Raw genomic sequence first — 57,671 nt, 5'->3', positions numbered from 1 at the left:
GCACCTTCGTCGTCACCCAGGTCGTGCTGCCCGACATGAAGGCCGCGCAATGGGGGCGGATCGTCAACATCTCCTCGTCGAGCGCGCAAACCGGCAGCCTGCATCATGTCCATTACGCCGCATCGAAGGGCGCGGTGATCGCGATGACGCGCTCGCTCGCGCTGGCGCTCGGACCCGACGGTATCACGGTCAACAATATCCCGCCCGGATCGGTACTCGGTACGGTCATGTCGGAGGCGAATATCACCCAGGAGACGCGCGAGCGGCTCACCGACACCTTGCCGGTGCGCCGCGTCGGCAGGCCGGAGGATATCGCGACCGCGTGCGCCTGGCTGTGCAGCGAGGAGAGCGGCTATGTCACCGGACAGACGATCGGCGTGAATGGCGGCCGGGTCGTCTCCTGACCCGAACCTCCGCGCCTCGCGGTCTCGACCTTCGATCATCCCGGTGATCCCGTCGACCGGTTCGTTCGTCACGAACGGCCTGGCGATGATCTCCATCACCGGTTCGATACCCGTCGCCGACCGCCGCGCGAAACGCGATCCGCCGCAAAACCCCGTTGCGATACCATCTTCTCATGATAGGATAGCCCTCACCACCGCCAGAGTGGGCTATGAGAGGATGCGGCCATGGAACGCCTGGAATCCGTCTTTTGCAGCTGCGAGTTCGGCTGGGCCTGCCTCGCGAGCGGCTGTACAGGCACCCTCGCGCTCGCGGCGTTCCTGCTTCTGCGCTGATCGCGCCTAGACCGGTTTCCCGCTCGACGGCTCGCCATCGCCATAAGGGTTCGGCGCGCCCAGTTCGACCAGCCGGGCATTGAGCATCTGAAGCAGCCGGATCAGTTCGGCCTCCTCAGCCTTCGTCAGCACCCCGAACACGTTCGACGCGAACGCCTGCCGGCTCGGATCGGCATCGCGGATGATATCGCTGCCCTTGTCGGTGATGCTGATCCGCTTCGCGCGCCGATCGTTCGGATCGGGATCGCGGCGCGCCAGCCCGTCGCGCTCGAGCGCATCGACCGCCTCGGTGACCGTCCGCGGCGCAAAACCGAACGCATCGCTGATATCGATCGCCCGCACCGACCGGCCGCGCTCGATGAAATGCAACAGCTTGAGCTGCGCGAGCGAGACCCCTTGCCCCTTCAGCGTCTGGTTGAGCAGGCGGTGCATGCGCAGATGCAGGTCGCGCATCGTTTCGGACAGTTCGAGGTGGACCGTCATAGCGTGAAATATTGTGGGACCATATGATATGGCATTGTCATATCACCTCGGGCGGTGCAAGGGCCGCCTTGCGCGATCCGGCGCGGTGTGGCCCCAGGGTGAGACGAGTTTGATGGACAGCACAGAACAGCCCCCGGCGACGGCGTCCGACGAGCGCGAATCCGGCGCCAGGCGCCCCGGCATTCGCCGCGTGCTGCTGATCGTCGCGGTGCTGGCCGTCATCGGGCTGATCGCCTGGCTGGTCCGATATCAGACCCATGGCAAATATATCGAAGAGACCAACGACGCCTATATCCAGGCGGACAGCGTCACGGTGGGGCCGAAAATCTCGGGATATGTCGAGCAGGTCTTCATCCGCGACAATCAGGATGTGCGCCGCGGCCAGCCGCTGGTGCGGATCGATCCGCGCGACTATCGCGCCCAGGCGTCGCAATATCAGGCGCAGATCGACGTCGCCGCCGCCAATGCCGACAATGTCCGCGCAATGATCGGCGAACAGGAGGCCGCGGTCGCCCAGGCGCAGGCGCAGCTGGCGACCGCCACCGCCGATGCCCGCTTCGCCGCCGACGAGGCCGCGCGCTATGCGCCGCTCGCCGCCAGCGGCGCCGAAACCCGCGAGAAACTGTCGAACCTGCGCAACCAGTCGGCCAAAGCCGCGAACATGGTCCTCGCCCAGCGCGCGGCGCTGCTGACCGCGCAGCGCCGGATCGGATCGCTCCGCGCGCAGGTTCGCCAGGCGCAGGCGCAGGGCGAGGCGGCGAAGGCCCAGCTCGACGCCGCCAGCGTCAATGTCGGATCGACGATCCTGCGCGCCAGCGTCGACGGGCGGATCGGCGACCGGACGGTGCGCGCCGGCCAGTTCATCCAGGCCGGGACGCGGCTGATGTCGGTGGTGCCGCTGGCATCGATCTATGTCAGCGCCAATTTCAAGGAGACCCAGATCGGCCTGATGCGCCCCGGCCAGCCGGTGACGATCAGCGTCGACGCGCTCGACAGCATCGACCTGACCGGCCATGTCGAGAGCATCTCGCCGGGCACCGGCGCGCAATTCTCGCTGCTGCCGCCGCAGAACGCGACCGGCAACTTCACCAAGATCGTCCAGCGCGTGCCGGTGCGGATCGCGATCGACGCCGGTCCCGACGCCCGTCGCATCCTGGTGCCCGGCCTGTCGGTGACGGTCAGCGTCGACACCATCTCGGCCAAGGGCGAGCAGCGGCGCATCATCGACCAGGAGAAGGCCCGGAGCGAGGCGCGGCGGTGAACGACGCCGCAACATCGGCATCCCCGCCGCCGGTCGAACGCGCCAGCGCCTCCGACTGGCTGGCGGTCGCCGCCGGCACGCTCGGGGCGCTGATGGCGATGCTCGATATCTCGATCGTCAACAGCTCGCTGCCGACGATCCAGGGCGAGATCGGCGCCAGCGGCACCGAAGGGACCTGGATCGCGACCGCCTATCTGGTCGCCGAGATCGTCATCATCCCGCTGTCGGGCTGGCTGGTGCGGCTGCTCGGCCTGCGCACCGTGTTGCTGCTCGCCGCCGGACTGTTCACGGCCTTCTCGATATTGTGCGGGGTATCGACCAACCTGACGATGATGATCATCGGCCGGGTCGGCCAGGGCTTCACCGGCGGCGCGCTGATCCCGACCGCGATGACGATCATCGCCACCCGCCTGCCGAGCAGCCAGCAGGGGATCGGCAATGCCATGTTCGGCGCGACCGCCCTGCTCGGGCCGGTGCTCGGGCCGCTGCTCGGCGGCTGGCTGACCGAAAATGCCAGCTGGCATTATGCCTTCTTCATCAACCTGCCGTTCGGGATCGCGCTGGTCGCACTGCTGCTGGTGACGATGCCGCACGTGAAGGCCAATCTCCACCTGATCCGCGAGGCCGACTGGCTCGGTGTCGTCGGGCTGGCGCTCGGCCTCGGCTGCCTCACCGTGGTGCTCGAGGAAGGCGAGCGCGAGCAATGGTTCTCCTCGTCGACGATCGTCTGGCTGACGATCTTCTCGCTGATCGGCTTCGCGCTGCTCGCCGCCGGCCAGATGCTCGCACGCCGCCCGGTCATCCGGCTCGCGCTGATGCGCAACCGCGAATTCGCAAGCTGCATCCTGCTGGTCACCGTCATCGGCATGGTCATCTACGGCACCTCCTATGCGATCCCGCAGTTCCTCGGCGCGGTCGCCGGCTATAACTCGCTGCAGGCGGGGCAGATCGCGATGCTGTCGGGACTGCCGATCGTCGCGCTGATGCCGTTCACCCCCTATCTGATGCGGGTGATCGACCTGCGGCTCGCGGTCGGTTTCGGCTTTTGCGTGCTGGCGCTCAGTGCCTGGCTCGAAACCGGGCTGAGCCCGCTGTCGACCGGCGGCTCGTTCGTGGACTCGCAGCTGCTGCGCGGAATCGGCAGCGCCTTCACCGCGACCTTCCTCAACCAGGCGGTGATCCGCTCGGTGCCGCGCGAGCAGGCCGACGATGCCGCCGGGCTCTACAATGCCGCGCGCAATCTCGGCGGTTCGATCGCCCTCGCCGGGATCGCGGTCGTCCAGGACCAGCGGCTCTGGCTGCACAGTCGCCGGATCGAAGAGACGCTCAACGCCAACTCGGTCGCAGTACAGGATTATATCGCCGGACAGGCACATGCATTGGGCAGCCAGGGTGCGGCGCTGCGCATGCTCGATGCCACGATTCAGAGCCAGGCCCTCACCATGACCTATGCCGACCTGTTCTGGTATCTGTCGGTGGGTATCGTCATCGTCATCCCGCTCGTGCTATTCCTGCGCCCGCTCCGCAAGGATGCGCCGCTGGTCGCCGCGCATTGAGGAACGTCATGCGTCCATATTGCCTCCCGCCGCTGGCCGGCCTTCTGCTCGCCGGATGCACCGTCGGCCCAAATTATGGCGGGCCGCCTATGATCGCGCCCCATGCGGCCCAGTCACCGGCGTTCGTCCGTGCCGGCGATGCGCCGGTGACCGCGACCGCCCCGGCCGGGCATTGGTGGCAAAGCCTTGGCGACGCCACGCTCGACGCGCTGGTCGCCAGGGCGATCGCCGCCAATCCCGACGCACTGGTCGCGCAGGCGCGGCTGCGGCAGGCGCGTGCCGCGCTCGGCCTCCAGCGCGCCAACGGCACGCCCAGCCTCAACGCGTCGGCGGTCTATGCCCATGCCCATCTGCCCGGGGTCGATCTCGGCGGCAGCCAGGACAGCGGCAGCACCGGCGGCAACAACACCAGCGACCTCAACCTCTATAATCTCGGCTTCGACGCGAGCTGGGAGATCGACCTGTTCGGCGGGCAGCGCCGCGCGGTCGAGGCCGCCCGCGCCACCGTCGAGGGCGCCGCGGCCGATGTCGCCGACGCGCAGGTCAGCCTGTCGACCGAGGTGGCGCAGGCCTATGTCAATCTGCGCGAACGCCAGCAGCGGATCGTGCTCGGCCAGCGTGCGCTGGCGATGCAGCAGGAGATGCTCGACCTGACCCGCCAGCGCTTCGCGCGCGGCACCGCGACCGCGCTCGAGGTCGCGCGGGTCGACAGCGATCTCGCCGCGCTACGCGCGCAGCTCGTCCCCCTCGCCACCGATCGCGATTCCTACCTCAACGCGCTGGCGGTGCTCACCGGCGAAGAACCGGGCGCGCTCGACGACAGCCTCTCGGCCACCGCAGCCGTTCCATTGCCCCCCGCCTCGGTCGCGGTCGGCGATCCCGCCGCGCTGCTCCGGCGGCGCCCCGACATCCGCGCCGCCGAACGACGGCTCGCCGCCGACACCGCCAAGATCGGCCAGGCCGAAGCCGCGCGTTTTCCGCGGCTGAGCTTCATGGGGCTGATCGGCATCGGCGGCACCAGCCTCAGCGATCTCGGCAAGCTCGACGATTTCGTCGGGGTCGCCGCGCCGCAGCTGAGCTGGAGCTTCCTCGACTTCGGCCGCAACAAGGCGAAGGTCGGCCAGGCCGAAGCGGTCCGCGACGAAGCCGAGGCGCGCTATCGCGGCGCGGTGCTGACCGCGCTGCGCGATGCCGAGGATTCGCTCGCCCGCTTCCGCGACCGCCGCATCGCCGTCGCCGAACTCGCCCGCGCCCGCGATCTCGCCGAGCAGACCGCGCGGCTGACCGCCGAACGCTATCGTGCCGGCACCGCGACGCGGATAGACCAATTGGGTGCCGAGCGGCAGCAGATCAGCGCCGAGCAAAATCTCCTGACCGCGCGCGCCGCGCTGACCGGGGACTTCGTCGCGATCCAGAAAGCGCTGGGCCTCGGCTGGGCCGCCAACTGAATTAGCGTGAGGGGCGTCCGCCCGGCCGCGGCTTGGGCGGGCCACGGCGTTCGCGCGGGCCGCTCGGCGCGCGCGACGGGCCATCGGTGCGCGCCGTTCGCGGCGGACCATCGGTCCGCGGCGGGCGCGCGGGACCCGCGAGCTTCGGGTTGACGACGGTATAGCCTTCCTTTTGCAGCCGCACGAACGCCGCACGGACGCTCGCCTGGATCGAGGCCTGCAATTCGGCCGGAAGATCGGCAACCGCGGTGTTCGGGTGGATCGCGTTCAGATCGCGCAGCAGCGCGTTGGGAACCCCCTTCGATGCGGTCCGCAGCGCGGCCACGCCATCGATCAGCGCCGCGGCGATCGCCTCGTGCATGACTTCAGCCGCTGTCTTGGTCATGCCTTTTCTCCGGTCGCCGACGCCGGGCGCGGCGCGCGGGCAGCGCTAACGCCAGCCAAGGCTAAAACCAAGCAAAACCGCAAATGCTCCACGGCCATCGCGACAGGTTGACACGCCTGCCTCTCGCGCCAATGAATAGGCCCATAGCGTATCATAAATATGATCAAGGGAGATGGCGCGCCGTGAGCAAGACCAACAAGGATGTGGTGATCGCGTTCATCGAGGCGTTCAGCAACGGCGATGCCGAGGCCGCCAAGGCCTGCCTCGCGCCCGACGCGATGACGGTGGCGAAGGGATTCGGCAAGCTGTCGGGGCCGCGCCCCTATGAGATCATCGTCGCCACCACCGGCGCCTTCAAGGATCTGATCCCGACCGGCCTGCAGCCGAGCTTCAAGAGCGTCACCGCCGAGGGCGACCGGGTGGTGGTCGAGTTCGAGGGCAACGCCACGCTGGCCAATGGCGAGGATTATGCCAATCAATATTGCATGGTCTTCACGCTGGCCGACGGGCGGATCAAGCATGTGAACGAATATTATTGCACGATCCTGGCCGACGCGAAGATCCTGCCGCTGCTTGGTCAGGTCGAGGCGCAGCGGCAACGCCTCGACGCCGGGTAACCTCGAAAGCGGGCCGATCGCCCCGCGCGATGCCCCTCATCCACCCCCTTTTGCGGGCCGGACGATATGGCACAGCTGCGCCCGGATTGTTGCCAGTCGCGACGGCGCCACCGCGGGTTCGAGCGGTTCGTTCAGCCCAGCCTGCGCCTCGATTTCGGTCTTGAGCCTGGCCGCAAAGCCCTTGGCCAGTTGCGGCAGCAGCGGCTTGCCCATCGCCTCCCACATCGGCGCGAGCGGGCCGCTGCCTTCGACCCGGACCTTCAGGACCACGTCGGTGCCGCCTGCCCCATTGGCCGATGCCCGATAGGTGCCGCTGCCCGCCACCGGATCGCCGGCGAGTTCGTAGGAGAAGGCGACCGCCTCGGGCCCATCCCAGCGATCGACCAGGACGAGGACGTTCACCGTCCGCACCAGCCCGCCGACCCCGACCTTGAGCGTCCAGCGCGACCGGTCGGCATCGACCAGTTCGCATTCGCGAAAGCCCGGCATAAGGCTGGCCCAGCCCCTGATATCCTCGACATAGGCCCATATCCGGCCGATGCCGGCGTCGATCGTGATGCTCTGCTCGGTCTCGATCACAGGCCTGCTCCGGTGCCGCGGCGGGCGATTTCGCGTTCGAGCAGGTCGCTCGGATCACCTGCGGCATGGCGGCCGGCGAGATAGCCATGGGTCATGCCGCGGGCGTTGGTGATGCCGCTCTGCATCAGCGCGCCATTGTCGAGCCGCGCCATCGAATTGCCGGCGGTGTAGAGGCCCGGGATCGGCGCGCCGTCCCAGCCGAGCACCCGGCAATGATGGTCGGCGACCAGCCCGGTCGAGGCGATGCCGCCGCCGCCGAGCCGCCTGAATTCGACCGCATGATAGGGCCCCTCGGTCAGCGGGCCGATATTGGCGTTCGGCTGCTGGTGCGGATCGCCGGTTATCAGGTTGCTCCACGGATATCGGCCGCGCCCGAACGCCGGATCCTCGCCCTGCACGGCATGGCGATTAAACTCCGTCACGGTCGCTTCGAGCCCCTCGGGATCGATGCCGATCGCGAGCGCGAGCTCGCGCAGCGTGTCGGCCTTGACCCCGACGCTTTCGGGCAGGTCCTGGCCCGGCATCACCGATCCGAACGGATATTTGGCGCGCGCCTGGCCGTCCATGATCAGCCAGCACGGGAAATTGGGATAGGTCTGGTTCGATCCGTCGATGACATCGGTCGCGAAATAGATCGATCGATAGAAGGATTCGTCGGCGAAGCGCGCGCCGGCGCGGTTGACGGTGATGGTGTGCGGCAGCCCGAGAAACGGGATCGCGCCGCGCCATAGCGGGTCGTCGCCCTCCTGCTCCTCGCCGGGAATGTGGAAGCCCAGCCCGGTCACGTCGGGAACCTGGGCGATCCGCGCCCCGACCGGGCCGGCGAGACGGAAATGGGCGCCGTCGATCCCCGGCATCACCATCGAGGTCAGGTCGAGCTGGCGGCCGAGCGTCTTCGCGAAACCGGGATGACGCTCATAGCTGCTCACCGCGACGACGACCCCGCGATGCGCCCTGATGAAGATGTCCTTGCCGTCCTGCGACGCCCGCACGCCGACGACGCGCTCGCCATCGGCGATCAGTTCGAGCACGGTGGTGCCGGTGTGGATCGGAATGCCGCGGTCGAGCGCGCCCCTGGCGAAATAGCCGACCAGCCCCGGCCCGAGGCAGCGCTCGTCGCGTTCGAGCCGGCCGGCCATCACCCCATAATCCCATTGCAGCATGTTGGCGACGCCGCCGCCATCGAAGATGTCGTGATGGGTCATGCCATAGGGGACCTGCGGCGAAACCCGGGTCCGGAACTGCCAGTCGCCGAGCGTCTCGGCCGGAAACGGCACCACCTCGAGCATCCGGCCCTCGGCGACGGCGTCGTCATGAAAGGGGTAATAATAATCGGGGCAGCCGCGGATCGGCTGCATCCGCAGGCCGATCCTGTCCTCGAAATAATCGAGCGCGACCGGGCCGTGGATCGCCTGGTTGAGGATCGCGGCGTCGTCGCCGAAACCCATCGCCAGATTGCGGACATAACGAAACCCGCTGTCGGTCGTGTCCGCGATACCGAGCGCATCGGCGTGGCGGTTGCTGGGGATCCACACCTCGCCCATCGAATAAGCGGTGACCCCGCCGATCTGGTCGGCGCGCTCGAGGATGATCGCGCTGGCGCCATGATCGTGCGCGGTGATCGCGGCGGCCAGCCCGCCGCCGCCCGACCCCACCGCGACGAGATCGGCTTCGAGGTCCCAGGCCGCGGGCAGATTGTTCAGCATGTCAGTTCCCGTCCGATGTCGTGATGGGCCGCGCCGGCCCGTCGGTGCCGGCGCCGCGGAAGGTCGATCAGGCGAAGGCTTCCTCGCCGAGCAGGGTGGTGCGGTGCATGACCCGGCCGGAATCGACCGGATAGGGTTCGGCCCGGTGCAGCACGCCGCTATTGTCCCAGATCAGCAGGTCGCCGACGGTCCATTCGTGCCGGTAGATATTGTCGGGCCGGGTCGCGAAGGCGAGCAGTTCGTCGAGCAACGCATCGCTCTCCGCCCGGTCCATGCCGACGATGTGCGAGGCGTGGCAGCCGATCACGAGCGACTTGCGGCCGGTCGCGTGGGTCCAGACCAGATTGTGGACCTTGTCCTCGCGGCTGCGCCAGAAAGCGACATTCTGCGCGGTCGGCTCGATCCCGGCGCGCAGCATCGACACCTCGACGCTGTGGACGACCTTCAGCCCGTCGATCCGGGCCCTGGTCGCCGGCGGCAGATCCGCATAGGCGGCATAGCTGTTGGCGAATTCGGTCTGGCCGCCGACCGCCGACAGCACCCGGGCGCTGAGCAGCGAGGCGAAGATCGGCACATCGTCATGGGTGCCGTCCATATGCCAGTTGAACGATCCCTTGAGATAGTCGGCGCTGGCGGTGATGCTCTTGTCGAGGGTGATCTTGAAGATGCCGTTCACGCCCTCGTCGCGCAGCGATCCCATCATTCGTGCCAGCGCGACCTGATGTTCGTCGGCAAGATCGATAGCCCGGAACAGCAGCACGCCGCGCTGCTGCAAGAGCCTGCGGACCTCGGTCGCGGCCGCGGGATCGAGCAGGGTTTCGACATCGGTTCGAATCTCGGAACCGATCCGGTCGGTCAGGTCCACGACCTCGAATGGCATATGCGCTCTCCCGTTGCCGGCCCTATTATTGATACCGTTCTGACCGTTTATTGGGCGCCCCCGCCCTGCTGTCAAGGCATCAGCTGAAAACGCGAAGAGCCCGGGCGGGATGATCCCCGCCCGGGCTCCGACCCGCTTGCCGCGCTAAGGCTCGGTGCTACTTGACCACCACCCGCACCCGATCGAGATTCTGGATGCGGCCATAGGGGGTCGCGCCGTCCCCCTGGCGCTGCGAGATGCCGCGCAACACCGGGAAATAGGTGCCCGGCCGGTCGAAGCGGTGGGTGATCGAGACCTTTACCTGCCGCGCGCCCTTGCCGACCGGGGAGGTCGTCGCGAAGCTGCCGCCATTGTCGAAATCCCATTGCGCGGCGATCACCGATCCGGCGCCGGGCGGCACCTCGATCGTGCCGGTGAAGGTCACCGACTGGCCCGCGGCGATGTCGGCCCGAACCCCGCCATTGGCCTCGAGCACAACCACCGGCTGGATGCCCTTGCGCTCGCGCGCGGTCGCGGGGACGACCACCTGGCCGTCGTCGACGCGATAGGCGGTGCCGGCCGGCGGCGGGGTGCCCTTTTCGACCCAGGCGGCGAGGTCGCGCAGCGCCTGGTCGAGCACGCCGAGATAGCTGACGGTGTGGGTGCGGTCCTCCTGGCTGGTCGAATCGCCGTGCAGCGCATGGTCGGTGTACCAGAGCCGGAAATGATCGTCGGCCGCCGCACCGAAATGCCTGGCCACCCGCGCGCGGTACCAGTCGGCCGACCAGGGATAGGCTTCGCGGTCCCACAGCGATTCGACGAGGATCATCTTGCCGTCGAAATTGCCCTCGGGGATCGATCCCGCGGTCGCCTTGGTGAAGATCGGCCCGAGCAACATCGGCCGCTGCGGATAGAGCGGCGTGCCGTCGGCCTTCCGAAACTGGTCCCACACCTTGAACTCGGCGCCGGGCACCTGGTGGCGGTGATAGGTCTGCGCGGCGAGGAAATTGCTGTTGTCGACCTCGACCGCGTCGCCGGGGGCGATCTTCGCCGCGACCGCGGTGTCGACGATGCCGAGGATGATGATGTCGCCCTCGATCCGGCTGACCATCAGCTTCGCCCCCTTCGCCGCCCCGCTGGCGACGATCAGGTCGCCGCCGAGGAACTGCGCCCTGGGCGGGGCCTCGGCGAGCCGATAGGCGACGACATGCTTGGCATCGTCGCCCTGCAGCGCCGCGTAGGAATCGTCGACATTGCCGGTGACCTTGCCGTTGACGAGGCTGGTCCGCAGCTTCTGCCGCGCCGCCTCGGCCGCGGTGATCGCCTCGATCACCCGGCTCTTGTGCTGGATGCGGGCGCCGGCGAAGCTTTCGGGATGGTCGAAGCCATAATAACCGGGCTTGGTCCAGAAATCCCTGAAATAGCCGGGATCGGCCATCACCACCCCGCCATAAAGCGCGGCGAAGCCGTGGATGCCCATCGTCTCGTAACCGAACCAGGATTTGATCGGGAAACCCATGCGGGTGACCTCGCGCAGCGCCCCCGCCTGCTCGGGGTTCAGCCCGGCATAGGGATCGCCGCTGCCGCCCGGTTCGACCGCGTCGACGATCTGCGGGAATTTGCCGTCGAGCAGCCGCATCGCGTGCATCCGCACGGTGAAGCTGTTGGGGATCGCCATGCTCGATCCGAGCACATAGGGCACCACCCCGTCCCATACTCCGCGGGTGTTCTCAAACGATCCGGTGGTGCGATAGGCGCCGCCGCTGCCGCCATAGGCATAGCCATAAGGCCGCTTGCCACCGTACATCTGGGCCGCGACCACCCGCGAATATTGCGCGGCGGCGGCGTTGGCGCGGTAGGCGCCGATCGTCGGATCCTTCGATCCGAACCCCGCCGAGGCGGCCCCACCGCCATTGGTCTCGACGAAATAGCCGCCGCTCGCGATCGCGAAGCCGATCTTGCTGGGTTCGCCCGCGGGCGTGTGCTGGGCGAGATTCTCGCTGTCGGGCGCCGGGGTGATGTGCTGGAAGAAGCGCCCCTGATATTGCGCCTTGGGCGGCAGATAGAAGGAGAAGCGGGTCTCGGTCCCCTTGAAGCCACCATGGACATAGCGATGCCGCACCGGCGCGTCGCGCCATTCGTCGATGTCGACATAAGGCTGCGCGAACATCGGATCGAGCGCCGATGCGGCAACCGGCGGCGGGGCGCCCGCCGGCTCCCCTGCCGCCTTCGCCGCGGGCGACATCACCGCCAGCAGCGCCGCCGCCGCCAGCCCAGCCTTTGCCGCGGATTTGAACGAATATGCGAAATCCCGTGGCGTCATGACGATGTCCATGCCTTTGCGCAAAGGGCCGGCCCGGGCCGGCCCGGTCTTCAGAACTTCTTGGCGACGCCGAACTGGATCACCCGGCCGATGCTGGTGACCGCATAGCCGTCGAGCGAGTTGATCACCCCGTTATAGGCCGGCGGATCGCGATCGAAGACATTGTCGACGTTGAGCGTGATCGACAGGTCCTTGAAGGCCCCCTCCCCGCCGAACGCATATTCGGCGAACAGGTTGACGACGTCGAACGCCTTGATCCGGCTCTGGTTGAGGGTCGACGCCTGCGGCACGACGTCATAGCCGCCGAGATGGTTGACGGTCGCCTGCGCGCGCAGCTTGCCGAGCACCGCGCCGATCGTGCCCGACAGCGACAGCCGCGAATAGTTGCGCACCGTGTTCACCACCGTCGCGCCGGCGATCGCCTGCTCCTTGCGGCCGAGGACATAATTGCCGCCGACATTGCCGTAGATCGAGCCGAAGCCGGTCTCGCGCTGGTAGCTCAGCGAGAGATCCAGGCCGTCGGTCCTGACCGCCGCCAGATTGGTGCGCCGGCCGTCGGCGATCGAATAGACCTGTCCGGGGATCACCGTATAGGGCGACACCTGGGCGAGCCCGCCGGGCACCTGCGACGCCAGCGCGTTCACCTGCGCGATCGTCGGGTTCATCACATATTGGCTCTGGAACAACGAATAGAAGACCGACGGATTGAACACCGGCGGAATGTCGATCAGGTCCTTGAAGCGAATATTATAGTAGTTGATATTGAAGGCCAGCCCCTCGATCACCGGCGGCTTGATGTCGAAGCCCGCCGACCAGGTCGTCGACTTTTGCGGCTTGAGATCGACGCCGCCGCCGCCGAGGAAGATCTGCGCCTGGCCCGGGGTCGGCGCCTGGGCAGGGTTGGCGAAGATCACCAGCGGGAAGGCGAAGATCGTCGCCGGCGCCGCCGACGCGCCATCGGACAGGCTGGGCGCCTGGAACGACTTGCCCCAGGTGCCGCGCAGCTTGACCCATTCGACCGGCTGGAAGGTCAGCCCGAACTTCGGATTGAAGGTGCCGCCGAAGTCGCTGTAATGATCGTAGCGGCCCGACGCCGACAGGTTGAGCGCATAGAGACCGCCCGACCGGTTGCCCTCGCCGATGATCGGCAATTGCATCTCGCCGAACAGCGCCGCGACCCGGCGGCTGGCGGAATTGACCGGGATCGCATCGATCGCGCTCGCCGACACGGTGCCGTTGATCTGCGACCGATAGCTTTCATAGATATATTCGCCGCCGACCGCGATCTTGAGGTCGCCGCCCGGCAGGGTCGCGAGGCTGCCGTCGACGACCAGCCGGCTGTTGACCATCTCGTTCCGGCCGAGGCCGTAGTCGAGGAAGTTGGTGACCAGCGGCAGCACCGCGGCGTTGGCGGCGGCGCCGAGATTATAGGGGTTGAAATTGCCGGTCAGCACGAGGTTCGACAGCGTGCCGTCGTCGAGCTTCGCATTGGCGACCCGGGCATTGCCGCGGCCATAATTGCCGAGGAAGCGCATCTGCCAGCCGCCGCCGATATCGGCGGTCATCGACGGGGTGAAGCCCCAGGTTTCGAGCCGCACCTGCTGCTTGCTGCTGCCGCCGAGCACCGACGAGAAATCCATCGACACCGACTGTGCCTGGAAGCTGTTGGCGTCGCCGGTGTTGCGATAATAAGGATTGAAGACGAGGCCCGGCGCGAACGGGTTGACCGGGGCGATCGTCGCGGTCGCGGTCAGCGGGCCGCCATCGCCCTTGTTGACGCGGTGGGTGTAGAAGGCGCGGACGTCGAAGGTGACCGGCCCGCCCGATCCCGCCGAGAAGCCGGCAAAGGCCGAATGGCGCCGCTCGCTCGGATAGAAGGTCCGGTTGTCGCTGAGGTCGCAGCGATTGCCGGTGCCGCGGGTGAGCCCCGGCAGCGCATAGACCGCGGCCCCGACCGCGGCATTGCCCGCACCGCAGGTCAGGTCGAGCGGCAGCCCGCTGGTGTAGTCGCGCCGGCGGACATAGTCGCGATCGCGCCCGTAGAGCGGATCGTGCCAGGCATAATTATAGCTGAGATAGACCGACGCGGTCTCCCACGCCTTGCCGACGGTCAGGCTGCCGTCGGCGGTCTTGTAATCGTCGCCGAAGCCGACATGGCCCTTGGCCTCGATCCCGTCGAAGCGCTTGCGGGTGATGAAGTTGATCACGCCGCCGACCGCGTCGGCGCCGTAGATCGACGAGCCGCCGTCGAGGACGATCTCGACCCGCTCGATCGCCCCCGGGGCGATCGCGTCGGGATCGGGCACGGTCTGGCGCACGCCCATGCCCGGCAACCGGTGCCCGTCGACCAGGATCAGCGTCGACGAGCCGCCGCCCGAGGCGCCCGGCAGGTTGCGCAGATTGGGGCGGTTGATCGTGACCTGGCTCGATCCGGTCGCCGAGACGATCGGACGGCTGTTGAAGTTGCCGGCCTGGGGAACGCTCGCGAGCAACTGCGCGGTCGAGGCCGCGCCGATCGCGGTGATGTTCTGGGTTCCGATCGACACGGTTTCCGATCCGGCCGGCGCCACCCCGCGCAACAGAGTGCCGGTGACGACGATCTCATCCCTGTTCGGCTGGTCGCCATCGGCCTGCGGCGCATCGGCCGGAGCGATATCGGCGATCGTCTGGGCCGGTGCCGTTCCGGCAATGGCGATCATGCTGGTCGCGGCGCACAGCGACCAGAGGGCTTTCCTCTGCATCTTCTCTCTCCCGGTTCATTATCTTTGTTGCATCCATGAAACAGCAGATGCGCCGGGCGTCAATATTTTTTCAGTGACTGATAAAAATACATGGATATGCGTGGGCTTGCGGACCCGCCGGAAGGTCGAGACACGGAAACGATGCGAATCAGCGATCAGGAATCGAACCGGCTGCGACTGCTCAAGGCCCTGCGCCGGGCCGAACCGGTGTCGTGCACCGAACTGGTGACCCTGACCGGCCTGTCGGTGGGGACGGTCTCGGCGATCACTTCCGATCTCGTCCGGCGCGGCATGCTCGCCGAGGAGCGGGCGCCGCTCGCCGGACGCGGTCGGCCGCGGGTGAAGCTGCGCATCGATCCCGAGGCCGCCTATGTCGTCGGCGCCTTTCTCTACATCGACGGCGTCCTCGAAGTGACGCTGTCGAACCTGCGCGGCGACCCGATCCATGTCGCAACCCGCCAGATGCCCGCCGCGCCCACGATCGAGGCATGGATCGACCGCTTGGCTGATGCGCTGATCGACGGGATCGACGCATGCCCGATCGGCCGCGGCGACATTCACAGTATCGGGCTCAGCCTGCCGGCGCTGATCGACAACCGGCGCGGGGTCATGCACTGGCTGCAGACCTATCCCCTCGGCGAGTTGCCGGTCGCGGCGATGATCGCGCAGCGGCTGAAGCTGCCGGTGTTCGTCGACAATAATGTCAACGTGTTCGCGCGCGCCGAGCACTGGTTCGGCGAGGACCGCCAGCTCGAGGATTTCAGCCTGGTGATGGTCGGGCTGGGCCTGGGTTTCGCCCAATATGTCGACGGCATGCTGACCGCCGGTTCGCGCGGGATCAATCCCGAGTTCAGCCATATCAAGGTGATGTTCGAACAGGGCAGGCCGTGCGGTTGCGGCGCGCAGGGTTGCCTGATGAGCTATGGTTCGATCTTCGCGATCGTCGAGCAGGCCTGCGAGATCCGCGGGATGCCGATGCCGGCGCTCGACCGGATCGACGAAACCCTGCAGCGTTTCGCCGAGGAGGCGACCGCCGGCGACCTGGCGATCCAGGCGATCTTCGACCGGGCCGCGACCGCGCTCGGCGCCGCCATCGCCAATCATGTCAATCTCTGGGATCCCGCGCGCATCGTCGTGCTGTTCACCAACCGGACGCTGATCGAGATGATCGAGGCGCCGCTGCGCGCCGCGATCGACCGGAATATCCTGTTCGTGCTGCGCGACCGGGTGCGCATCGAATGCCGGTCGGGCGACGAGCACAGCTATTCGCGCGGCGTCGCCGCGCTGGTGCTCGAACAGCTCTATCTGGTTCCGGGCGAAAGGCCCCTTCCCGTGCCGTCCCGCAAGCCGGGAACCGACCGGTCGCAGACCGCCTTATAGACATCTCGCATATAAGCATGAAGCGCCTAAGCTCGGCCTTGGGCCTTCGCCATCGCCGCCTGGAGCAGCGGGACGATCTTCTCCTGGGTGACGAGCGGGTTCATATGTTCGGCGAAGGACGCGATCCGGCCGTCGCGGAAGCGGAAGATGAACACCTGGGTGTTGGCATAGTCGCGCCCGTCGACCAGCGTGCCGTGCGACCGGACCTCGGCCACCAGCCGGTCGGCCTCGGCGGTGGTCGCGTCGACGACATAGGTGATGCCGCCGTCGAACAGGGTCGCGAGCATCCGGATACCGCCGAGGATCCTGGCCTTGGGATTAGTGCCCGATGTGGTCGTCCAGGCGGTCATGTCCTCGGTGAACAGATCGTCGGGCAGATCCCCCGACGGCAGAGCGGCGAAGAAGGCGTCGACGAGCTGCTGGTTGGTCCTGGCCATGGCCTCTCCTTTCAGTTTCGCGGCGACGTCTCGGCCTGGGCCTTGAGTTCCGCGTTCATCACCGCGAAGCCTTCGGCGACCTTCGCCCGCATCAGCCGGGCGATCAACGGCCCGAGCAGCCCGCCGATCACCTCGCCATTGATCACCGCGCAGCGGCCGGCGCCAAGCGCACGGACGGTGATATAGCGGTTGCCGAGCACGAGCCCGCCGAAGCTGACGGTCAGGTAGCGCATCGCCGATTCCGGCTCGACCGCGACCACCGTCGCGCGGCTCGGCTGGGGCTTGAGCCCGGGCAGCGCGATCGACAGGTCGAGCGTGCCGCCGGTCTCGAGCCTGCCCGAGGCGGCCGGATAGAGCGTGCTCCAGCGGCTCCAGCCATCGACATCGGCAATCAGCGCCCAGACACGTTCGACCGGCGCGTCGACGACGATCTCATGTTCGATGCGCGTGCCGCGCGGCTCCTGCAGCGATCCCATATCGGTTCAGTCCTTTGCCAGCAGCAGCGCCGCAGCGAGCGGGCCGCCGCCCGAGGTCGCGATCGCGACCCGCGGGTCGCCGGGGATCTGGCGCTCGCCGCCCTCCCCGCGCAGCTGGACCACTGCCTCATGGGCGAAGCCGAAGCCGTGGAGCCGGCCGGCGCCGAGCTGGCCGCCGCCGGTGTTGAGCGGCAGTTCGCCGTCGCGGGCGATGCGGTGACCGCCCTCGATGAAGCGGTGCCCCTCGCCGACCTCGCAAAAGCCCAGCCCCTCGAGCCAGGTGATCGGGAAGAAGGCGAAGCCGTCATAGAATTGGACGGTGTCGACGTCCTTGGGGCGGTAATCGGTCTTCGCCCAGAGGTCGGGGCCGGTCGCATAAGCCGCGACCCATTCGGCCTGGTCCCAGCTGTAGCGATCGACCTTGCCCGCGGTCGCGGCGATCCGGATCGGGGTTGTCCGCACCTCGTCGAGCGTGTCGCCCGCCGAGACAATGATCGCGGTCGAACAGTCGGTGTAGCGATCGCAGTCGTAAAGGCAGAAGGGCGTGGTGATCATCCGCGCCTCCATATATTTGTCGATCGTCAGCGGTTCGCGGACGATGTTGCGGGCACGCGGATTGATCGCGGCGTTGCGGTGCGCGTTGAGCGCGATCTGCGCGAGCTGCTCGCGGGTCATGCCGTAGCGTTTCATGTGCCGCGACGCATATTGGGCGACCCAGGTCGACGCCGAGATCGCGAAGAACGGCGCCGACCATTGCGACCATCCGTCGGCCTCCTGGCGCTGGAGCGGCGGGAACTCGTCGGGCCGCGACAACGCCGCCGCCTCGTAGACGGTGCGGAAGCACAGGACATGGCGTGCCTGGCCGGTGCGCACCGCCATCGCCGCCTCGGCGATCGCGCTCAGCTGCGCGGGCAGTTCGCCGCCGCCGAGATGCCAGCGCGGCTTCAGGCCGAGCGCCTCGATGACGTCGTCGACGCCGAGCGGCGAGAAGCCGAGGAAGATCGACAGCCGCCCCGGATAGGTGGCGATGCCGTCGATCTGGTCGAGGGTGAGCCCGGCATCGGCGATCGCTTCGCGCACCGCATCGAGGGTGAGCCCCATCGGCGAGCGGGTCAGGCGGACGCCGACCTCGGACTGGCCGATCCCGGTAATATAGGCTTCATTCAAGGCCATATCAGCCGACCTTCTCGAACAGAGGGAAGAAGATGCCGTCCTGCTCCTCGAAGACGACGCGGACCCGATCGTCGATGTCGACCTGCTCGACCGGCGTCCCGACGATGTTGGTGGTCAGATAGACCCCGGGCACGCCGTCGAGCCGGACCCGGGCAATCACGAACGGCACCTCGAGCCCCGGCAGCCAGGGCTGGTGGTTGACCGTGCAGGTGTCGATCGTTCCGGTGCCGGCAACCGCCTCGGGCGCCATCGCCTCCGACTGGCAGTGGCGGCAGATCAGCCGCGGCGGGTGGGTATATTGGCCGCAATCGTCGCAGCGCATGATGTTGAGCCGACCTTCGGCGCCGCCGGTCCAGAAAGCGCGGTTGTCGGCGTCGAGGCGCGGCCGGGGGCGGCGGACGGTCATAGCTTCACCTGTACCTTGGTTTCGGTGTTGGGGCCGCGTAGCGCCTCGAAGGTCGCCGGCAGGTCGTCGAAGCCGATCGTCGCGCTGACCAGCATCCGCGGATCGGCATGTCCGGCGTCGAGATGATCGGCGGCGTAGCGGAACTCCTCGATCGTGTAGCCGACCGGGAAGGACAGCTCGACCGCCTTCCACGACGCGAGCGCGGGAATGATCGGATCGGGCGCGGTGCAGAAGCCCAGCGACACGACCCGGCCGAATTTGCGGACATGCAGGATCGCCTGGCCGACCAGCCCCGGCGCGCCGACGCATTCGAGGACGATGTCGGGCGAGCCGCCCAGCGCCGCGATCACCTGCGCGATTTCATCGGGGCCCGCCTGGATGAAGCTGTCGGCGCCCATCGCCAGCGCCAGCTCGGCGCGGCGTTGCGAGCGCGACACCGCGACGATCCGCCCCGCCCCCTGCTGGCGCGCCCAGAAGATCGCGCACAGCGCGACCGCGCCGCCGCCGAGCACCAGCACCGTCTCTCCGCCCTTGATCGCCGCGACGCGCACGCCGTGCAGCCCGACCGCGAGCGGTTCGACCAGCGCCCCGTCGGCGAGCGACAGGGCGCCGGGCAGCTTGACCGCGACCCGGCCCGGCGCGCGCAGATATTCGGCGAAGCCGCCCATCACCGGGGTCGATGCGTCGCACAGCGCAGCGATGCCATGCGCGCAACCCTCGCACTTGCCGCAGCCCGCCGATGGCAAGGCAGTGACCAGATCGCCGATCCGGAATCCCTCGACCTCGCGGCCGAGCGCGACGACCTCGCCCGAATATTCATGGCCGGGCACGGTGCCGGCTGCGAAATCCCAGCCATGGCCCGAGGTCATGTGGAGATCGGTGCCGCAGATCCCGCAGCGATCGACCTTGATGACGATCTCGTCGGGCGCCGGGGTGGGATCGTCGAGGGTCTCGATCGCGAGCGGCTGGCCCGCCCCCCGGAAAACCGCTGCCTTCATCGTGCCTCCTCCATCGTCCTGGCCCGCTCTCCCACCAGCCCGAAGCGGTCGACATAGTCGCCGAAGCGCGCGCGGATGCCCGCCTCGGTCATCCCGAAATCGGCGATGTCGTAGCGGTGGACACCGTGCGAAAGCTCGGGCGCGGCGTCGTTGCGCGCGACCATCGCCGCGGCGACCTGATCGGACAGGTCGAGCCCCAGAAAGGCGTAGATCCGATCGATCGTCCCCATCGGATCGCGGTGGAAATCGCCATGGACGACATCGAGGATCTGGCCGGGATGTGCCTGGCGCACCGGCTCGGCATCGCGGATCGCCCTGGCCCATTTTTCGGTCTCGCGCAGCGCGAGCAGCCGTGGCTGGGTATCCGCCCGCCCCTCCTCCATCATCGGGTGGATCGGCGCGAGCAGCGCACATAGCGACGGCACCGCTTTGGCGGGATCGCGATGGGTCTGGATCACCTTGGCGTCGGGAAACACCGCGAACACCATGTCGAGGCGGGCGATATGGCCGGGATTCTTGAGCAGCCAGCGCTTGCCGGGCTCGTTGCTGCCGATCAGCTGCAGCACCCGGTAGAGATGGCGATAGGCCGGCAGTTCGCTCTGCCCCTGCCACCACAGGTCGTAATTCTGCGCCGACCAGGCACAGTTCCAGATGTTCGAGACGAAGCTCTGGCGGAGCACGCCGAGGCATTCGTCGACCTCCTCGGCGACGATATTATGCGCCGCGCGCAGCCCAGAGTCCGCCGCGAAGCGCGCCTCGAGCCGCTCGACGGCGTTGCGGAACAGCGCGTTGCCCTCCCAGCTCTCGCGCGGCGGGCGCGGCATCGGGGCGGTCAGCAGCCAGCTCTGCAGCCCCTGGAACTGCGGATCGACCGCCATCAGCTTGTGAAGCGCGGTGGTGCCGGTGCGCGGGATGCCGGTGATGATGACCGGGCTTGCGATCGGATGCCGGTCGAAGCCCGGATTCTCCTTCATCGATCGCACCGCATGGGCGCGTGCGGCCAGCGCCGAATAGAGTTCGCCCCAGGCGATCCGCCTGCCCTGTTCGGTGAAGCGCGGATCATGGTCCATCGACAGCAGCAGCACGTGCAGGCCGGCGAGATAGTCGTCGTCGCCGAAATCGACGGTCCCGGTCTGCTCGGCGACCAGCGCATGGAGCGCGTCGGCGGCATCGGCGAAGCGCTTGGGCGGGACGAAACGGTCCTCGAGGCCGGCCATCAGAGCATCCTCTCAATCATCGATCATACCCTTGATCTGCGGGCCGCCGCCGACCGCCAATATCTCGCCGGTGATGTAGGCGGCGGCATCGCTGGCGAGGAACAGCACCGCCGCGGCGACCTCCTCGGGGGTGCCCGGCCGGCGCAGCGGAAAGGTCCGGCAGGCGCCGGTCGCATCGAAGCCCGCCTTGGCCCAATTGGCCTGCGCCAGCGGGGTCGCGGTCATCCCCGGCGCCACGCAGTTGACGCGGATGCCGAGCGGCCCCCATTCGGCCGACGCGACCTGCGTCAGCATCTGGAGCGCCGCCTTAGCCGCCGAATAAGCACCGGCGCCGGTGGTGCCATGGACCCCGGCCAGCGACGAGATGTTGACGATCGCCGCCGATCCCTGCGCCTTGAAATGGGGCAGCGCCGCATTCGATCCGTAGAAGGCGGCGTGGACGTTGAGCGCGAACTCGTTCTGCCACATCGCCGGGGTGACGTTGCGCAGCATCGCCTGCTTCGCTCCGCCGGCATTGTTGATCAGGATGTCGATGCGGCCGAGCACGGCGACGGTCTTGTCGACCATCTGCTGGACCTGGTCGGGATCGCGGACGTCGCAGCGTATCGGCAGGCAGCGCCGCCCGGTCTGCCCGGCGATCTCGGCGGCGGTGGCCTCGAGGATGTCGAGCCGGCGGCCCGCGATCGCGACGTCGGCGCCGTTCCGGGCGAGCAGGGTCGCGATCGACGCGCCGATTCCGGTGCCGCCGCCGGTGACCAGCGCGATCTTGCCCGCAACATCATAGCTGGCCATCTACCAGCGCCTCCGGCGCTGCGCGGCGCGCACCCGGCGACGCAGTTCGTCGGCACGCGCCTCCGGCGTGACCAGCGGCGTGTCGGCGGGCAGATGCGCGCGCAGTTCGGACAGCTTGACCCGGGCGATCGTCGGGGTCGGGTTGCTGCTGCAATCATACCAGCGCCCGTAGATCGTCCCCTGTTTGAACCCCGCGGGATCGAGCCAGTTGGGAACGCCCGGGTCGGTCAGCGCGATCACCGCGCGGAACTTGCCGTCCGAACCGATCCGGGCGGTGGCGCCGTTGAGGCTGCTCAGCCGATAGACATATTCGACCGCGTTGAAATAGGGGTCGTTGAGCTGGACGTTCCAATAAGGCCGGGTCTCGGGCAGCTCGGTTTCGATGATCAGCGCCTCGTCGTCGTCGAGTTCGAACACCGCCGGCCAGTAGACCTGCCGGTCGAGCCCGAGCAGCCGCACCGGATCGAAATGGTTGATGCCGACCTGCGCCTTGATCGCGTTCTGCATCGCGAAGAACAGCCTGGTCGCGCGACCCGGAAACTTCGCCATCAGGTCGAGCCGCTCGGCGATCTGCGCGGCGCTCAGCCGCTGCTTGGGCGGCACCGGATCGAGGCATTCGATCGTCAGCTGCGGATCGCGCTCGGTTTCCCAGTCGACCATCCGATAGCGCACGAACATCGCGTCGGCCGTGGGCCCGAGCTTCGCCCAATTGCCGATATGCCCTTCGGGCCGCTCGGCGCTGAAGAGGATCTCGAACTGTCCGTCGGGGCCGACCGTGAAATCCTGCTCATCGAGGCTGATGACGTCGCACACCTCGCTGACATCGTCGATCATCCCCGACAGGCCGTGCTGGGTGACGAAGATCAGCTTGGCGACGGTGCCGCGATCGCCGGCGACCCGGTAGCGGAGATCGCCGCGGATCGGGCTGTAGAGATAGATATCGTCGGGGTTGGGCTGGCAGGTGTAGACCGGATTCCACAGCGGCGCCCAGTCGGGATGCTCGGCATCGGCGTGGAAATAGGCGAAATAGGCATAGGACAGATTCATCATGATCTGCCGGTCGAGATCGGCTTGATATTGCGGATCGTCGGGCTGCCATGTGTTGGCATATTGGGCGACCGCGCTGTCGAGCCTGGCGAGATGGTCGAAGAGGGACATGGGGTTCTCCCGTGCGGGCGATAGGATGGGGCGCGGTGGCGGGGTCAGTTGCCCGGTACGCTGTCGAAAAAGGCCATGCCGGCGGGCTCGGGCCACAGATATTCGAGGAGATGGCCGAGCTCGGGCGCCTCGACGAAAATCTGCCGCATGAAGCCGGCGATGTCGGTGTCGACCCGGACCGTCCAGCCCGATCGCGCGATCTCTTCGCGCAGCGCGTCCCATTCGGCGGCGTCGTGGATCAGGAAACCGAGATGGTGATGGTGGACCGCGAAGCGGTCGGCCGGCAGCCGTTCGACATAGGGTTCGGATCCGGGTCCCGACGCGGTCAGCAGCTCGTACATCACCCCGCCGCACCAGGCGAGTTCGATGCGAATCCGTCCACCCTGGGGCAGATCCCCCTCGAGCCGACGCCATTCGGCGATGCCGTAGCGCGCGGCGAAGATGTCGAGCGCACGGTCGATATCGTTGGTCGCATAGGCGACCTCGAAATGATCGCTGAGCAGCAGCCCCTTGCCGGGTGCGAAGCGTGGGCCGGGCCGCGTCAGGCGAGCGTTCATATCCATCCCCTCCCCGGTCGCAGCCTGCTTGATCGCGACTCGGTACTGAAAGATAGTAATCGCTACCTAAGTGGAATGGCAAGCGGGGAGCTTGACCGCTGCCGTCCATCGCGCCGACGATCGATGTCGATCGGCGGTCGGTGAGAATCGCGACGATGGAGAGGACAGGACACCATGAAGAAGGCCCAGTTTCCGCCCGAGGCGGCGAGCACCGGCACCCCCTATCCACCCCCGCATGACGAGCAATGCCGCGGCCGGCGGACCTGGCCGCTGACCCGCAGCTATGGCCTCACCCAGTTCGGGGTGAACCGGGTCGAACTCGCCCCCGGCAGCTGGTCGACCCATCGTCACTGGCACAAGACCAATGACGAGGTGGTGGTCGTCGTCTCGGGCGAAGTCGTGCTCGTCACCGACGATGGCGAGGAGGTGCTCAAGGCCGGCGATTGCGTCGCCTTCCGCAAGAACGACCCCAACGCGCATCATCTCCAGAACCGCGGTACCGAACCGGCGATCTTCTTCGACATCGGCGGCCGCGACATGGACGATATATCGACCTTCCCCGATGTCGGTTTCGAGGCCAAGCCGCGCATCGAGATCGCTTTCCGGCCGATCAGGCGATGAGCGCGGCGATGCAGCTCTTCTATTTTCCAACCCCGAACGGCCGCAAGATCAGCATCGCGATCGAGGAGATGGGGCTCGCTTACGAGATCGTGCCGGTCAACATCCTCGAAGGCGAGCAGCAGCGTCCCGATTTTCTCGAGATCAGCCCGAACAACCGGATCCCGGCGCTGATCGACAGGACCGCCGAAGGCGAACGCGTCACGATCTTCGAATCGGGCGCGATCCTGCAATATCTCGGCCGCAAGAGCGGGCTCCTCTATCCCGAAGGTACCGCGGCGCGGGCCTGGGTCGATTCCTGGCTGTTCTGGCAGATGGCGGGACTCGGCCCGATGGCGGGCCAGCTGAGCTGGTTCGTCCGGGTGTCGAACATCCCCGGCCGCGATCCGCGCGATCACAGCTATGCGCTGCACCGCTACCGCAAGGAGGTGCTCAGGCTCTACGGCGTGCTCGACCGCCAGCTCGCCGGGCGCGATTATATCTGCGACGAATATAGTATCGCCGACATCGCGTCCTGGACCTGGATCGATCAATATCGCGACCATGTCGGCGGCCTCGGCGACTTTCCCGATATCGCCGCCTGGCATGCACGGATCGCCGCACGACCGGTGGTAGCGCGCGGGCTGACCGTCTGGATGCCGCCATCCGATGGCGGCTGGTCTGCTGCCGGCAATGTCGCGCAATATGACCCACCGGCCGACCCAGACCGTCTGCCGAATTAACGGGCGTGATTGCCGGCCTTCCGATCGGCTATTTCCTATAGGTCACCGACAATCCGCGATCTTCACGATTTGCTAAAAAATTCTTTCTATTATGGCGATAAATATTCGGAAACATACCGGAATTCTACTTGTTATATATTGGATTTTTGCAAATCTTAAATGAACCTTAAGTTATAACTGTGGTTTTATGACAGCGTCGTAATAATTTTGACCTGAATCATTCTTAGGCGGGCCCCCAAGCGACATCGGTCGTTAAAAAGGGGAACCACAACAATGTCTCTTCCGAAATCCTTCCGCACGCGCGCGCTCGTCAGCGGCCTGCTGCTGAGCTGCGCGATGCCTGCCCTCGCACAGACCGCAGCGCCTGAGGCCGCAGCAGCCGACGCCGGCGCGGGCGATGCCGGCGATTCGACCGGCCTCGGCGAAATCGTCGTCACCGCCACCAAGCGCGAGACCAGCCTGCAGAAGACCCCGATCGCGATCTCGGTGATCAGCACCGCGGTCATCAAGGATCGCCACGTCCAGAGCCTCTACGATCTCGCCGACGGCGGCATCCCGTCGCTGCGCGTCGCGACCTTCGAAGCCCGCCAGAGCGCGCTGACGATCGGCATCCGCGGCATCGTGCCGCTCGACGCCAACCAGCCCGCCCGCGAACAGGGCGTCGGCATCTATGTCGACGGCGTCTATCTCGGCCGCCAGCACGGCCTGAACGCGGCGCTGTTCGACGTCGAGCGCATCGAAGTGCTCAAGGGCCCGCAGGGCACGCTGTTCGGTCGCAACACCGAAGGCGGCGCGCTCAGCATCGTCAGCAAGGCCCCGACCGGCGAGTTCGGCGGCCGCATCAGCGGCGGCTTCGGCAATTACGGTTCGTACACCGCCGATGGCCATATCGACTTCCCGGCGATCGCCAATTTCGCGTTCAAGGTCGACGCGGTCGTCCAGTATCAGGGCCCGACCACCAAGAACCCGCTCGCGGGCCAGACCGGCTTCAACTATTATGATCGTCATGGCGGCCGCGCTTCGGTCCGCTGGACCCCCAGCGCCGACATCACCGACGATTTCTCGGCCGATTACGGGCAGGACAAGAACTCGCCCTTCTACAGCCAGCTGCTGAACTACAACCCGAACGGCTGCGTCGCCGGCACCCAGGCCGCGGTTTCGGCCTGCAAACTGCCCGGCACCAACTATACGACGCTGACCGGCACGGTGAAGCCGCTGCTGCCCGGCGTCGTCGTCAACGGCAAGACCCGGATGAAGACCGCCGACATCGGCGTTCCGCAGCAGCCGAGCATCGACAAGACCCATGGCTTCACCAACACGCTCAAGTGGAAGCTGGCGGACGAGGTCGAGCTGCGCTCGATCACCGCATGGCGCGGCGTCAACGTCACCCAGTGGGACAATTCGGGCGGTGCGCACCGCGTCCCCGTCGTCGCCCCGGGCTGCACCGGCACCGCCTGCAACTTCAGCCGCTACAGCCTCGCCGACCTGAGCCAGGATCAGTTCAGCCAGGAATTCCAGGCGGTCGGCACCATCGACAAGTTCGATTATGTCGGTGGCCTCTATTATTTCAACGAGCATGTCAGCGACGACGCCGCCACGCCGAACTCGAACGCGATCAGCGGCTACACCACCGCCGGCCAGACCACCGGCTACAGCTATGTCATCCTCGATCCGTGCACCGGTTCGGGCGGCTTCGGCTCGCAGGTCGGCTGCCGCTCGATCGACCGCGCCTCGGAGGTTCGTTCGAAGAGCTATGCGGCTTATGGCCAGGTGACCTTCAACGCGACCGACTCGCTCCACCTGACTGCCGGCGGCCGCTACACGCACGACAAGAAGGAGGGTAAGCTCCTGATTTCGCGCAACATCAACTATCAGACCAACACCGCCGCGGCGACCGCCAACGGCTATCACCCGCTCGACGCGACCTGGAACCGCTTCAACCCGATGGCGACGCTGGCCTATGACGTCAGCGACAATGTCCACGCCTATGCCAAATATGCGACCGGCTATCGCGCCGGCGGCGCCAGCTCGCGCACGTCGAACTACCAGGCGTTCGATCCCGAGGACGTGAAGTCCTACGAAGCCGGCGTGAAGACCGACTTCTGGGATCACAAGGCGCGGTTCAACCTGGCCGGCTACATCATGACCCGCAAGGACAGCCAGGTCGACATCAGCTCGATCCAGACCACCACGAGCGGCAGCTTCAACAACCTCGTCACGATCAATGCCCCGGGCCACACCAAGATCCGCGGCATCGAGGCGGACCTGACGCTGGCACCGATCGAGGGGCTGACCCTCAACGCGTCCTACGCCTACACCTACACCCGCATCCCGCTGGTGCCGATCACCTACACCGCGGCCGGTGTCTCGACGACGGTGCTCCAGCGCTTCTACATCGTGTTCACGCCGAAGAATGCGGCCAGCGGCTCGATCGACTATGAACTGCCGGTCGGCGGCGCCGATACCAAGCTGCGCTTCCACTTCGACGGCAACTACTCGCAGGCCACCCAGGCCTTCGACCAATATGCCACCAAGAACGACTCTTCGCTGATCTTCAACGGCCGGGTGTCGCTCGCCGACATCTCGATGGGTTCGGGCGGCCAGAAGCTGACCCTGTCGGCCTGGTGCCGGAACATCTTCGACGAGCAATATGTCTATCGCCGCGATCCGTCGAACAGCCTGCCCGGCTCGCCGACCACCAGCGTGACCGCCGGCAGCATCAACAACGTGCTCGGCGACTATGGCAACTTCAACGCACCGCGCACCTTCGGCGTCGAGGGCACGGTCAAGTTCTGATCCCCACGGGATGTCCGGTCGGACAACCGGCCGGGCATCGACGCACCTTCAACGGCGCGGGGCAACCCGCGCCGTTTCCTTTTGGGGCGGTGATGTCGGACGGGTTAGGCGGACAACCTGCCGCCAGATTCGTCATGCTGACGGAAGTCAGCAACCAGACGCGCAACAGTGAGAATCTATGTGCGGCGCCGCGCCGGACGCGCAGCGTTGCGCATCTGGATCCTGATTTCCATCAGGATGACGGACGAGCGGTGCCCCCAACTCCTCCAGATTGCGAATATGTTAGCGTCTATGGAAGCAAGTCCGGGATAACCGGCTGAGGTTGGTTCGCGCCTGAAACGACAGCCTCTCAGGTGAGCGGCAGGGTGACGACGACACGCAGGCCCGGTGCGGCATCCTCGAGCACGATCGTGCCGCGGTGGAGCCGCACGATCGCCTCGACCAGCGGCAGGCCGAGGCCATGGCCCGAGCCGTGCCGGCTCTTGTCGAGCCGCCCGAAGCGCCGCATCGCCAGCGCGCGCTGATCGGCCGGAATGCCCGGGCCATTGTCGGCGATGCTGATCGTCACCGCACGGCGCGAGGCGACCGCAGCGATCGCGATCCGCGATCCGGCCGGGCTGTGGACCAGCGCATTGTCGATCAGGTTGATCAGCGCCTGGGTCAGCAGCTTGCGGTCGCCGTGGATCGGCGACAGCGTGCAGAGCCCGACCAGCAGCACATGCCCCGCCTCCTCGGCGAGCGGTTCCATCATCGTGCCGATCTCGCGCGCGAGCGCGCCGGCGTCGAGCGGTTCGAAGGCCGCGCGCCGGTCGCCGCCCTCGATCTCGACGATCCGCATGATCGCGGTGAACATCGCCATCAGATCCTCGCTCTGGGCGATCGCGGTATCGATCTCGTCGCGCAGACCGGCGGCATCGGTGCGACGGGCGATCGCGGTCAACCGGTTGTGTAGCCGTGCCAGTGGTGTGCGAAGATCATGCGATATATCATTGGAAACATTGCTGATCCCGACCATCAGTTCAGCGATGCGATCGAGCATGCGGTTGAACGCCTGCGCCTGCTGGTCGAAGACGCTGCCCGATCCGTCGACCGGGATCCGCCGCTGCATGTCGCCGTCGATGATCGCATCGACGGTGCGGCGCATGGCGACGATCCGCCGGCCGTCGATCCAGCCGAAGCAGGCGACCCCGCCGACGACGATGACGATGATCGAACCGAAGCCGAGCAGATAGATGCGGATTCGCGCGGTATGATAATCGTCGAAAGGCTCGGTCTCGGCGACGATCGTCAGCCGCGTGCCGTCGCCGAGATCCTGGACCAGTGCCCGCCCGGCGGACAGGCCCTTGATCCCGTCGAGATGGGTCAAGGTCGAATAGCCGAGCGGGAGCGGCCGATCGAGGGCGAGGTTACCGGCCAGTCTGCGCCCGCCCGCATCGTTCAGCAGCACGCCGAGATCGCCGGTGTCGCGTTCGCCGGTGAAATCCTCGATCCGCTCGATCACCGCCGCGCGGCCATGTCTGGGCCCGAGATCGCGCAGCACGCTGGCGGCGCCGGCGATGCGCTTGTCGACCAGTTCGGCGATCGTCGCCTTGGTCGCCGAATAGGTCGCGTAGCCGGTGACGAGGGTCGCGGTCAGGAAGGCAAACAGGAAAGCGAGGGTCAGCGCCCACAGCGAGCGCAGTCTCACGCCCCTATCCGCGAAGCGAATAGCCGACCCCCCGGACCGTCTGCAGCGGATCGTCGAGCCCGTCGATCGCGAGCTTGAGCCGCAGCCGGCAGATATAGACCTCGACCAGATTCTTGCTGGTTTCGAAATCATAGCCCCACACCCGCTCGAGCAGCATCGCGCGGGTCATCACCGTATCGGCGTTGCGCGCCAGTTCGGCGAGCAAGTTGAATTCGATCTTCGCCAGGTCGATCGCCTTGCCGGCGCGCCAGGCGCGAAACCGCTTCGGGCTGATGATGATATCGCCGGCGCGGATCGTGTCGCCGTCGCCCGAGGTCCAGCCCCGCGCCCGCAGCAGCGCATTGAGCCGGGCATCGAGTTCGGCGGTCGCCACCGGCTTGACGACATAGTCGTCGGCGCCGGCATCGAGCCCCTCGACCTTCTCGGTCGCCCGCTGCAGCGCGCTCAGCATGATGATCGGCAGGGTCATATTGTCGCGGCGCAGGCTGTGGAGCACCGAGATGCCGTCGACATGCGGCAGCATGCGATCGAGGATCACCGCGTCGAACCGGTCGCGGCCGACGACATCGAGCGCCTCGCGGCCATCGGCGGCGATCGTCACGACATGGTCGAGCTCGCGCAATTCGTCGGCGAGCATCGTCGCCAGCGGCGCATCGTCTTCCACGATCAACAGATTCAGGCTCATCGCACACTCGAGTCGGTTAGGGCGCTGTTCGACGGCGCGAGGTTCTCCATAGCCCTAACATGCCGGTCGGACCATAGCGGCCGGCACCGCCGGATCATGCCGCGCGGGCGATCCGCACCGCGACCGATTTGTAGCTCGGGGTCCCGCTCGCCCGGTCATGATCGTACAGGTCGATCAGGCAATTCGCCTCGGGATAATAAGCCGCGACCGATCCCGGCGCGATATCGTGCGCGACGATCGTCTGGCCGGCGAGCACCCGCCCCGGCCCCGCCGATATGTCGACCCGGTCGCCATGGGCGAGCCCCAGCGCGGCGATGTCGCGCTGGTGCATGAACAGCACGTCGCGCCGCCCGGTGATGCCGCGATAGCGGTCGTTCAGCCCGTAGATGGTGGTGTTGTACTGGTCGTGGCTGCGGATCGTGGTGAGCGTCAGCGCGCCGTCGTCGCGACCGTCATCCTCGTCGGTGCCGGCAAAGACGAGGAAATGCGCCTTGCCGTCGGGTGTGTCCCATATCCGCTGCGACGCGCCGACCCGCAGTCGGAACCCGCCGGGCTGGCGGATCCGGACATTATAGTCGAAGAAATCGGGGAAGACCCGCTCGATGCCGTCGCGGATCAGGTCGTAATCGGCCGCCATCGCCTCCCAGGCGATCGCGCTGTCGGGCAGGGTCGCGCGGGCGATGCCGGCGACGATCGCGGGTTCGGATCGCAACGCCGGCGACGCCGGGCGGATGCGGCCGCGCGAGGCGTGGACCATCGACATCGTGTCCTCGACGGTGACCGCCTGCCCGCGTCCATCCTGCTCGTCATATTCGGTGCGGCCCAGGCAGGGCAGGATGAGGCTGTGCCGCGCGGCGAGCAGCGCGGTGCGGTTGAGCTTGGTGATGATGTTGACCGACAGGTCGAGCTTGCGGAACGCGGCGAAGCAGCGTTCGGGATCGGGCATCGCCACCGCCAGATTGCCGCCCAGGCCGATGAAGGCGCGCGAGCGGCCATCGGCCATCGCCGCGAGCGCCTCGACCGCATTATGGCCATGGTTGCGCGGCGCGCTGATTCCGAACGCCGCGTCGAGCCGCGCCAGGAAAGCCTCGGTCGGGATTTCGGTGATCCCGACGGTGCGATCGCCCTGGACGTTGCTGTGGCCGCGCAGCGGGCAGATCCCCGCGCCGGGCCGGCCGATATTGCCGCGCAGCAGCAGCAGATTGGCGATCTGCTGGACATTTTCGGTGCCGTGACGGTGCTGGGTGATGCCCATGCCGTAACAGACGATCACCCGCTCGGCGCGCCAATAGACCTCGGCCATCGCCTCGATCTGCGCCCGGGCGAGCCCCGAACGGCGTTCGATGTCGGCCCAGCCGGTCGCGTCGATGTCGGCGACCAGCGCGTCGATGCCGCTGGTGTGTTCGGCGATGAAGGCGCGGTCGAGCAGCCCTTCGCCGCCGGTGCCGCGGTTCATCGCGTCGGCGGCGAACAACGCCTTCATCATGCCCTTGAGCATCGCCGCGTCGCCGCCGACCCGGACCTGATAATAAGCGGAGGCGAGCGGGGTCGACGACAGCGTCGCCATCTCGATCGGGTTCTGCGGCGCCTGGAAACGTTCGAGCCCGCGTTCCTTGAGCGGATTGGCGACGATGATCGGCACCCCGCGGCGCGCGGCTTCGCGCAGGGTCGTCAGCATCCGCGGATGGTTGGTCCCCGGATTATGGCCGAGGCAGAAGATCGCGTCGGCATGGTCGAAATCCTCGAGCGTCACCGTCGCCTTGCCGACCCCGATCGACTTGGGCAGCCCGACGCTGGTCGCCTCGTGGCACATGTTCGAACAATCGGGGAAATTGTTGGTCCCGAACGCCCGCGCGAGCAACTGGTAGAGGAAGGCCGCCTCGTTCGACGCCCGGCCCGAGGTGTAGAATTCGGCCTGGTCGGGATGGTCGAGCGCGCGCAGCCGTTCGCCGATCGTCGCGAACGCTTCCTCCCACGATATCGGCACATAATGGTCGGTCGCGGGATCGTAGCGCAGCGGATCGGTCAGCCGACCGGCATCCTCGAGCGCATGATCGGTCCAGCCCCATAGGTCGGAAACCTTATGTTCGGCGAAGAAGGCCGGCGGCACCCGCTTGACGGTCGCCTCCCAGGTGACCGCCTTGGCGCCATTCTCGCAGAATTCGAACGAGGATGTGTGTTTCGGATCGGGCCAGGCGCAGCCCGGACAGTCGAAGCCGTCGGACTGGTTCATCTGGAGCAGCGCGCGGGTATCGGTGCTCGCCCCCATCTGGTCGCGCACCGCGCGGGCGACCGCGCCGAGCGCGCCCCAGCCGCCCGCCGGTCCCGAATAAGCGTGGACGCCGTCGACCGATCGATCCGCCATGCACCTGCCTCCTTCGCCTGCCAGCCCGCTCGTCATGAACCTGCGGCGACGGCGGGGCCATCATACGAAGGTTGCGGTCGGTCGGAGCAACGCGTCACCAACGGATGAAATGCCAGACCGTTCTCTTCGTTCGACACGAACGGATTGAAGTTCAACGTCCTTATATCAGTCGCCGACCTGCGCCGCGCCGATCAGCGCGGAGGCGCCGGTCATGATCAGGCTCAGCCCCGCCAGCAGCGACACCAGGCCGAGATCGAGCCGCGCAAAAGCCAGCAGCAGATAGAGCGACAGGATCAGGTCGAACATCCCGATCAGAATCAGCGACACCCGCCCGCCCCGATGGCGCAGGCCCGCGGCGATCTCCAGCGCGCCGCACAGCCCGAACCACAGGCTGAGCGTCCACAGCAGCACGTCGGCGCCCGCGAGCGGCAGGACCATCACCGCGCAGCCGAAGACGAGGCTGGCCAGGCCGAGCACGCAATCGAGCCAATCGCCGCCCGCGCGCAGATGGCGGATGCCGAAGACGATTCCGGTCGATCCTCCGGCGATCAGCGTCCAGCCGAGGACATAGCCGACCGCCAGGCTGCCGAGCAGCGGGAAGGCGCAGGCACACAGGCCGAGCCCGATCATCATCAGCCCCTGGACGATCGACGCGGTGCGCGTTCGGCCCGACACGGCATCGAAACCCCGCGCTGCGATATCGGCGCTCATGGCCGGCTCGGCCAATATAAGATGATGTTCATGCCAGCCTCCAGGATCGAAGCGATCGTCCTGAAGCGATCTACGATCAACGGCGCGCGATCGCGATCATACCGAGATATGGGGTGAAACCGCATGGGAGGGCGCGCGGGGCGCCGCCGCGGTACCGCGTGCGACCCGATCGATCAGGCCCGCATAGACATCGAAGGCGGCGTCCAGCCCGAACGCCGCCGCCCGGTCGCCGGGCAGTGCCCGGTCGTCGGACAATTGCACGAGCAGCGCGTCGGCCAGTGCCTGCGCCGAGACACCGTCGAACAGCAGCCCGAACCGCCCGTCGCCGAGCACCTGCGCGGCGTCGCCGGCCAATCGCGACGCGACCACCGGGATTCCGACCGCAAGCGCCTCGAGCAGGGCAACAGAAGAGCCTTCCCAGCGCGAGGGCAGCGCGAAGACGCCGGCTCGCGCCAACCAGGCGAAGACATTGTCGGTCTCGCCGGCGAGCAGCATGTCGTCGCCCAACCCCAGCGTCGCCGCATGCGCCGTCAGCCGGTCGCGCTCGGCCGCGGTGCCGCCGCCGAGGATCGCCAGCCGGATGCGGCGCTGCGACCGCGCGAGCGCCACCGCCTCGATCAGCAGGTCGAAATTTTTCTGCGGACGCAGCCGGCCGATGCCGAGCACCAGCGGCACCGGCTCGTCGAACCAGCGATGCGGCGACGGCGCCTGCGCCAGTTGCCGAGCGCGATCGAGATCGACCCCGCTGGCGACCTCGATCGCGCGGCCATCGGCGATGGCGGCGGCGAACAGCGGCAGCCGGCCCATCGCGGTGCCGACGATCGCGATCGCATCGGCATCGCCCAGCAGCGCCTTCATCCACGCCATCCGGATCCGGCCGCGCAATCCGTCGGGGCGCGCGATCTCGTTGCTGATCCGGTAGATGCGCCGGATGTCGCGGCGCCCGATCGTCGCGAAAAAGGGGGTCTGGTGCCCCATATTGCCCATCGACAGCAGCACCGCCCCCTTTGGCCGGCCGCGCAGCCAGCGGCGCAGCGGCGCGACCGCCGCCAGCCGGGGCAGCGGTCGCCGGCCCGGACACAATATCACCAGGTCGAAGCCCCCCCGGGCCGCCTCGGCCTGGAAGAAGCCGTCGCCATAGCCGGCGACCAGCGTCGTCGGCCGGGTCTTCGCGAGATGGGCGGCGAGCAGCATGGCGTCGCGCACCACCCCGCTGGTCCGCAGATCGTGAACATAGAGAATGACGTCGCGCATGCCTGACCCGAAACCATCTGACCCGAAAGCGTCACCTTAGCCCGGCTATATGACGGTCATGCGCAACCGGGCGCGAGCGGTGCGGACGACCCATGGGATATGATCGGCTCTATTTTCTGAAAAAGGCGTTCGCGCTCTACCCGGGGGTGGTGCAGCCGATCTCGGCGGATGTGCTCGCCGACCATTATCGCCGCCGCCGCCAGCGCCGCGGCCCGGCACGAGCGGCACTCGACGCGATCGTCGGCAGCCTGTTCCATCTGTGGATTCCGTGGCGGGCACGGCGGGTGCAGCGCCAGTTCGCGCTCGACGACGACTGGCGGCGCCGGGCGATCTCGATCGCCCGCGAACGCTTCGCCGACCCGAACGACATCGCCCTGTTCCGGATCGAGGATGCCGAGGCGCTCGCTTCCTATATTCGCCGATTCGAGGATGCCGCGATCAACAAGCGGCTGAATCCGCTGGGCTGGACCGACGATTGCGCGCTCGCCGACAAGGCGCGCTTCGCCGAACGCTGCCGCGAGGCCGGGCTGCCGCATGCCGAAAGCGTCGCGACCGTCGATCGCGGCCGCATCGACCTGCTCGCCGATCCGGCGGGCGCGATGCTGGTGGCGAAGCCCGTCGACGGCGAAGGCGGCGGCGGCGTGCGCATGCTCGGCGCCTTCGCCGATCCCGGCGCGCTGCACGCGGCGCTCGCCGCGCTCGGCCGGCAGGCGCGCGGACGGCTGGTCGTCCAGCGGCGAATCGAGACCCACCCGGCGCTCGCCGACCTCGCGCTCAACGCGCTGCCGACGGTGCGGATCGTGACGATGCTCGACGAGCGCGGCCGTCCCGAACTGGTCAGCGCCACCTTCCGCTGCGCCTCCGACTCGGCGGCGCGGATCGACAATATGAAGGCCGGCGGGCTGATCGTCCCGGTCGACCTGACCCGCGGCACGCTGGGCCTCGCCTGCCGGGGCTATGGCGGCGGCGATCATAGGACCCACCCGGTGACCGGGGCGCCGATCGCCGGCCGCGCCCTGCCCGACTGGAGCGCCGCGGTCGCGCTGACGCTGCGCGCACATGCCGCGGCGTTCGGCGACTATCGGCTGATCGGCTGGGACGTCGCGGCGACCGCGCAGGGGCCGGTGCTGATCGAGGGCAATGGCAAGCCCGGCATATTGATGCCGCAGCGCGCGGCGCGGCAGGGCCTGGCGCAAGGTCGTTACGGCGCGCTCATCGCTCATCACCTCGCAACCGAAATGTAGCTTCGCCGTCACACGCCGGGGTTATTTTCAGCCCGGAACCGCCAAAGATGGGCTGCCCCGCGATCCTTGCCGGGCATCGGCGGTCTGGAGACGATATGACATTTTCCGCGGCGCCGCGTGCGCTTCCCGCGGCGGCGAAGCGCGCCCTGCGGATCCTGCTGGTCGCCAAGCATGTCCATTGGGACGGCGGTCTTCATCCCAGCGACGGGACCCACGCCACCTATCATCGCGAGATGCGGCAGGTGCTCGAGGAAATCGGCGTCAACCTCGCGCTCGCCGACAGCTACGACGTGCTGTTCGACCGGTGCGACACCGATTTCGTCTTCCCGCTGCTCAACCGCGGCGGCTTCCTCAATTCGGAGATGCTGCTGCCGCTGCTGTGCCAGCGGCGCGGCCTGCCCTATCTCGGCGCGAGCCCGATCCTGCGCGGGCTGGCGGACGACAAGCATCTCGCCAAGCAGTCGGCGCGCGCCCGCGGCGTCCCGACCGCGCCCTGGGCGATCTATCGCCGGGGCGCGGATATCGACCGGGCGCAATGCCCGCCGGCACGCCGCCACGTCATCAAGCCCAATGCCTCCTCGGCAAGCTGGGGGATCAGCGCAGCAGACGACTGGGACGAGGTCCGCGCCGCGGTGCTGCGCCTCCACGACGAGGGCCATGACGCGATCGTCGAGCCATTCGTCGCCGGCCATGACATCGAGGTGTCGGTGATCACCGTCGACGGCGCACCGATGATCCTGCCGACCCAGATCGTCGAGCAGGACGATCCCGCGCTGCTGCGCACCTATCAGGAGAAGCGCAATCTCGTCGGCGGCCAGGCCTATCTGATCCGCGCGCTCGAGGATGGCCGCTTCCGCGCCACCGCCGAGCGCCAGGCGCTCGCGCTGATGCCCGAATATATGCCGTTCGATTATGGCCGGTTCGAGTTCCGGCTCGACATCGCCAGCGGCCGGGTCGAGTTCATGGAGGTCAACCTCAACTGCAACCTGTGGTCGCGCAAGACGATCGCGATGGCCGCCGGCCAGATCGGCTGGAGCCATGCCGAACTGATCGAGACGATCCTGACCGAAAGTCTGCGCCGCCAGGGACTGATCGAACGGGTGCTCGACCTTGCCGCGGCCTGACGGCCTCGCCGCGCCCTCCGGCTTCGTCGGGGTCGTGCTCGCCGCCCAGCGCGCGAGCATCGTCGATCCGCTCGCCGCCGAAGCGGGCATATCGCATAAATGCCTGGTGCCGATCGCCGGACGGCCGCTGATCGCGCATGTCGTCGCGGCGCTGCTGGCGACCCCGGGGCTCGGCCGGCTGCGGATCGTCGTCGAGCCCGACTGCAACGAGGCGATCGATGCGATCCTGCCGGCCCGTGGCGGTATCGGGGTCGAATATGTCGCTGCCGCCGCCAACCTCGCCGACAGCGTCCACGCCGCCTGCCATGATCTCGACCAGCCGATCGTCGTCACCACCGCCGACAATGTCTTGCTCACCCCCGGCGCGGTCGAGGCGATGGTCGAGGCGATCGTCGGCAATGGCACCGGCGGCGCCGACGCCGCGCTGGCGATGGCGCGCAAGGCGACCGTGCTCGCAGCACACCCCGAGGGCCAGCGCCGCTTCTACCGTTTCTCCGACGACGAATATTCGAACTGCAATCTCTACGCCTTTGCCGGGCGCCGGGCGATCTCGGCGGCCGAGAGCTTCCGCAGTGGCGGCCAGTTCGCCAAGAAGCCGCTGCGGCTGCTCGCCGCGGTCGGCCCGATCAACCTCGCTTTGCTGCTGATGCACCGGCTGTCGCTGGCGGGGGCGCTCGGACGGATGTCGCGCAAGTTCCGGCTGCGGATCGTGCCGGTGGTGCTGGCCGACGGCGCGCATGCGATCGACGTCGACAATCGCCGCACCTACGACGCCGCGGCAACGCTGCTCGAGCGGCGGCCAGCCTGCGAAGTCTCGGTACCCGCGCCGCGCGCTATGCTGTCCGCCTGAGATCGCGGCCTGCGACGCGCTTCGCAATCGTTGCCATTGCCAATATTCATTCATCTACAAGGAGTAATGCCGTAATTTTCCCGTAGGATCACAAGTGCACCATGCACGTTGGTGGCTTCGGAACTCTTCTCGACCCGAATGGGATTGTCGCGATGAAGAATATCGGAAGCAGCCAGCGGACCTATCTAGGGATAGTGACGCAGACGATCGACGGATATTGCGTCTGTTACCCGGATATTCCCGGGCATATCTGCCCGGGCACCAGTTTCAGGGATGCCTCGCAAAATGCCGAGGGCGCGCTGATCGAGCATCTGCGGATGCGCCATGACGACGCCGCCCATGGCCCGGAAGGTTCCGACTATCTGGGATCGGCCTGCCCGAGCGGCCGCGAGGTCGGGCGCATCCTCGTCGCGGTGCCCGCCCCGCTCGTGCTCGACGGTGACGATGCCCCGCCGCCCGAGCCCCCGTCGACGATGACCCGCTGGGCACGGTGGCTCGGCCGGTTCGCGGCGCGCCGGCGTCTCGTCATGCTGGCCGTGCCGCTGCTGTTCGCGGCACCGCTGCTCCACGCCAATGTCAGCCGGACCGACAATTTCGAGGCGCGGGCGCTCGCCGCGCATAATCGCGTGCGCGCCGAGGTCGGGGTGGCGCCGCTGGTCTGGGACCGGAGGCTCGCCGGCGACGCCGCGCTCTGGGCGCTCCATCTCGAACGGCTGGGCCATCTGGTCCATTCGCCGGACGACGACGATGCCGATCCCGAAGGCGAGAATCTGTGGGCCGGCACCCGCGGCCATTATCCGGTCGAGGCGATGGTCGGATTATGGGCGGCCGAGAAAAGCGATTTCAAGCCGGGGATCTTTCCCTTGAACAGCCGCAGCGGCGATGTCGACCGGGTCGGCCATTATACCCAGATGGTGTGGGGCTCGACGCGCAAGGTCGGCTGCGCGCTCGCCGAGGGCCGCGTCGACGAGTTCATGGTCTGCCGCTATGCCGAGGGCGGCAATGTGCTCGGCGAAAAGCCTTTTTAATCGCTCGACCGTCGGTCGCCGATCAGTTCGTCGAGCAGCGCCTCGCCCTCGGGCCACAGCGCGAGATCGGAGTCGGTGTTGATATGGCCGCACCGGCCGACATCGACCAGCCGGCTGTCCCAGTCGCGCGCCAGCGCCGCGAGGCTGTCGAAACTCGCATAGGGATCGTCGCGGCTCGCGACGAGGATCGACCGGAACGGCAACGGCCGGCGCGGCGCGGGCCGGAAGCTCGTGACCGCCGGATGCGCGCCCGGCCGGTCGACATCGGGCGGCGCCACCAGCAAAGCGCCTTCGACCCGCGCGAGCAGCCGCGGATCGGCCTCGGTCGCCCACCACGCCACCGCGAGGCAGCCGAGACTGTGCGCGACCAGCACGACCGGCGCGGTGCTCGCGCGGATGTCGCGGTCGAGCCGGTCGATCCACACGTCGCGCTCGGGGCGCGACCAGCAGCCGAGATCGACCCGGCGGCAATCGTCGCGGATGATCTCCCACAAGCTCTGCCAATGATCGGGGCCCGAATTGTCGAGACCGGGCACGATCAGGCAGATCGGCGCGTCGACCTTGCCGGTCGCAACAGGGATGTGGGTCTGTATCATCGGACTCGCTGCCATGTTCGCCATGATAGTGAGGATCGGCGCGGCGATCGGCAACCGCCACGCCCGATGGAATCTGTTGGACCCCTTTTAGATTATCTACCAAATAAGTAGATTAACTAACTCCGCAGCCGCCATCCGGTGCGGAAGATATAGGCGATCACCGCGATGCACAGCCCCATGAACAGCAGCGTCATCGCCAGGCTCAGCCCGACAGCGACGTCGGCCTTGCCGTAGAAGGCCCAGCGGAACCCGTTCACCAGATAGACGATCGGATTGAACAGGGTGACCGTCCGCCAGGCCGGCGGCAGCATCTGCACCGAATAGAAGGTGCCGCCGAGGAAGGTCAGCGGGGTTATGATCATGATCGGGACGATCTGCAGCTTCTCGAAGCCGTCGGCCCACAGCCCCAGGATGAAGCCGAACAGGCTGAAGCTGATCGACACCAGCACCAGGAAACCGATCATCCACAGCGGATGGAGAATCTCATAGGGCACGAAAATCCGCGCGGTCGCCAGGATGATGCTGCCGAGGATCACCGATTTGGTCGCCGCCGCACCGACATAGCCCATCAGCGCCTCGAGCGCCGAGACCGGTGCCGACAGCAGTTCGTAGATCGTGCCGGTGAAGCGCGGCAGATAGATGCCGAACGAGGCGTTGGCGACGCTTTCGGTGAGCAAGGTGAGCATGATCAGCCCGGGAACGATGAACGCGCCATATGGCACGCCGTCGATCGTCTGCATCCGCCCGCCGATCGCCGCGCCGAACACGATGAAATAGAGCGAGGTCGAGATCACCGGGGTGGCGAGGCTCTGAAACAGGGTGCGCCAGGTGCGTGCGAGCTCGAATTTGTAGATGGCGCGGACCGCGTGGAAATTCATGCCCGATTCCTCACAAGGTCGACGAATATTTCCTCGAGCGAGGAACGGCTCATGTCGATCGTCCGGAAGTCGATGCCCTCGGCGCCAAGCCATTTCACCAGATCGGCCACGCCCTGCTCCTCATGCTCGCCCTCCCCCGACAGCGTCATCACCAGTTCGGTGCCGTCGTCGGACAGCTGATATTGCTCGCCCGCCGGCAGACGCGCGGGATCGAGCGGGGCCTTGAGCCCGATGGTGACGCGGGTGCGGCCGAAGCGACGCATCAGGCTGTGCTTTTCCTCGACGAGGATGATCTCGCCCTTGTCGATCACCCCGACCCGGTCGGCCATCTCCTCGGCCTCCTCGATATAATGGGTGGTAAGGATGATGGTGACGCCCTTGTCGCGCAGCCGCCGCACCATCTCCCACATGTCGCGGCGCAGTTCGACATCGACCCCGGCGGTGGGTTCGTCGAGGAACAATATCTCGGGCTCGTGGCTCAGCGCCTTGGCGATCAGCACACGCCGCTTCATCCCCCCCGACAGCGCGCCGATCTTGGCGGCGCGCTTGTCCCACAGCGACAATTCGCGCAGTACCGCCTCGATATGCGCCTTGTTCCTGGGCTTGCCGAACAGGCCGCGGCTGAAGGCGATCGACTGTTCGACCTCGCCGAACATGTCGGTGGCGAGTTCCTGCGGCACCAGCCCGATCTTGGTGCGGGCGGCGCGATAATCGCGGGCGATGTCATGGCCATCGACGACGACGGTGCCGCCGGTCGCGCGCACCAGCCCGCAGACGACCCCGATCAGCGTCGTCTTGCCGGCGCCATTGGGGCCGAGCAAGGCGAAGATCTCCCCCTTGCGGATATCGAGATCGACCGATTTGAGCGCCTGATGGCCACCCTTGTAGGTTTTTTCGAGACCCCGGATGCTGACGACGATCTGGTCCGACGGGGCCGGCGGCGAATCCTGCTTTTGCGACATACGCCATTATGGCGCGCCGCAAGCGCGACGGCAAACCGCGATCGCTTCAATCCGGGGTTTAGTGGAAGCCGTCCTTGCCGAGCGACATGGCGTAGGCGATCAGCAGCATGATGCCGGCGAGCCCGACCCAGAAGACCTCGGGCCCCTCGATCTTGTACCAGGCGCGCCCGGCCATGTCGGTCGGCTTCGCCTTGCGGTGCGACGGTCGCCGGGTCTGCGCGACCCGCTTCGTCGCGCCCTTGTCGCGCGGCTTGAACGTCGATGGCCGGATCTGCGGCGGCTGACGAATGACTGGCATTGCTCCCCCCGGAACCATCCCCGAACTTGACGTTAAGGTTAACATTTCGGCGGTTTTGCGCAAGTCCCGCCCGCCGGCAGGCCAAGTCGCTCAGAGTAAGGGATATTGTTGCCGCCACGAAACGTTCTCCGGCGAATCACACCGTTTCGCGTCAGACCGCCAGCAAGGCCTTGGCGCGCACCGTCGCGGCGCGCGTATCGACCGCGAGCCGTTTGACCTCGGCGGCGACCACCGCGAACCCGCGCCCGGCATCGCCGGCGCGCGCGGCCTCGATCGTCGCGTTGAGGGCGAGCAGATTGGTCTGCTCGGCGATCTCGCTGATCCATTCGACGATCGCGCGGACCTCGCCGGCCATCGCCTCGAGATCCTGCCCACGGCGCTCGATTTCGGCCATCATCGCCTGGCGGCGGTCTTCGTTCGCCTGGTTGTCGCGGTGCTGGGCGCTGACATCGACCCCGAACAGCGCGAAGCCGGTCATCGCGCCGTCGTCGCCGAAGATCGGGACATAGGTCGCGCGCATCCAGATCTCGCCGCCGTCCTGGCTGATCCGGCAATAGCGCCCGCTCTGATGCTCGCCGCGGCACAGCCCGTTCCAGCGATCGTCATAGGCCTGCGAGGCGACCTCGTCGGCCGAACAGAAGATGCGATGATATTGGCCGACGATCTCGTCGAGCCGATAGCCGAACAGCGCCAGGAAATTGGCGTTGGCGTGCGCCACCTTCCCCTCGAGGTCGAAGAAGACCGCGGCGTTCGACTGATCGACCGCGCGCCAGATCGCATCGGCACGCCCCGCGGCGGCGAAATCCCCAGCAACGATCGAACGCGACGAACCCGACATGCCTCGCCCGATACCGCGCCATGCTAAACAGGGCGTTAATCAGAACGAGGCCCGGGATCGGTCGCCATTCGGTTCAGGCCGCCATTTGCAGCCCGGCATGGACCGAATGGCGGCAGATCCTATTCGAAGCCCATGAGGCTGAGGACTTCCTTGCGACTCCGCTCATCCTCGCGGAACACGCCCATCATCCGGCTGGTGGTCATCTTGACCCCGGGGGTGCGGACGCCGCGCGCGGTCATGCAGGCATGGCTCGCCTCGATCACCACCGCGACCCCGACCGGCTCGAGATGGGTCCAGATGCAGTCGGCGACCTCGGCGGTCAGCCGTTCCTGGATCTGCAGCCGGCGGGCGAAGCCGTGCAGCACCCGTGCCAGCTTCGAGATGCCGACCACCCTCTTGTCGGGCAGATAGGCGATATGGGCGTGGCCGATGATCGGCGCCATATGATGTTCGCAGTGCGACTGGAACGGAATGTCCTTGAGCAGCACGATCTCGTCATAGCCGCCGACCTCTTCGAAGGTCCGGGTCAGGTGGTGCGCGGGATCCTCGCCATAGCCCTGGCAATATTCGCGCCAGGCGCGGCCGACCCGCGCAGGCGTGTCGAGCAGCCCTTCGCGGTCGGGATCGTCGCCCGACCAGCGGATCAGCGTGCGGATCGCGTCCTGCACGTCACCGGGGACGATCAGCTTGCCGTCGGCGCCGATGCCGACCGATTCCTCGTCCTCACCCAAGATCGACATATTTTCCTGATCCTCAGCCTGTCCGTTTCTGGTTGAACGCATATAGGGCGGTTTTCGGCCAATGCACGCCGCCGCCGCGGTAATCGCCGGCCTAGTTCGGCCACATCCGCCGGAATTCGGGCTCGCGATCGATGAACTGGTGTTTGAGCGCACCGGCGATGTGCAGGACGATCACCCAGAACAGGAGATAGCCGGCATATTGGTGGATCGCCCCGAACAGATCGTGCCAATAGTCCTTCTGCTCGACCGTCAGCCGCTGGAAATAGGCGATCCGCGGCCATTCGAAGGTGCCGAAGAAGAACATCGGATGGGTGTCGGCATCCTTCCACGCCGAATCCATCAGCCAGCCGGTCAGCGGCATCAGCGCCATGAACACATAGAGCCCGAAATGGACGATGTGCGCGGCGGCCTTTTCCCACAGCGCCATGCCCGAAGCGAATGGCGGCGGCTTGTGCCCGAGCCGCCACAATATCCGCAGCAGGACGAGGCCGAGCACGGCGATGCCGGTCGACTTGTGCGTATCGAGCACCGGCCGGATCCAGTCGTCGGGCAGCTTGGTGAAGAACAGTCCGACCAGGAGATTGCCGATCATCAGCACCGCGATGATCCAGTGAAGCAGGATCGCCGGGGTCGTGTAACGTGGCAATGACCTGTCGTTCGTCGTCATTCATCGGCTCCCTGGCGGACCGCTATTGCGGGCTTTTCGCAGAAGGATCATAGAGCGCCGGGCGAAACCCGCCAGCCGGTTCACCCGCGCTCCATGATTTTTCGAGACCAAGCCGCCGATGCTGTCACCGATCACGCTCGATGCCCGGTTCGCGGCCTATTCGCCGCGGCTCAACCGCCCCGCCTTCACCGCCGTCTCGATCCTGCTCCATGGCGGCGCGCTGCTGCTGCTCGTGGTGCTGGCGATCCAGGCCTGGGAGCAGACCGGGCTGTTCGCCTGGGCGGTGGGACTGGCCTATATCGCCTATGACACCTTCCTGCTGGGCTTCGTCGCGGTGAAGACCTGGTCGCTGCGCAAGCTCGCGCCGCCGTCCTTCGTCGATGGCGACCGCCCGACGCTGGCGGTGATGCTGGCGGCGCACAACGAACAGGCGGTGCTCGTCCAGTCGATCGAAGCGCTCGCCGCACAGTCCGATCCGCCCGACATCATCCTGATCGCCGACGATGGATCGACCGACGCCACCCCCGAGGTGCTGTGGAAGGCCTTCGCGATCGCCCCGGCCGACCATGGCGTGCTCGCGACCTCGCCCACCCTGCCCTCGCTACGCTGGCTGCGGATGCCGCATGGCGGCAAGGCGCGCACGCTCAACGCCGCGCTCGAGCGCGTCGACTGCGAGATCGTGCTGACCGTCGATGCCGATACCATCCTGAAACCCGATGCGATCGCGGCGATGCGCGGCGCGTTCCAGCGCGAGCCCGCGCTCGCCGCCGCGACCGGGCTGCTCGCGCCGATCTGCGACCGCAGCTTCGCGGGGCGGATGTTCGAATGGTTCCAGACCTATGAATATGTCCGCAACTTCATCTCGCGCTATGCGTGGATGCAGGTCAACGGGCTGCTGCTGATCTCGGGCGCCTTTGCCGGTTTCCGCCGCCAGGGGGTGATCGACGTCGGCGGTTTCGATCCCGACTGCCTGGTCGAGGATTATGAGCTGATCCACCGCCTGCACCGCTGGTCGGTCGATCAAGATCTCGGCTGGACGATCCGCGTGCTCGGTGACGCCCGCGCCCAGACCGATGCACCGGCACGGCTCCTGCCCTTCCTGCGCCAGCGCCGCCGCTGGTTCGGCGGCTTCCTGCAGACCCAATATTGGAACCGCGACATGGTCGGCAATAGCCGGTTCGGGCGGCTCGGCACGATGATGCTGCCGGTCAAGGCGCTCGACACGGTCCAGCCGCTCTATGGCCTCACCGCCTTCGCGCTGCTCGTCGCCTTCCTCGTCACCGGGCGCTTCGTGATCGTTCTGCCGATCCTGGCGGTGATGCTCGCCAAGGTCGTGCTCGACCTCAGCTTCCATTTCTGGTCGATCGGCCTCTATCGCCGCTGGTCGGGCGGGATGGTGCCCGAGGGGCTCGGCCGGGTGTTCCTGACCTCGCTGGTCGAGCCGTTCAGTTTCCAGCTGCTGCGCCATGTCGGCGCCGCCTGGGGCTGGATCGCCTTTCTGACCGGCCGTTCGACCTGGGGCAGCCAGGTCAGGCGCGGGATATTGGCCCGAAGCTGATCGCCCGCCGATTTCCCTCGGTCGAGCGGATCAGTGCACGACCCGCAGATGCGAGACGTTCGACGGCCTGGCGCCCTTGCTGCCCTCGATCCTTTCGTCGGCGAGCGAGCGCACCAGCGGCTGAAGCATGTCGTTGTAGCGCGCGAGCACCAGCGGATCGCCGACCGCGGCATGGTGGGTGACGAACCCGTCCTCGGTCCACAGATGGAGCGCGGCGCCCGGCGCCTCGGCGACGATCATCGGGCGGTCGTCGGGCCGGTCGGGGTCGATCGGCGACAGGTCGAGCGCGACCTGGGGCGCGGTAGACGGGCTGATCGCCAGGAAGCGCCCCTTCCAGCGGGTGGTGATCGAGCGGTGGATATGGCCGCAGATCATCGAGACATTGGCGCGGTCGCCGATCGCGGCGTCGAGGGTGCGGACCCATTGTTCCTCGGGTGCGGTCGTCATCCAGCCGATGCCGGTCTCGATCGGCGGATGGTGGAGGACGATCATCACCGGCTTGGTGCCGACCTCCTCGATCCGCGCGCGCAGCCAGGCCGCGCGGTTCGCACAGAAGGCGCCGCCATGATGGCCGTCCTCGAGCGTGTCGATCACGACGAAGCGGACATCGGCGGTATCGACGACATATTGGACGAAGCCGTCCTGGAGCGGCACATGCGGAAAGACCTCGCGCAGCGCGACCCGGTCGTCATGGTTGCCGACGCACATATAGACCGGAAATTTGCAGCTCGCGATCGCGTCTCGCAGCCGTTCATAACTTTCGATGTCGCCGCGATCGGTCAGGTCGCCGGTCAGGAACAGCATGTCGGGCTTGACCGACAGATTGTTGAGCCACGTCACCGCGGTGTCGAGCCGCTGCCGGTTGAACTCGCTCGGATTATCGGCCTCGAAGCCAAGATGGAGGTCGGTGAGCTGGGCAATCAGCATCGGTTCGATCCCATATTCTGGCGGGCCGGAGCCGCGCTATATTTTGACGCGCCCCCTTCGACGCTTCGGGAGTTCAACAGTTCCCCGCCTCCTGCGTTGTGATAAACAGCACAGGATCGGCACTATTAGACCATAGTTTACGTATCACGCGCCTTTTGCGGCGGCCCGCACCGTGGTTTCGGTGACCCGATCGGCCGCCTTGCCACGCACCTTGTTCGACCGCACCTGCGCCGGCGCGAAGCCGGTCCGGTGATAATCGTGGCACATCGCGCAGGCCGACGGCACTTCCTTCTTGGCGTCCTGGCCGCCATGGCACTCCTGGCACCGGGCGATCTTGGGCAGGTTGACGTCGGTCGCCGATGCCGATTTGGCGACACCATGACAGCTCGCGCAGGTCTCGGTCGCATGCGCGGCATGGTCGAACCAGCCCTTGGTCATATAGCGCTTGGCCAGCACCACCGGGGTCACCGCGAACGGCGTCGCCGCCGAGCCGGTCGGCTTGATCACATGGCAGTCGAAACAGGCGCCGCCCTTCGAGAACACCGCCTTGATCGTCGAGTCCGCGCTGCCGCCGCGGGTGATCTGACCCTGGGCATAGTCGACCGCCGCGATCCGGCTGCCGAAATCGCCCGGACGCCGGCGCGCCATGCCCTGCACCGCCGCCGCGCCGAAATTGGCGCCCGACCGGTAGAAGGCACGGATGTCGGCGACGACCTGTGCCGGATCGCCGTGGCGCAGCGTCCGGATCGTGCCGCCGACCTGCTCGAAATCGAGCGAGTGGCAGGCGGCGCAGTCGGTCTGCATGTCGACCGCGACGAAGCTCGACCCGGTCGAATCGCGGCGATGGCAATTGGCGCATTCGAGCGGCTTGCCATAGCCCTCGGCCCCCAGCGTCTGCGCCATCCTGGCGACCCCGTTGGTGGTCGACAAATGCATGTCGTGCGGGAATTTCAGCCCGTTATTCTCCTTGGGCGCCGTCGCCAGCGACAGCCGCTCGATCATCGGCACGCCGGTGGCCGAGACCATCCGCACGCCCGGCGAGAATTCGGGATGTCCGGTGCCGAAGTCGGAAACGTCCTTGAGCGCGGTGCTGGTGAGCCGTTCCTTCATGCCGGTATGGCAATTGGTACAGAAGCGCTCGTCGGTGGTGGGCATCGCGGTGGCGCCCTCATGCTCGGTATGGCATTCGACGCAGCGCCCCGGCGGCCGGTTGAACGCCGCCGCGACCAGTCCCTTGGCCTTGCCGACCACGCCCGGATCGCCCATCGCGACCTGCAGCTTGTCCTTGGTCGAATGGTCGTGGACCGTGGTGTGGCAGGCGACGCAGGCATCGTCGCGCACCGAGACCCCGGCATCGACATGGCAGGCCTTGCAGTTGTTCTCGAGCCCGGCATGGACCTTCGACAATTTGCCCGACGACCACATCTCGTCGGCATGGAAAGCGATCGGGCGCATCTGCGCATCCGACGGCTTGGCCGACGCCTTGTTCATATGGATCGAAACCAGCGGCCAGACCAGGAACAGGCCCAGCACCAGCAATGCGAGCACCCAGGACAGCGGCCGCCGGCCCGGGATCACCGAGGCGAGCGAGAAGACCTTCGCCTCCTCCTTTTCCTCGGCCGAGTTGGAGATGGTGCCGACCCGTTCGATCGTGATGATCACCTGGCCGCGCTGGTCGCCCTCGCCCGCGGTGATCGCCAGCGTGTGGCTGCCCATCCGCACGGTCGCGCCCGCCTCGGCATTGACCTCGGCCTGCTCGCTCTGCTTGCCGTCGATGAAGAACGGCAGGCCTGCGGTCGCCGAGATCTCGACCATGCCATGGCCCAGATCGCGGACGATCGCATGGTGCAGCGTCACCGCCAGATCGGCGAGATGGATATCGTTCTCGGTACCGCGCCCGATCGTCAGCTGATGCCGGGCGAAGCTTTTCGGGCGGATGATGTCGCGACCATCGGCGGTGCGCGCAACCGTGCGGACTATGAATGCCATGGGCGCGTTCTCACCAATAATAGAAGACGGCGACGATGTGCACGAACAGTGCGGCGATCAGCGCAAAGGTCAGCGGCACATGGACGTACAGCCAGACGTCGAGCAGCGCCTTCAACCGCAGATGCTTGCGGATGCGGGCCAGCGACGACCGCTTGCGCTCGAGCAGCGTCTCGACGAGGTCGAGCGCGTCGTTGCCATAGCCGGCCTGACGCGACGAGCTGCCGCGAACCGCGTGCAGCGCCGCGATCGTCCCGCATTTGGGATAACGCCCGGTCAGCCGCGAGACGAGGCCGCCCGCGAACGGATCGTCGTTGAGCGACATCTGGACGATCTCGGCTTCCTCATGGGTCAGCGGCTGCGCGGCGTCGTGGAGCTGCCGGTCGAGATTGCGCAGATTGTCGAGCATCTGGAGCTGGGTGGTCTCGCCGCGATTGGCGGCCAGCTCGGTCGGGATCAGCGAATAGGCCGAAATACCGAAGATGCCCGATCCGATCACCAGCATCATCAGCACATAGGCCAGGGTATGGACGTTCCAGCCGAACTGGAAACCGGTGTGGAGCGTGCCGATGACGACCAGCGACAGCCCGAGATAGACATGCGCCGAGGTCCAGTTCTTGAGCGACCAGCGCCCCGCGGTGATCGCCCGCTTCCTGACCCCGAGCATCGTCAGCCACAGGATCAGCAGCACCCCGATCGTGCCCATCGTATAGCCATAGGCGCTGCCGCCATTGGGACGCGGCTCGACATGGTTGAACGCGTAGATCAGGATCGAGACGAACATGACCGCCAGCGATATCTTGAGCCATAGATAGCCCCGATACCGCATGAAGCCTTCATGCTCGGATTGCCGCGTGCGCCCGGTGGTCGCGTGCCGGTCAGCCTTGGTCGCCATGGTCAGGCCTCGTTCCGCTCGAGCCGTGCTACGCTCAGAAATTCCTCGGGGGCGACGCGGATCGCGGCGCCGGTCGGGCAGGCGCGCACGCAGCTCGGGCCGCCGTCGATGCCCGAGCACATGTCGCATTTGACCGCGCGCTTGGCCTTTTCGCCCTTGGCGTTGGCATAGGCCCATTCATGACTGGCTTCGCCCGGCCCGGGCCCCTTTCCGAACAGGAACCAGGTCCACAGGCTCGGTTTCTTGGGCGGCTCCTTCTCCATCCGGATCACGCCATAAGGGCAGTTGCGCTGGCAATTGCCGCAGCCGATGCAGGTCTCGTCGATATAGACCTCGCCGTCCTGGCCGCGGTGGATCGCGGTCGGCGGGCAATCGGCCATGCAATGCGGATTCTCGCAGTGGCGGCAGCTCGTCGGCACATGGAGATTGGCGAAGGTCCGCCCCGCCTCGCGGTCGAGCCGCGAGATGCCGTCATGGCTGTCGGCGCAGGCCTTTTCGCAATTGTCGCAGCCGACGCACAGATTCTCGTCGATCAGCAGCACGTCGGTCGCCTCGCCCACGCCATTGTCGACGAGGAAGTTGGCGACGTTCGAATACATGTCGACCGCGCTGGCGAAACTGTCCTTCTTCGCCTCGATATAGGAGGCGAGTTCGAGCCGCTGGGTGACCGAAGCCGCCGCCTTGGTGCGCAGATCGGACTTGGCCTCGAGCAGGCGCCGGAACGCCTCGCCGTTGAGCTTGATCACCTCCGACTTCACCGCGGCGCGCACCGTGTTCTTGCGGATCGCGTGGCCATGGTCGAACAGTTCGAGTTCGCCCACATAGTTGCCGGCGGGGACATAGGAGAGGAACACCGGCTTGCCGCCGATCATCTTCTCGACGACCATCGATCCCGAGCGGATGACGAAGACGTCGGTGCCCTCCTCGCCCTGCTTGAAGATCGCCTCGCCGGCGCGCACGCCCTTGATCTCGGCGGTCTCGAGCACCTCGGCGAGATCCGCCGGCTGGAGCCCCGACTGCCACATCTGCAGCAGCTGGCGCTCGGTCGAGATGCGGGTGACCGCACGCTTCACGCCCGGTACCGATGCCATCACCTTGAGGATCGCGTTGCGCGGGATCTCGACCAGGATCGTGTCGGCGATCGAGCGGATCGTCGAACCGCGGCGGCGGCCCGACACCAGCCCGACCTCGCCGAAGATCGACCCCTGCGGGATGACGATGCCGGTCGAACGGCCGTCGGGCAGCGGAATGTCGACCGCCCCTTGCGCGATGCAGAACAGCGACGATCCCGGCGCGTTCTTTTCGAACACGACCTCGTTCTTGCCGAACGCGCGCACCTCCGAGTCGAGCATGAACTCGCGCATCTGCAGCGGCGACAATTCGGTGAGGATGGTGACGTTGGTGCGGATATATTCGAGCCAGTCGTCGACCGACTTCTTGACCGGCAGATTCTTGAACTTGGCCTCGAGGATCGGCTGGTCGGCCGGTTTCAGCCCGGTATTGCCGTTGATGAACTCGACCGCGTCATAGCCCTGGTTCATGCAGTGCTTGATCAGCGGATAGCCCGCGAGCGCGCCGATCACGAAGATGCCGGGGTTGGTCGTCTCGAACTGCGGCGACAGTTGCGGGAAGGCCTCGCGATCGTCGCTGGTGAACTGGATACCGCATTTCTCGATGAAGGCGCGCGGCGCCGCCGATCCCATGCGGGCGATGATGCGGTCGCAGGCGATTCGCGCCTCGCCGTCGCGGGTGTCGAGCACGAGGAAGCCCTGCTCGACCTTGCTCGGCGAGGTCTCGGTCATCACGTTGATGCGGCCCTCGTCGGCGGCCTCCATCAGCAGCTTGACGTTGGCGCCCTTGGCGCGGCTGAAATCGACGCCGCGGTTGAGGATGGTGACGACATTGCCCTGCGCGGCATCGGCGGCGAGACCCAGCGCATTCTCGATGCCGGCGTCGCCCGACCCGATGACGGTGATATGTTCGTCGACATATTCGCCGGGATCGTCGAGCTGGTACTGGACATGCGACAGGTTGCCGCCGGGCGCGCGCAACAGGTTCGGGTTGCCCTGGGTGCCGATCGCCAGGATGATGTTCTCGGCCTTGATGTCGGTGCCGTCGGTCAGCGACAAGGTGAAGTCACCCTTGGCGCCGGTGATCGCCTTGACCTCGGACTTCAGCCGGACGTTGATCTTCTGTTCGGCCGACTGCTTGTCCCAGACCCCGAGGATCGCCTCGCGCTTGCCGGCCTCGAAATCGACGTCGGCGCGCAGCACGAGCTGGCTCGGCGTCGCCATGACGTGCTTACCTTTCTGATACTTGTAGATCGTATCCGAAAGATGGTCGGTCTTTTCGAGAAGGACATGGCTGATGCCGAGCTTGGCGGCATGGGCGGCGGCGCTGAGCCCGGCGGGACCCGAGCCGACGATAGCAATACGATAAGTGTCTGCCACTTTTCCCCCTGCCCGTTTTCAACGCCCTCGTCAGGACATTGCATTGGCACCGAGGATTGCACCATTGATGCCTTGGCAATCAATGATTCAATAATCGGCGCGCCCCGCAGTCACTTTAACAGTTTGAACAGCTTGCGCTAGACTTTCTGTGCATCCGCAATGACCAAAGACAAAGTAGCGATCTGGAGACCTCGGTGAACAACAGCGAACCCGCAAAAAAGCGCCTGTCCATGTCTTTCGGCAGGGTGGCGCTGATTCTTGCCGCGCTGGTCGCGGTGCTGGCGGTGGTGCTGTCGATCGTCCGCTCCCGCGGCGTTTCGACCGCCGACCCCGCCGCCGCGCCGGCCGGCCAATCCGCCGCGGGGCCGGTACCCGACGTCGGCACGATGATCGCCGCGCTCGAGAAGAAACTGACCGCGAATCCGAACGATGCCGAGGGCTGGCACATGCTCGGATGGTCCTATTACAGCACAGGTCGCTATGCCGACGCCGCCACCGCCTATCGCAAGGCGGCCGCGATCGACCCGAAAAATGCCGAATATTGGTCGGCGCTCGGCGAGGTCGAGATATTGTCGGGCCCGGGCGGGGTGACCCCGCCGGCCGAGGCGTCGTTCCGCAAGGCGCTCGCGATCGATCCGAAGGATTTTCGCGCACGTTACTTCATCGGCGTGAAGAAGGATCAGGACGGCCGGCACAAGGAGGCGCTCGACGACTGGATCGCGCTGCTCAAGGACGCCCCCGCCGGCGCGCCCTGGGAGGATGCGGTGCGCGGCCTGATCGACAAGGCGTCGAAGGAACATGGCATCGACGTCGCCGGCCGGGTTCCGCCGAAGCGCGAATCGGCGCCCGCCGGCATGACCGCGCCCGATATGGGCGGTGGCGCGGGCATGGCGCAGGGTTCGTCGGGGGTGGCGGTCGCCACCCAGGGCATCCCCGGCCCGACCCCCTCCGACATGCAGGCCGCCTCGGGCATGTCGCCGGGCCAGCAGGACGAAATGGTCCGCGGCATGGTCGACCGGCTCGCCGCACGGCTCAAGGCCAACCCCAAGGACGGCGATGGCTGGATCCGGCTGATGCGCGCGCGCATCGTCCTCAAGGACCCGACCGGCGCCTCGCAGGCGCTCGCCGCCGGCAAGGCGGCCTTCGCCGGCGACAAGGCCGAACAGGCCCGGCTCGACGAGGCCGCGCGGGCGCTGGGGATCCCCGGCGCCTGAATCGGACACGCGTTACAGATGATAGTCCGAAATCACGAACTGGATCTGATCGGCGACGAAGAGCGAGAAATCCGCCGAACCGTCGCCGTCGATGTCGCCGGTAACGACCGTCTGCGCGCGGGCGGCGTCATATTCGTAGCGCAGTTCGCCGGCATGCTGGCTGAAGGCCGCGGTGCCGATGAAGATGAACGCCTGATCGCCGGCGGTGCCGCTATCGGCATCGATCGCCGAAAGATCGATCCGGTCGGCTTCGCCCTGATCGAAGTCGGCGATGACATCGCCCGATCCCGCCCCGCCGATCTCTTCGGCCGACGCGAAGATGAAGGTGTCGGCACCACCGCCCCCGAACAGGATATCGATGCCGGCGCCACCGGTCAGCATATCCTGACCGTCACCGCCATGCAGCATGTCGTCACCGGCCGCGCCATATAGGCGGTCGTTGCCGCCGCCGCCCTCGAGCCGATTGCCATAGCCGTTGCCGGTCAGGCTGTTTCCGAGATCGTTGCCGGTCCCGGTCAGGGCCGCCGGCGCGTCGGCGAGCGCCAGCGCCTCGACATTGGCGCCGAGCGTATAGCTGACGCTCGCGACCACCCGGTCGGTGCCTTCGGACGCATTTTCGATGACCTGGTCGGCACTGTCGTCGACATAATAGCTGTCGTCGCCTGCCCCGCCATACATCCAGTCGATGCCGCCATCGCCGAACAGCCGATCATTGCCGTCACCGCCCAGCAGGCGGTCGCCGCCGTCACCACCGCGCAGCGTGTCGTTGCCGCCGCCGCCGTCGAGGACATTGTCATAGCGGTTGCCGGTCATATTATTGTCGAGCGCGTTGCCGGTCGCCTCGAGCGCTCCCGCAACATCCGCCAGGGTCAATTTCTCGATATTGTCGCCCAGCGTGTAATTCGCGCTGGCAACGACGCTGTCATTACCCTCCGAGATATTCTCGATCACCAGGTCGGCAGTGCTATCGACATAATAGACATCGTCCCCGGCGCCGCCGGCCATGACGTCGTCGCCGCCATCGCCATAGAGACGGTCGTTGCCGTCGCCGCCGATCAGCCGGTCGGTACCGCCGCCGCCGTGGAGCACGTCGTTTCCGGCCGCACCGTCGAGGATATTGTCATAGCCATTGCCGATCAGACTGTTGTCGAGCGCGTTGCCCGTGCCCATCAACGCCACCGCCACGTCGGCGAGAACGAGCTTTTCGACATTGTCGCCCAATATATAGTCGGCGCTGGCGACCACCCGGTCATAGCCTTCGCCGGCGGCCTCGATCACCTGGTCGGCCATGTCGTCGACATAATAGCTGTCGTCGCCCAGGCCACCCGACAGGCGATCCGCACCGCCACCGCCGAACAGCCGATCGTTGCCACCGCCGCCGTTCAGGACATTGTCGAAGCCATTGCCGCTCAGCATATTGTCGAGATCGTTACCGGTCGCTTCGAGCGCGGTCGCGACCTCGGCGAGGATCAGCTTTTCGAGATTGTCGCCAAGGACGTAGTCGATGCTGGCGATGACCGTATCGACCCCTTCTTCGCCATGTTCGACCAGCTGATCGGCGATGTCGTCGACATAATATATGTCGTCCCCCACCCCGCCGACCATGGCGTCGGCGCCGCTGCCGCCATCGAGACGGTCATTGCCGTCACCCCCGATCAGCCGGTCGGCTCCGTCACCGCCATAGAGCCGGTCCGATCCCACCCCGCCGGTCACGAGATTGTCGAGTCCGTTGCCGGTCCCGGTGAAGTTTCCGCCTCCGACGAAGCTCAGATCCTCGACATTCGCGCCATTCGCCGAGAGATCGAAGCTGGCAAGCGTGGTGCGGATGAGGTCGTGCCCATCGTCGGATGCCTCGACCACCAGGTCCGACCGGCTATCGACCTCGTAGCGATCGTCGCCCGCCCCCCCGATCATCAGGTCGTTTCCGGTGCCCCCCTCGAGGAGATCGTCGCCGTTCCCGCCGATCAATTGGTCATTTCCACCCAGACCGCGCAGGCGGTCGACGCCGTCGGTACCGGTGACGATGTCGGCCGATGCCCCGCCTTCGCGGACGTCGTCGGTGCCGACGATGGCGATCGCGATTTCCTGGATCGATCCGTCCGCCGCCGTCACGATCGCGCGATCGACGAGGGTCTCGCCGCTGCTCAAAGCGTCGACGATCGGATCGGCATCGTCGAGCAGATAGGTCCAGGCGCCATCGGCGGCGATCGCGAAACTGCCATGCGCGGCGCCGGTCAGCAACTGGACGGCCGCCGGCACTCCATCCCATGTCACGTCGAGCCTGCCGGCGATCCGGCCGGGAATCGAGTCGATCGTGGCCGCTTCGTTCACGTTCCCGGCGATATCGCCGCCGATCACCGCATTAGACCAGGAGAAAGGTGCCGGCAGCAGCGTTTCGGATGTCCCTCCCAGATCGACATAGCGATAGGTCACCGTCACCACGCTGCCATCGGCGATATGGCCGGGCGAAAATTCCGGACCGTCGGCGCCGGCGACCGCCACCCCGTCGATCGCCCATTGATAGGCCAGGCTTGCCGGGCGGATCCCATCGGCATCGCCGACCGCGCCGACCAGCGACAGCGCCGCGCCGTTGCGGACGATCGCCAATGTGCTGTCGGGCACATGGTTTTCGCGGGTCCAGCCAGTACTGCCGCCGACGATCTCGCGGGTACCGCCGCCATCGATATAGATTGCCTCGACCGTATAGACGTCGCCCGCCAGGATGATGTCGGGGCGATATATGTCGATATGGACATCGGCGATCAGCGTGCCGTTGCGATACCAGTTATAGCCGATCTCGCCGATCCTGTCGGGATCCGCGAGACTGCTGGTCGCAACAAGGGTGCCGCCTTCGCCATCGACGGTCCCGGTGATCGTCACGAAGCCGCTGGGCGGCGCGTTCACAGCTGTGACCGGCGCGCTGCCGATGCTTTCGGCAGTGCCCTGACCGTCCACATAGCGGGCGGCGACGCTGATCTCGGCGCCGTGTCTTATCCCGGTGAGTTCGAAGGTGGGACCGGTCGCGTAAGCGCCCTCGGCATTCTGCCACGGCGCGCCGTCGACGAACCATTGATAATCGACCACGCCCAGGCCATCCGCGTCGGCCAGCGTGTCGATGACGCCGAGCACCGCGCCGTTCATCGGCGTTCCCTCGATCGTCAGCGATCCCGACGGCCCATCGTTGACCGCCGCCACGACATAGCCAAGCGACGCCGCGATGCTGCCGCCCTGGCCGTCGCTCACCGTGTAGCCGATCGTCACCGCACCGTTGAAGTTGGCGCTCGGGGTGATGATGTAACTGCCCTGGCCGTTGTCGACGACGCTGCCGTTGCTCACCGTCACCCCGGACACCGCCAACGCGTCGCCGTCGACATCACCGAAGCCCTGCAGCAGCGCGGTTTTCGCGACGGTGAAGGCGGTATCTTCGGTCGCCCCTGTCAGAGTCGCACGCGCACCGGTGACTGCCGGGGCATCGTTGACCGCCGCCACGACATAGCCGAGCGACGCCGCGACGCTGCCGCCCTTGCCGTCGCCGACCGTGTAGCCGATCGTCACCGCGCCGTTGAAGTTGGCGTTCGGGGTGATGATGTAACTGCCCTGGCCGTTGTCGACGACGCTGCCGTTGCTCACCGTCACCCCGGACACCGACAGCGTGTCGCCGTCGACATCGCCGAAGCCCTGCAGCAGCACGGTCTTCGCAACCGTGAAGGCCGTGTCCTCGACCGCGCCGCTAAGCGTCGCCCGCGCGCCGGTAACCGCCGGGGCATCGTTGACCGCCGCCACCACATAGCCGAGCGATGCCGCCACGCTGCCGCCCTTGCCGTCGCTGACCGTATAGCCGATCGTCACCGCGCCGTTGAAGTTCGCGCTCGGGGTGATGATGTAACTGCCCTGCCCATTGTCGACGACGCTGCCGTTGCTGACCGTCACCCCGGACACCGACAGTGTGTCGCCATCGACATCGCCGAAGCCCTGCAGCAGCGCGGCCTTCGCGACTGTGAAGGCGGTGTCTTCGGTCGCGCCGCTGAGTGTAGCCCGCACGCCGGTAACCGCCGGGGCATCGTTGACCGCCGCCACCACATAGCCGAGCGACGCCGCGATGCTGCCACCCTGCCCGTCGCCGACCGTGTAGCCGATCGTCACCGCGCCGTTGAAGTTCGCGGCCGGCGTGATGACATAGCCGCCCTGGCCATTGTCGACGACGCTGCCGTTGCTGACCGTCACCCCGGACACCGACAGCGTGTCGCCGTCGACATCGCCGAAGCCCTGCAGCAGCGCGGTCTTCGCAACCGTGAAGGTCGTGTCCTCGACCGCGCCGCTAAGCGTCGCCCGCGCGCCGGTAACCGCTGGCGCGTCGTTGACCGCCGCCACCACATAGCCGAGCGACGCCGCGACGCTGCCGCCTTTACCGTCGGTGACCGTGTAGCCGATCGTCACCGCGCCATTGAAGTTGGCGCTCGGGGTGATGATGTAACTGCCCTGCCCATTGTCGACGACGCTGCCGTTGCTGACCGTCACCCCGGACACCGACAGCACGTCGCCATCGACATCGCCGAAGCCCTGTAACAGCACAGCCTTCGCGACCGTGAAGGCGGTGTCCTCAACCGCGCCCGTCAGCGTCGCCCGCACGCCGGTGACAGCCGGCGCATCGTTGACCGCCGCTACGACATATCCAAGCGACGCCGCGATGCTGCCGCCTTTACCGTCGCCGACCGTGTAGCCGATCGTCACCGCGCCGTTGAAGTTGGCGCTCGGGGTGATGACATAGCCGCCCTGGCCGTTGTCGACGACGCTGCCGTTGCTCACCGTCACCCCGGACACCGACAGCGTGTCGCCGTCGACATCGCCGAAGCCCTGCAGCAGCGCGGTCTTCGCGACCGTGAAGGCGGTATCTTCGGTCGCGCCGCTGAGCGTCGCCCGCACGCCGGTAACGGTCGGAGCATCGTTGACCGCGGCGACCGACAACGTCACCGTATAAGCCGTCTCGTCCTCGCTGCGATAGGTGAAGCTGTCGGTGCCTGCATAATCGGCATCGGGCGTGTAGACGAACGAACCGTCACGGTGAAATTGCAGTTCGCCATGTTCGGGGCGCGACAGCAGGATCGCGGCGGTGGCGGCATCGTTGCGGAGAACGCCGCTGGGCGCCGCGACCGACAGCACGCCGTCCTCGGCCAGCGCATATCGATCGTTTCTTTCGCCGTCATCGGTCCGCGTGACATTGCCGAAACTGGTGGGGGTGGCGCTGTGGGTGGTGGAGGTGGAGTCGATGGTCGAAAGGCTGAACGCCGT

Annotated in this window: 48 protein-coding genes (1 of these 48 running past the window's edge); 15 read left to right on the top strand and 33 right to left on the bottom strand. The window is 66.8% G+C overall.

Annotation, left to right across the window (positions count from 1 at the left end; all coding sequences use genetic code 11):
* Positions 1 to 404 carry the 3' portion of an SDR family NAD(P)-dependent oxidoreductase gene (locus AC1RM6_RS06050; protein WP_493099068.1) on the top strand. Its footprint begins 340 nt before the window's first position, so the window shows 404 of its 744 coding nt (coding positions 341–744); the start codon falls outside the window, past its left edge; it ends in the stop codon at positions 402 to 404.
* A gap of 339 nt (positions 405 to 743) precedes the next feature.
* Here AC1RM6_RS06050 and AC1RM6_RS06045 read toward each other — a convergent pair whose 3' ends face one another.
* Positions 744 to 1,220: a MarR family winged helix-turn-helix transcriptional regulator gene (locus tag AC1RM6_RS06045; RefSeq protein WP_493099066.1), complete on the bottom strand. Its 477-nt coding sequence runs from the start codon at positions 1,218 to 1,220 to the stop codon at positions 744 to 746.
* Between the two features lie 112 nt (positions 1,221 to 1,332).
* Between AC1RM6_RS06045 and AC1RM6_RS06040 the strand changes: the two genes are divergently transcribed.
* From AC1RM6_RS06040 to AC1RM6_RS06030, 3 genes are read left to right on the top strand one after another with little or no spacing between them, the layout of a single operon-like run.
* Complete coding sequence (locus AC1RM6_RS06040; protein WP_493099064.1) at positions 1,333 to 2,481, top strand: HlyD family secretion protein; 1,149 nt, start codon at positions 1,333 to 1,335, stop codon at positions 2,479 to 2,481.
* Positions 2,478 to 4,037: a DHA2 family efflux MFS transporter permease subunit gene (locus AC1RM6_RS06035; RefSeq protein WP_493099062.1), complete on the top strand. Its 1,560-nt coding sequence runs from the start codon at positions 2,478 to 2,480 to the stop codon at positions 4,035 to 4,037. Before AC1RM6_RS06040 ends, AC1RM6_RS06035 begins: the two co-directional genes overlap by 4 nt.
* A gap of 8 nt (positions 4,038 to 4,045) precedes the next feature.
* Positions 4,046 to 5,485, top strand: coding sequence for an efflux transporter outer membrane subunit (locus AC1RM6_RS06030; protein ID WP_493099060.1), 1,440 nt, complete (start codon positions 4,046 to 4,048; stop codon positions 5,483 to 5,485).
* Position 5,486: 1 nt separating this feature from the next.
* On the opposite strand, the gene AC1RM6_RS06025 is transcribed toward AC1RM6_RS06030, so the two are convergent.
* Entirely contained in the window at positions 5,487 to 5,870 is a 384-nt protein-coding gene (locus tag AC1RM6_RS06025; protein WP_493099058.1) for a hypothetical protein, read from the bottom strand.
* Between the two features lie 182 nt (positions 5,871 to 6,052).
* Here AC1RM6_RS06025 and AC1RM6_RS06020 point away from each other — a divergent pair, with 182 nt between their 5' ends.
* A complete protein-coding gene (locus tag AC1RM6_RS06020; RefSeq protein ID WP_493099056.1) occupies positions 6,053 to 6,487 on the top strand; it encodes a nuclear transport factor 2 family protein in 435 nt (144 codons plus the stop codon).
* Between the two features lie 36 nt (positions 6,488 to 6,523).
* Here AC1RM6_RS06020 and AC1RM6_RS06015 read toward each other — a convergent pair whose 3' ends face one another.
* From AC1RM6_RS06015 to AC1RM6_RS05995, 5 genes are all read right to left on the bottom strand, one after another.
* Positions 6,524 to 7,066, bottom strand: a complete 543-nt coding sequence (locus AC1RM6_RS06015; RefSeq protein WP_493099054.1) for an SRPBCC family protein — start codon at positions 7,064 to 7,066, stop codon at positions 6,524 to 6,526.
* On the bottom strand, positions 7,063 to 8,772 hold the full coding sequence (locus tag AC1RM6_RS06010; RefSeq protein ID WP_493099052.1) for an FAD-binding protein: 1,710 nt from the start codon (positions 8,770 to 8,772) through the stop codon (positions 7,063 to 7,065). Before AC1RM6_RS06010 ends, AC1RM6_RS06015 begins: the two co-directional genes overlap by 4 nt.
* A gap of 67 nt (positions 8,773 to 8,839) precedes the next feature.
* Positions 8,840 to 9,652 (bottom strand): TauD/TfdA dioxygenase family protein, encoded by an 813-nt coding sequence (locus AC1RM6_RS06005; protein ID WP_493099050.1) that lies wholly within the window; start codon positions 9,650 to 9,652, stop codon positions 8,840 to 8,842.
* Positions 9,653 to 9,809: 157 nt separating this feature from the next.
* Positions 9,810 to 11,954 carry a PKD domain-containing protein gene (locus AC1RM6_RS06000; RefSeq protein ID WP_493099048.1) on the bottom strand — a complete coding sequence of 715 codons (2,145 nt, stop codon included), beginning with the start codon at positions 11,952 to 11,954 and terminating at the stop codon, positions 9,810 to 9,812.
* Positions 11,955 to 12,004: 50 nt separating this feature from the next.
* Complete coding sequence (locus tag AC1RM6_RS05995; RefSeq protein ID WP_493099046.1) at positions 12,005 to 14,695, bottom strand: TonB-dependent receptor plug domain-containing protein; 2,691 nt, start codon at positions 14,693 to 14,695, stop codon at positions 12,005 to 12,007.
* Between the two features lie 141 nt (positions 14,696 to 14,836).
* On the opposite strand from AC1RM6_RS05995, the gene AC1RM6_RS05990 reads away from it, so the two are divergent.
* Positions 14,837 to 16,075 carry an ROK family protein gene (locus tag AC1RM6_RS05990; protein ID WP_493099044.1) on the top strand — a complete coding sequence of 413 codons (1,239 nt, stop codon included), beginning with the start codon at positions 14,837 to 14,839 and terminating at the stop codon, positions 16,073 to 16,075.
* Positions 16,076 to 16,101: 26 nt separating this feature from the next.
* Here AC1RM6_RS05990 and AC1RM6_RS05985 read toward each other — a convergent pair whose 3' ends face one another.
* From AC1RM6_RS05985 to AC1RM6_RS05945, 9 genes are read right to left on the bottom strand one after another with little or no spacing between them, the layout of a single operon-like run.
* The gene (locus tag AC1RM6_RS05985) at positions 16,102 to 16,512 is read right to left on the bottom strand and encodes a nuclear transport factor 2 family protein (RefSeq protein ID WP_493099042.1); all 411 of its coding nucleotides are present in this window, start codon (positions 16,510 to 16,512) and stop codon (positions 16,102 to 16,104) included.
* A gap of 11 nt (positions 16,513 to 16,523) precedes the next feature.
* Positions 16,524 to 16,988 (bottom strand): SRPBCC family protein, encoded by a 465-nt coding sequence (locus AC1RM6_RS05980; protein ID WP_493099040.1) that lies wholly within the window; start codon positions 16,986 to 16,988, stop codon positions 16,524 to 16,526.
* 6 nt (positions 16,989 to 16,994) lie between these two features.
* Positions 16,995 to 18,161 (bottom strand): thiolase family protein, encoded by a 1,167-nt coding sequence (locus AC1RM6_RS05975; RefSeq protein WP_493099038.1) that lies wholly within the window; start codon positions 18,159 to 18,161, stop codon positions 16,995 to 16,997.
* Position 18,162: 1 nt separating this feature from the next.
* Complete coding sequence (locus tag AC1RM6_RS05970) at positions 18,163 to 18,567, bottom strand: Zn-ribbon domain-containing OB-fold protein (RefSeq protein WP_493099036.1); 405 nt, start codon at positions 18,565 to 18,567, stop codon at positions 18,163 to 18,165.
* The gene (locus AC1RM6_RS05965; protein WP_493099034.1) at positions 18,564 to 19,565 is read right to left on the bottom strand and encodes an alcohol dehydrogenase catalytic domain-containing protein; all 1,002 of its coding nucleotides are present in this window, start codon (positions 19,563 to 19,565) and stop codon (positions 18,564 to 18,566) included. Before AC1RM6_RS05965 ends, AC1RM6_RS05970 begins: the two co-directional genes overlap by 4 nt.
* Positions 19,562 to 20,782 carry a sulfotransferase family protein gene (locus AC1RM6_RS05960; RefSeq protein WP_493099032.1) on the bottom strand — a complete coding sequence of 407 codons (1,221 nt, stop codon included), beginning with the start codon at positions 20,780 to 20,782 and terminating at the stop codon, positions 19,562 to 19,564. The genes AC1RM6_RS05965 and AC1RM6_RS05960 overlap by 4 nt, the downstream gene beginning before the upstream one ends.
* Positions 20,783 to 20,794: 12 nt before the next feature.
* Positions 20,795 to 21,574 carry an SDR family NAD(P)-dependent oxidoreductase gene (locus AC1RM6_RS05955; protein ID WP_493099030.1) on the bottom strand — a complete coding sequence of 260 codons (780 nt, stop codon included), beginning with the start codon at positions 21,572 to 21,574 and terminating at the stop codon, positions 20,795 to 20,797.
* Positions 21,575 to 22,732 carry a hypothetical protein gene (locus tag AC1RM6_RS05950; RefSeq protein WP_493099028.1) on the bottom strand — a complete coding sequence of 386 codons (1,158 nt, stop codon included), beginning with the start codon at positions 22,730 to 22,732 and terminating at the stop codon, positions 21,575 to 21,577.
* A 44-nt stretch (positions 22,733 to 22,776) separates the two neighbouring features.
* Positions 22,777 to 23,289 carry a hypothetical protein gene (locus AC1RM6_RS05945; RefSeq protein WP_493099026.1) on the bottom strand — a complete coding sequence of 171 codons (513 nt, stop codon included), beginning with the start codon at positions 23,287 to 23,289 and terminating at the stop codon, positions 22,777 to 22,779.
* Between the two features lie 174 nt (positions 23,290 to 23,463).
* Here AC1RM6_RS05945 and AC1RM6_RS05940 point away from each other — a divergent pair, with 174 nt between their 5' ends.
* From AC1RM6_RS05940 to AC1RM6_RS05930, 3 genes are all read left to right on the top strand, one after another.
* On the top strand, positions 23,464 to 23,910 hold the full coding sequence (locus AC1RM6_RS05940; RefSeq protein ID WP_493099024.1) for a cupin domain-containing protein: 447 nt from the start codon (positions 23,464 to 23,466) through the stop codon (positions 23,908 to 23,910).
* Positions 23,911 to 23,918: 8 nt separating this feature from the next.
* A complete protein-coding gene (locus AC1RM6_RS05935; protein ID WP_493099022.1) occupies positions 23,919 to 24,629 on the top strand; it encodes a glutathione S-transferase family protein in 711 nt (236 codons plus the stop codon).
* A 273-nt stretch (positions 24,630 to 24,902) separates the two neighbouring features.
* Complete coding sequence (locus AC1RM6_RS05930) at positions 24,903 to 27,425, top strand: TonB-dependent receptor (RefSeq protein WP_493099020.1); 2,523 nt, start codon at positions 24,903 to 24,905, stop codon at positions 27,423 to 27,425.
* 349 nt (positions 27,426 to 27,774) lie between these two features.
* Here the strand turns inward: AC1RM6_RS05930 and AC1RM6_RS05925 are convergent, their stop codons facing one another.
* The 5 genes from AC1RM6_RS05925 to AC1RM6_RS05905 form a co-directional block, all read right to left on the bottom strand.
* Positions 27,775 to 29,112: a sensor histidine kinase gene (locus tag AC1RM6_RS05925; RefSeq protein ID WP_493099018.1), complete on the bottom strand. Its 1,338-nt coding sequence runs from the start codon at positions 29,110 to 29,112 to the stop codon at positions 27,775 to 27,777.
* Between the two features lie 4 nt (positions 29,113 to 29,116).
* Positions 29,117 to 29,797, bottom strand: coding sequence for a response regulator transcription factor (locus AC1RM6_RS05920; protein WP_493099016.1), 681 nt, complete (start codon positions 29,795 to 29,797; stop codon positions 29,117 to 29,119).
* 94 nt (positions 29,798 to 29,891) lie between these two features.
* Entirely contained in the window at positions 29,892 to 32,162 is a 2,271-nt protein-coding gene (locus tag AC1RM6_RS05915) for an FdhF/YdeP family oxidoreductase (protein WP_493099014.1), read from the bottom strand.
* A gap of 165 nt (positions 32,163 to 32,327) precedes the next feature.
* On the bottom strand, positions 32,328 to 32,873 hold the full coding sequence (locus tag AC1RM6_RS05910; RefSeq protein WP_493099012.1) for an HdeD family acid-resistance protein: 546 nt from the start codon (positions 32,871 to 32,873) through the stop codon (positions 32,328 to 32,330).
* A 96-nt stretch (positions 32,874 to 32,969) separates the two neighbouring features.
* A complete protein-coding gene (locus AC1RM6_RS05905) occupies positions 32,970 to 34,127 on the bottom strand; it encodes a glycosyltransferase (RefSeq protein WP_493099010.1) in 1,158 nt (385 codons plus the stop codon).
* A 92-nt stretch (positions 34,128 to 34,219) separates the two neighbouring features.
* Between AC1RM6_RS05905 and AC1RM6_RS05900 the strand changes: the two genes are divergently transcribed.
* From AC1RM6_RS05900 to AC1RM6_RS05885, 4 genes are all read left to right on the top strand, one after another.
* Positions 34,220 to 35,371 carry a sugar-transfer associated ATP-grasp domain-containing protein gene (locus tag AC1RM6_RS05900; protein ID WP_493099008.1) on the top strand — a complete coding sequence of 384 codons (1,152 nt, stop codon included), beginning with the start codon at positions 34,220 to 34,222 and terminating at the stop codon, positions 35,369 to 35,371.
* Between the two features lie 95 nt (positions 35,372 to 35,466).
* The gene (locus AC1RM6_RS05895) at positions 35,467 to 36,495 is read left to right on the top strand and encodes a D-alanine--D-alanine ligase family protein (RefSeq protein ID WP_493099006.1); all 1,029 of its coding nucleotides are present in this window, start codon (positions 35,467 to 35,469) and stop codon (positions 36,493 to 36,495) included.
* Entirely contained in the window at positions 36,482 to 37,345 is an 864-nt protein-coding gene (locus tag AC1RM6_RS05890) for an NTP transferase domain-containing protein (protein ID WP_493099005.1), read from the top strand. The genes AC1RM6_RS05895 and AC1RM6_RS05890 overlap by 14 nt, the downstream gene beginning before the upstream one ends.
* 152 nt (positions 37,346 to 37,497) lie before the next feature.
* On the top strand, positions 37,498 to 38,373 hold the full coding sequence (locus tag AC1RM6_RS05885; RefSeq protein WP_493099003.1) for a CAP domain-containing protein: 876 nt from the start codon (positions 37,498 to 37,500) through the stop codon (positions 38,371 to 38,373).
* Here AC1RM6_RS05885 and AC1RM6_RS05880 read toward each other — a convergent pair.
* From AC1RM6_RS05880 to AC1RM6_RS05850, 7 genes are all read right to left on the bottom strand, one after another.
* The gene (locus AC1RM6_RS05880; protein WP_493099001.1) at positions 38,370 to 38,969 is read right to left on the bottom strand and encodes an RBBP9/YdeN family alpha/beta hydrolase; all 600 of its coding nucleotides are present in this window, start codon (positions 38,967 to 38,969) and stop codon (positions 38,370 to 38,372) included. The two genes, AC1RM6_RS05885 and AC1RM6_RS05880, sit on opposite strands and share 4 nt — an antisense overlap.
* A gap of 116 nt (positions 38,970 to 39,085) precedes the next feature.
* A complete protein-coding gene (locus AC1RM6_RS05875; RefSeq protein ID WP_493098999.1) occupies positions 39,086 to 39,847 on the bottom strand; it encodes an ABC transporter permease in 762 nt (253 codons plus the stop codon).
* Positions 39,844 to 40,809, bottom strand: coding sequence for an ABC transporter ATP-binding protein (locus AC1RM6_RS05870; RefSeq protein WP_493098997.1), 966 nt, complete (start codon positions 40,807 to 40,809; stop codon positions 39,844 to 39,846). The genes AC1RM6_RS05875 and AC1RM6_RS05870 overlap by 4 nt, the downstream gene beginning before the upstream one ends.
* 58 nt (positions 40,810 to 40,867) lie before the next feature.
* Positions 40,868 to 41,107 carry a hypothetical protein gene (locus tag AC1RM6_RS05865; protein ID WP_493098995.1) on the bottom strand — a complete coding sequence of 80 codons (240 nt, stop codon included), beginning with the start codon at positions 41,105 to 41,107 and terminating at the stop codon, positions 40,868 to 40,870.
* Positions 41,108 to 41,258: 151 nt separating this feature from the next.
* Complete coding sequence (locus AC1RM6_RS05860; protein ID WP_493098993.1) at positions 41,259 to 41,945, bottom strand: methyl-accepting chemotaxis protein; 687 nt, start codon at positions 41,943 to 41,945, stop codon at positions 41,259 to 41,261.
* A 119-nt stretch (positions 41,946 to 42,064) separates the two neighbouring features.
* Complete coding sequence (gene folE / locus AC1RM6_RS05855; RefSeq protein ID WP_493098991.1) at positions 42,065 to 42,685, bottom strand: GTP cyclohydrolase I FolE; 621 nt, start codon at positions 42,683 to 42,685, stop codon at positions 42,065 to 42,067.
* Between the two features lie 91 nt (positions 42,686 to 42,776).
* Positions 42,777 to 43,352, bottom strand: coding sequence for a cytochrome b (locus tag AC1RM6_RS05850; protein ID WP_493098989.1), 576 nt, complete (start codon positions 43,350 to 43,352; stop codon positions 42,777 to 42,779).
* Positions 43,353 to 43,470: 118 nt separating this feature from the next.
* On the opposite strand from AC1RM6_RS05850, the gene AC1RM6_RS05845 reads away from it, so the two are divergent.
* The gene (locus AC1RM6_RS05845; protein ID WP_493098987.1) at positions 43,471 to 44,910 is read left to right on the top strand and encodes a glycosyltransferase family 2 protein; all 1,440 of its coding nucleotides are present in this window, start codon (positions 43,471 to 43,473) and stop codon (positions 44,908 to 44,910) included.
* Between the two features lie 30 nt (positions 44,911 to 44,940).
* On the opposite strand, the gene AC1RM6_RS05840 is transcribed toward AC1RM6_RS05845, so the two are convergent.
* From AC1RM6_RS05840 to AC1RM6_RS05825, 4 genes are all read right to left on the bottom strand, one after another.
* Positions 44,941 to 45,837, bottom strand: a complete 897-nt coding sequence (locus tag AC1RM6_RS05840) for a phosphodiesterase (protein WP_493098985.1) — start codon at positions 45,835 to 45,837, stop codon at positions 44,941 to 44,943.
* 144 nt (positions 45,838 to 45,981) lie between these two features.
* Positions 45,982 to 47,826 carry a cytochrome c3 family protein gene (locus AC1RM6_RS05835; RefSeq protein WP_493098983.1) on the bottom strand — a complete coding sequence of 615 codons (1,845 nt, stop codon included), beginning with the start codon at positions 47,824 to 47,826 and terminating at the stop codon, positions 45,982 to 45,984.
* Positions 47,827 to 47,836: 10 nt separating this feature from the next.
* Positions 47,837 to 48,718 (bottom strand): hypothetical protein, encoded by an 882-nt coding sequence (locus tag AC1RM6_RS05830; protein ID WP_493098981.1) that lies wholly within the window; start codon positions 48,716 to 48,718, stop codon positions 47,837 to 47,839.
* A 2-nt stretch (positions 48,719 to 48,720) separates the two neighbouring features.
* The gene (locus tag AC1RM6_RS05825; RefSeq protein WP_493098979.1) at positions 48,721 to 51,168 is read right to left on the bottom strand and encodes an NAD(P)-binding domain-containing protein; all 2,448 of its coding nucleotides are present in this window, start codon (positions 51,166 to 51,168) and stop codon (positions 48,721 to 48,723) included.
* A 230-nt stretch (positions 51,169 to 51,398) separates the two neighbouring features.
* Here AC1RM6_RS05825 and AC1RM6_RS05820 point away from each other — a divergent pair, with 230 nt between their 5' ends.
* Positions 51,399 to 52,382 carry a tetratricopeptide repeat protein gene (locus AC1RM6_RS05820; protein ID WP_493098977.1) on the top strand — a complete coding sequence of 328 codons (984 nt, stop codon included), beginning with the start codon at positions 51,399 to 51,401 and terminating at the stop codon, positions 52,380 to 52,382.
* Between the two features lie 12 nt (positions 52,383 to 52,394).
* Here the strand turns inward: AC1RM6_RS05820 and AC1RM6_RS05815 are convergent.
* Positions 52,395 to 57,671, bottom strand: a 5,277-nt coding sequence (locus tag AC1RM6_RS05815) for a cadherin-like domain-containing protein (RefSeq protein WP_493098975.1), incomplete at its 5' end; no start/stop codon positions are given.

It is taken from the genome of Rhizorhabdus sp. GW822-FHT03C02 (genome assembly GCF_058801765.1).
Note: the sequence above shows the minus strand (reverse complement) of the source record. Positions and strands in the feature narration are given on the sequence as shown.

Excerpts from the sequence above, each read along its gene's own strand:
- AC1RM6_RS06025 (WP_493099058.1), bottom strand. The coding sequence starts at position 5,870 with ATGACCAAGACAGCGGCTGAAGTCATGCACGAGGCGATCGCCGCGGCG.
- AC1RM6_RS05885 (WP_493099003.1), top strand. The coding sequence starts at position 37,498 with ATGAAGAATATCGGAAGCAGCCAGCGGACCTATCTAGGGATAGTGACG.
- AC1RM6_RS05820 (WP_493098977.1), top strand. The coding sequence starts at position 51,399 with ATGTCTTTCGGCAGGGTGGCGCTGATTCTTGCCGCGCTGGTCGCGGTG.
- AC1RM6_RS06000 (WP_493099048.1), bottom strand. The coding sequence starts at position 11,954 with ATGACGCCACGGGATTTCGCATATTCGTTCAAATCCGCGGCAAAGGCT.
- AC1RM6_RS05860 (WP_493098993.1), bottom strand. The coding sequence starts at position 41,945 with ATGTCGGGTTCGTCGCGTTCGATCGTTGCTGGGGATTTCGCCGCCGCG.
- AC1RM6_RS05955 (WP_493099030.1), bottom strand. The coding sequence starts at position 21,574 with ATGGCCAGCTATGATGTTGCGGGCAAGATCGCGCTGGTCACCGGCGGC.
- AC1RM6_RS06010 (WP_493099052.1), bottom strand. The coding sequence starts at position 8,772 with ATGCTGAACAATCTGCCCGCGGCCTGGGACCTCGAAGCCGATCTCGTC.
- AC1RM6_RS05865 (WP_493098995.1), bottom strand. The coding sequence starts at position 41,107 with ATGCCAGTCATTCGTCAGCCGCCGCAGATCCGGCCATCGACGTTCAAG.
- AC1RM6_RS05940 (WP_493099024.1), top strand. The coding sequence starts at position 23,464 with ATGAAGAAGGCCCAGTTTCCGCCCGAGGCGGCGAGCACCGGCACCCCC.
- AC1RM6_RS05910 (WP_493099012.1), bottom strand. The coding sequence starts at position 32,873 with ATGAGCGCCGATATCGCAGCGCGGGGTTTCGATGCCGTGTCGGGCCGA.
- AC1RM6_RS05935 (WP_493099022.1), top strand. The coding sequence starts at position 23,919 with ATGCAGCTCTTCTATTTTCCAACCCCGAACGGCCGCAAGATCAGCATC.
- AC1RM6_RS05975 (WP_493099038.1), bottom strand. The coding sequence starts at position 18,161 with ATGGCCTTGAATGAAGCCTATATTACCGGGATCGGCCAGTCCGAGGTC.
- AC1RM6_RS05830 (WP_493098981.1), bottom strand. The coding sequence starts at position 48,718 with ATGGCGACCAAGGCTGACCGGCACGCGACCACCGGGCGCACGCGGCAA.
- AC1RM6_RS05850 (WP_493098989.1), bottom strand. The coding sequence starts at position 43,352 with ATGACGACGAACGACAGGTCATTGCCACGTTACACGACCCCGGCGATC.
- AC1RM6_RS05930 (WP_493099020.1), top strand. The coding sequence starts at position 24,903 with ATGTCTCTTCCGAAATCCTTCCGCACGCGCGCGCTCGTCAGCGGCCTG.
- AC1RM6_RS05895 (WP_493099006.1), top strand. The coding sequence starts at position 35,467 with ATGACATTTTCCGCGGCGCCGCGTGCGCTTCCCGCGGCGGCGAAGCGC.
- AC1RM6_RS05920 (WP_493099016.1), bottom strand. The coding sequence starts at position 29,797 with ATGAGCCTGAATCTGTTGATCGTGGAAGACGATGCGCCGCTGGCGACG.
- AC1RM6_RS06030 (WP_493099060.1), top strand. The coding sequence starts at position 4,046 with ATGCGTCCATATTGCCTCCCGCCGCTGGCCGGCCTTCTGCTCGCCGGA.
- AC1RM6_RS06040 (WP_493099064.1), top strand. The coding sequence starts at position 1,333 with ATGGACAGCACAGAACAGCCCCCGGCGACGGCGTCCGACGAGCGCGAA.
- AC1RM6_RS05915 (WP_493099014.1), bottom strand. The coding sequence starts at position 32,162 with ATGGCGGATCGATCGGTCGACGGCGTCCACGCTTATTCGGGACCGGCG.
- AC1RM6_RS05875 (WP_493098999.1), bottom strand. The coding sequence starts at position 39,847 with ATGAATTTCCACGCGGTCCGCGCCATCTACAAATTCGAGCTCGCACGC.
- AC1RM6_RS06045 (WP_493099066.1), bottom strand. The coding sequence starts at position 1,220 with ATGACGGTCCACCTCGAACTGTCCGAAACGATGCGCGACCTGCATCTG.
- AC1RM6_RS05980 (WP_493099040.1), bottom strand. The coding sequence starts at position 16,988 with ATGGGATCGCTGCAGGAGCCGCGCGGCACGCGCATCGAACATGAGATC.
- AC1RM6_RS05970 (WP_493099036.1), bottom strand. The coding sequence starts at position 18,567 with ATGACCGTCCGCCGCCCCCGGCCGCGCCTCGACGCCGACAACCGCGCT.
- AC1RM6_RS05835 (WP_493098983.1), bottom strand. The coding sequence starts at position 47,826 with ATGGCATTCATAGTCCGCACGGTTGCGCGCACCGCCGATGGTCGCGAC.
- AC1RM6_RS05870 (WP_493098997.1), bottom strand. The coding sequence starts at position 40,809 with ATGTCGCAAAAGCAGGATTCGCCGCCGGCCCCGTCGGACCAGATCGTC.
- folE (WP_493098991.1), bottom strand. The coding sequence starts at position 42,685 with ATGTCGATCTTGGGTGAGGACGAGGAATCGGTCGGCATCGGCGCCGAC.
- AC1RM6_RS05845 (WP_493098987.1), top strand. The coding sequence starts at position 43,471 with ATGCTGTCACCGATCACGCTCGATGCCCGGTTCGCGGCCTATTCGCCG.
- AC1RM6_RS05945 (WP_493099026.1), bottom strand. The coding sequence starts at position 23,289 with ATGAACGCTCGCCTGACGCGGCCCGGCCCACGCTTCGCACCCGGCAAG.
- AC1RM6_RS05950 (WP_493099028.1), bottom strand. The coding sequence starts at position 22,732 with ATGTCCCTCTTCGACCATCTCGCCAGGCTCGACAGCGCGGTCGCCCAA.
- AC1RM6_RS06005 (WP_493099050.1), bottom strand. The coding sequence starts at position 9,652 with ATGCCATTCGAGGTCGTGGACCTGACCGACCGGATCGGTTCCGAGATT.
- AC1RM6_RS05905 (WP_493099010.1), bottom strand. The coding sequence starts at position 34,127 with ATGCGCGACGTCATTCTCTATGTTCACGATCTGCGGACCAGCGGGGTG.
- AC1RM6_RS05840 (WP_493098985.1), bottom strand. The coding sequence starts at position 45,837 with ATGCTGATTGCCCAGCTCACCGACCTCCATCTTGGCTTCGAGGCCGAT.
- AC1RM6_RS05880 (WP_493099001.1), bottom strand. The coding sequence starts at position 38,969 with ATGATACAGACCCACATCCCTGTTGCGACCGGCAAGGTCGACGCGCCG.
- AC1RM6_RS05960 (WP_493099032.1), bottom strand. The coding sequence starts at position 20,782 with ATGGCCGGCCTCGAGGACCGTTTCGTCCCGCCCAAGCGCTTCGCCGAT.
- AC1RM6_RS05995 (WP_493099046.1), bottom strand. The coding sequence starts at position 14,695 with ATGCAGAGGAAAGCCCTCTGGTCGCTGTGCGCCGCGACCAGCATGATC.
- AC1RM6_RS05900 (WP_493099008.1), top strand. The coding sequence starts at position 34,220 with ATGGGATATGATCGGCTCTATTTTCTGAAAAAGGCGTTCGCGCTCTAC.
- AC1RM6_RS05990 (WP_493099044.1), top strand. The coding sequence starts at position 14,837 with ATGCGAATCAGCGATCAGGAATCGAACCGGCTGCGACTGCTCAAGGCC.
- AC1RM6_RS05965 (WP_493099034.1), bottom strand. The coding sequence starts at position 19,565 with ATGAAGGCAGCGGTTTTCCGGGGGGCGGGCCAGCCGCTCGCGATCGAG.
- AC1RM6_RS05985 (WP_493099042.1), bottom strand. The coding sequence starts at position 16,512 with ATGGCCAGGACCAACCAGCAGCTCGTCGACGCCTTCTTCGCCGCTCTG.